This is a genomic window from Sphingomonas citri (genome assembly GCF_019429485.1).
GTDB lineage: Bacteria > Pseudomonadota > Alphaproteobacteria > Sphingomonadales > Sphingomonadaceae > Sphingomonas > Sphingomonas citri.
Map to the genome: position 1 here is coordinate 55,968 of NZ_JAHXZN010000007.1, position 55,318 is coordinate 111,285.

The 55,318-nt window shown below is 70.0% G+C and carries 53 protein-coding genes and 1 tRNA gene (2 of these 54 only partly in view); 27 read left to right on the forward strand and 27 right to left on the reverse strand.

The genetic code is table 11. The features are described 5' to 3' along the window. The 5 genes in view from mnmE to KZ820_RS16615 are tightly spaced (each overlapping or abutting the next) and all read left to right on the forward strand, a layout consistent with a single transcriptional unit that may run on beyond the window. Nucleotides 1-472 carry the end of a tRNA uridine-5-carboxymethylaminomethyl(34) synthesis GTPase MnmE gene (gene mnmE / locus KZ820_RS16595; RefSeq protein WP_219749749.1) on the forward strand. It extends 803 nt beyond the left edge of the window, so the window shows 472 of its 1,275 coding nt (coding positions 804-1,275); its start codon lies off the left edge, out of view; it ends in the stop codon at nt 470-472. Further along, nucleotides 438-2,195 (forward strand): tRNA uridine-5-carboxymethylaminomethyl(34) synthesis enzyme MnmG, encoded by a 1,758-nt coding sequence (gene mnmG / locus KZ820_RS16600; RefSeq protein ID WP_219749751.1) that lies wholly within the window; start codon nt 438-440, stop codon nt 2,193-2,195. Before mnmE ends, mnmG begins: the two co-directional genes overlap by 35 nt. Beyond that, complete coding sequence (rsmG, locus tag KZ820_RS16605) at nt 2,192-2,800, forward strand: 16S rRNA (guanine(527)-N(7))-methyltransferase RsmG (RefSeq protein WP_219749753.1); 609 nt, start codon at nt 2,192-2,194, stop codon at nt 2,798-2,800. Before mnmG ends, rsmG begins: the two co-directional genes overlap by 4 nt. Continuing rightward, nucleotides 2,800-3,582, forward strand: coding sequence for a ParA family protein (locus KZ820_RS16610; RefSeq protein WP_219749755.1), 783 nt, complete (start codon nt 2,800-2,802; stop codon nt 3,580-3,582). The genes rsmG and KZ820_RS16610 overlap by 1 nt, the downstream gene beginning before the upstream one ends. Next, complete coding sequence (locus KZ820_RS16615) at nt 3,579-4,499, forward strand: ParB/RepB/Spo0J family partition protein (RefSeq protein ID WP_219749757.1); 921 nt, start codon at nt 3,579-3,581, stop codon at nt 4,497-4,499. Before KZ820_RS16610 ends, KZ820_RS16615 begins: the two co-directional genes overlap by 4 nt. Nucleotides 4,500-4,678: 179 nt before the next feature. Here KZ820_RS16615 and holA read toward each other — a convergent pair whose 3' ends face one another. Genes holA through KZ820_RS16635 form a run of 4 tightly spaced genes read right to left on the reverse strand, consistent with a single transcriptional unit; the run spans nt 4,679 to nt 9,166 of the window. Further along, nucleotides 4,679-5,692: a DNA polymerase III subunit delta gene (gene holA, locus KZ820_RS16620; RefSeq protein WP_219749759.1), complete on the reverse strand. Its 1,014-nt coding sequence runs from the start codon at nt 5,690-5,692 to the stop codon at nt 4,679-4,681. Beyond that, complete coding sequence (lptE, locus tag KZ820_RS16625) at nt 5,689-6,219, reverse strand: LPS assembly lipoprotein LptE (protein WP_219749760.1); 531 nt, start codon at nt 6,217-6,219, stop codon at nt 5,689-5,691. The genes holA and lptE overlap by 4 nt, the downstream gene beginning before the upstream one ends. Then, nucleotides 6,216-8,717, reverse strand: a complete 2,502-nt coding sequence (leuS, locus tag KZ820_RS16630) for a leucine--tRNA ligase (protein ID WP_219749762.1) — start codon at nt 8,715-8,717, stop codon at nt 6,216-6,218. Before leuS ends, lptE begins: the two co-directional genes overlap by 4 nt. Before the next feature lie 14 nt (nt 8,718-8,731). After that, on the reverse strand, nt 8,732-9,166 hold the full coding sequence (locus tag KZ820_RS16635; protein ID WP_183922552.1) for a DUF3576 domain-containing protein: 435 nt from the start codon (nt 9,164-9,166) through the stop codon (nt 8,732-8,734). Nucleotides 9,167-9,361: 195 nt separating this feature from the next. On the opposite strand from KZ820_RS16635, the gene KZ820_RS16640 reads away from it, so the two are divergent. Continuing rightward, complete coding sequence (locus KZ820_RS16640) at nt 9,362-10,087, forward strand: hypothetical protein (RefSeq protein ID WP_258048279.1); 726 nt, start codon at nt 9,362-9,364, stop codon at nt 10,085-10,087. Nucleotides 10,088-10,340: 253 nt separating this feature from the next. On the opposite strand, the gene KZ820_RS16645 is transcribed toward KZ820_RS16640, so the two are convergent. Then, nucleotides 10,341-10,414, reverse strand: a tRNA-Gln gene (locus KZ820_RS16645). Between the two features lie 149 nt (nt 10,415-10,563). Here KZ820_RS16645 and KZ820_RS16650 point away from each other — a divergent pair. The 3 genes from KZ820_RS16650 (at nt 10,564) to KZ820_RS16660 (ending at nt 14,318) form a co-directional block, all read left to right on the forward strand. Continuing rightward, complete coding sequence (locus tag KZ820_RS16650; RefSeq protein WP_219749764.1) at nt 10,564-11,601, forward strand: Ppx/GppA phosphatase family protein; 1,038 nt, start codon at nt 10,564-10,566, stop codon at nt 11,599-11,601. Nucleotides 11,602-11,626: 25 nt separating this feature from the next. Continuing rightward, nucleotides 11,627-12,304 (forward strand): RlmE family RNA methyltransferase, encoded by a 678-nt coding sequence (locus KZ820_RS16655; RefSeq protein WP_219749766.1) that lies wholly within the window; start codon nt 11,627-11,629, stop codon nt 12,302-12,304. Between the two features lie 487 nt (nt 12,305-12,791). Beyond that, nucleotides 12,792-14,318: a peptide chain release factor 3 gene (locus KZ820_RS16660; protein ID WP_219749767.1), complete on the forward strand. Its 1,527-nt coding sequence runs from the start codon at nt 12,792-12,794 to the stop codon at nt 14,316-14,318. Nucleotides 14,319-14,509: 191 nt separating this feature from the next. Here the strand turns inward: KZ820_RS16660 and KZ820_RS16665 are convergent, their stop codons facing one another. Next, entirely contained in the window at nt 14,510-15,124 is a 615-nt protein-coding gene (locus KZ820_RS16665) for a class I SAM-dependent methyltransferase (protein ID WP_219749769.1), read from the reverse strand. 151 nt (nt 15,125-15,275) lie between these two features. Between KZ820_RS16665 and KZ820_RS16670 the strand changes: the two genes are divergently transcribed. Next, nucleotides 15,276-15,611 (forward strand): antibiotic biosynthesis monooxygenase family protein, encoded by a 336-nt coding sequence (locus KZ820_RS16670; RefSeq protein ID WP_219749771.1) that lies wholly within the window; start codon nt 15,276-15,278, stop codon nt 15,609-15,611. Nucleotides 15,612-15,643: 32 nt separating this feature from the next. On the opposite strand, the gene KZ820_RS16675 is transcribed toward KZ820_RS16670, so the two are convergent. Continuing rightward, complete coding sequence (locus KZ820_RS16675; RefSeq protein ID WP_219749773.1) at nt 15,644-17,938, reverse strand: CDC48 family AAA ATPase; 2,295 nt, start codon at nt 17,936-17,938, stop codon at nt 15,644-15,646. 307 nt (nt 17,939-18,245) lie between these two features. On the opposite strand from KZ820_RS16675, the gene KZ820_RS16680 reads away from it, so the two are divergent. Continuing rightward, nucleotides 18,246-19,130 carry a LysR substrate-binding domain-containing protein gene (locus tag KZ820_RS16680; protein WP_219749775.1) on the forward strand — a complete coding sequence of 295 codons (885 nt, stop codon included), beginning with the start codon at nt 18,246-18,248 and terminating at the stop codon, nt 19,128-19,130. Between the two features lie 255 nt (nt 19,131-19,385). Here the strand turns inward: KZ820_RS16680 and KZ820_RS16685 are convergent, their stop codons facing one another. Next, complete coding sequence (locus tag KZ820_RS16685; RefSeq protein ID WP_183922568.1) at nt 19,386-19,841, reverse strand: peptidylprolyl isomerase; 456 nt, start codon at nt 19,839-19,841, stop codon at nt 19,386-19,388. Nucleotides 19,842-19,954: 113 nt separating this feature from the next. On the opposite strand from KZ820_RS16685, the gene mgtE reads away from it, so the two are divergent. Beyond that, entirely contained in the window at nt 19,955-21,358 is a 1,404-nt protein-coding gene (gene mgtE / locus KZ820_RS16690; protein WP_219749777.1) for a magnesium transporter, read from the forward strand. Nucleotides 21,359-21,375: 17 nt separating this feature from the next. After that, nucleotides 21,376-21,783, forward strand: coding sequence for a DUF1489 family protein (locus tag KZ820_RS16695; protein ID WP_219749779.1), 408 nt, complete (start codon nt 21,376-21,378; stop codon nt 21,781-21,783). A gap of 1 nt (nt 21,784) precedes the next feature. Here the strand turns inward: KZ820_RS16695 and KZ820_RS16700 are convergent, their stop codons facing one another. The 3 genes from KZ820_RS16700 to KZ820_RS16710 form a co-directional block, all read right to left on the reverse strand. Then, complete coding sequence (locus tag KZ820_RS16700) at nt 21,785-22,594, reverse strand: S1/P1 nuclease (RefSeq protein WP_219749781.1); 810 nt, start codon at nt 22,592-22,594, stop codon at nt 21,785-21,787. 219 nt (nt 22,595-22,813) lie between these two features. Further along, nucleotides 22,814-24,457: a S10 family peptidase gene (locus KZ820_RS16705; protein WP_219749783.1), complete on the reverse strand. Its 1,644-nt coding sequence runs from the start codon at nt 24,455-24,457 to the stop codon at nt 22,814-22,816. Between the two features lie 122 nt (nt 24,458-24,579). Beyond that, the gene (locus KZ820_RS16710; RefSeq protein WP_219749785.1) at nt 24,580-25,590 is read right to left on the reverse strand and encodes a ligase-associated DNA damage response exonuclease; all 1,011 of its coding nucleotides are present in this window, start codon (nt 25,588-25,590) and stop codon (nt 24,580-24,582) included. Between the two features lie 79 nt (nt 25,591-25,669). On the opposite strand from KZ820_RS16710, the gene KZ820_RS16715 reads away from it, so the two are divergent. Together KZ820_RS16715 and KZ820_RS16720 are read left to right on the forward strand one after the other, a co-directional pair. Beyond that, nucleotides 25,670-25,849, forward strand: a complete 180-nt coding sequence (locus tag KZ820_RS16715; protein WP_183944694.1) for a hypothetical protein — start codon at nt 25,670-25,672, stop codon at nt 25,847-25,849. A gap of 84 nt (nt 25,850-25,933) precedes the next feature. Next, nucleotides 25,934-28,342 (forward strand): ligase-associated DNA damage response DEXH box helicase, encoded by a 2,409-nt coding sequence (locus tag KZ820_RS16720; RefSeq protein WP_219749787.1) that lies wholly within the window; start codon nt 25,934-25,936, stop codon nt 28,340-28,342. 122 nt (nt 28,343-28,464) lie between these two features. On the opposite strand, the gene KZ820_RS16725 is transcribed toward KZ820_RS16720, so the two are convergent. Continuing rightward, the gene (locus KZ820_RS16725; RefSeq protein WP_219749789.1) at nt 28,465-30,771 is read right to left on the reverse strand and encodes an FtsK/SpoIIIE family DNA translocase; all 2,307 of its coding nucleotides are present in this window, start codon (nt 30,769-30,771) and stop codon (nt 28,465-28,467) included. A 116-nt stretch (nt 30,772-30,887) separates the two neighbouring features. Between KZ820_RS16725 and KZ820_RS16730 the strand changes: the two genes are divergently transcribed. Next, a complete protein-coding gene (locus tag KZ820_RS16730; RefSeq protein ID WP_219749791.1) occupies nt 30,888-32,105 on the forward strand; it encodes a UbiH/UbiF/VisC/COQ6 family ubiquinone biosynthesis hydroxylase in 1,218 nt (405 codons plus the stop codon). 193 nt (nt 32,106-32,298) lie between these two features. On the opposite strand, the gene ribA is transcribed toward KZ820_RS16730, so the two are convergent. The 7 genes from ribA to hemE all read right to left on the reverse strand — a co-directional run bounded on the left by ribA (nt 32,299) and on the right by hemE (nt 38,854). After that, nucleotides 32,299-33,321 carry a GTP cyclohydrolase II gene (gene ribA / locus KZ820_RS16735; RefSeq protein ID WP_219749982.1) on the reverse strand — a complete coding sequence of 341 codons (1,023 nt, stop codon included), beginning with the start codon at nt 33,319-33,321 and terminating at the stop codon, nt 32,299-32,301. A gap of 47 nt (nt 33,322-33,368) precedes the next feature. After that, complete coding sequence (locus KZ820_RS16740) at nt 33,369-34,151, reverse strand: exodeoxyribonuclease III (protein ID WP_373369033.1); 783 nt, start codon at nt 34,149-34,151, stop codon at nt 33,369-33,371. Nucleotides 34,152-34,377: 226 nt separating this feature from the next. Then, nucleotides 34,378-34,986, reverse strand: coding sequence for a LolA family protein (locus KZ820_RS16745; protein ID WP_219749795.1), 609 nt, complete (start codon nt 34,984-34,986; stop codon nt 34,378-34,380). A gap of 73 nt (nt 34,987-35,059) precedes the next feature. Beyond that, complete coding sequence (locus KZ820_RS16750) at nt 35,060-35,776, reverse strand: TerC family protein (protein WP_219749984.1); 717 nt, start codon at nt 35,774-35,776, stop codon at nt 35,060-35,062. A 154-nt stretch (nt 35,777-35,930) separates the two neighbouring features. Continuing rightward, nucleotides 35,931-37,187: a transcription termination factor Rho gene (rho, locus tag KZ820_RS16755; RefSeq protein WP_132908431.1), complete on the reverse strand. Its 1,257-nt coding sequence runs from the start codon at nt 37,185-37,187 to the stop codon at nt 35,931-35,933. Nucleotides 37,188-37,342: 155 nt separating this feature from the next. After that, nucleotides 37,343-37,798, reverse strand: coding sequence for a CopD family protein (locus KZ820_RS16760; RefSeq protein ID WP_219749797.1), 456 nt, complete (start codon nt 37,796-37,798; stop codon nt 37,343-37,345). A 15-nt stretch (nt 37,799-37,813) separates the two neighbouring features. Further along, nucleotides 37,814-38,854: a uroporphyrinogen decarboxylase gene (hemE, locus tag KZ820_RS16765; RefSeq protein ID WP_219749798.1), complete on the reverse strand. Its 1,041-nt coding sequence runs from the start codon at nt 38,852-38,854 to the stop codon at nt 37,814-37,816. Between the two features lie 320 nt (nt 38,855-39,174). Between hemE and KZ820_RS16770 the strand changes: the two genes are divergently transcribed. The 10 genes from KZ820_RS16770 to KZ820_RS16815 all read left to right on the forward strand — a co-directional run bounded on the left by KZ820_RS16770 (nt 39,175) and on the right by KZ820_RS16815 (nt 45,453). Then, nucleotides 39,175-40,005: a pyruvate, water dikinase regulatory protein gene (locus KZ820_RS16770; protein ID WP_132908428.1), complete on the forward strand. Its 831-nt coding sequence runs from the start codon at nt 39,175-39,177 to the stop codon at nt 40,003-40,005. 5 nt (nt 40,006-40,010) lie between these two features. Beyond that, nucleotides 40,011-40,598 (forward strand): Maf family protein, encoded by a 588-nt coding sequence (locus KZ820_RS16775; RefSeq protein ID WP_219749800.1) that lies wholly within the window; start codon nt 40,011-40,013, stop codon nt 40,596-40,598. Then, nucleotides 40,595-41,410, forward strand: a complete 816-nt coding sequence (locus tag KZ820_RS16780) for a shikimate dehydrogenase family protein (protein WP_219749802.1) — start codon at nt 40,595-40,597, stop codon at nt 41,408-41,410. The genes KZ820_RS16775 and KZ820_RS16780 overlap by 4 nt, the downstream gene beginning before the upstream one ends. A 7-nt stretch (nt 41,411-41,417) precedes the next feature. Then, nucleotides 41,418-42,011: a dephospho-CoA kinase gene (gene coaE / locus KZ820_RS16785; RefSeq protein WP_219749804.1), complete on the forward strand. Its 594-nt coding sequence runs from the start codon at nt 41,418-41,420 to the stop codon at nt 42,009-42,011. Between the two features lie 8 nt (nt 42,012-42,019). Next, the gene (gene dnaQ, locus KZ820_RS16790) at nt 42,020-42,715 is read left to right on the forward strand and encodes a DNA polymerase III subunit epsilon (RefSeq protein ID WP_219749806.1); all 696 of its coding nucleotides are present in this window, start codon (nt 42,020-42,022) and stop codon (nt 42,713-42,715) included. 54 nt (nt 42,716-42,769) lie between these two features. Next, nucleotides 42,770-43,360: a ribosome hibernation-promoting factor, HPF/YfiA family gene (gene hpf / locus KZ820_RS16795; RefSeq protein WP_219749986.1), complete on the forward strand. Its 591-nt coding sequence runs from the start codon at nt 42,770-42,772 to the stop codon at nt 43,358-43,360. A gap of 31 nt (nt 43,361-43,391) precedes the next feature. Then, entirely contained in the window at nt 43,392-43,862 is a 471-nt protein-coding gene (locus KZ820_RS16800) for a PTS sugar transporter subunit IIA (protein WP_219749808.1), read from the forward strand. Then, entirely contained in the window at nt 43,849-44,310 is a 462-nt protein-coding gene (locus tag KZ820_RS16805; RefSeq protein WP_219749810.1) for a PaaI family thioesterase, read from the forward strand. The genes KZ820_RS16800 and KZ820_RS16805 overlap by 14 nt, the downstream gene beginning before the upstream one ends. Continuing rightward, nucleotides 44,307-44,642, forward strand: a complete 336-nt coding sequence (locus KZ820_RS16810; RefSeq protein ID WP_219749811.1) for a DUF1491 family protein — start codon at nt 44,307-44,309, stop codon at nt 44,640-44,642. Before KZ820_RS16805 ends, KZ820_RS16810 begins: the two co-directional genes overlap by 4 nt. Before the next feature lie 172 nt (nt 44,643-44,814). Next, nucleotides 44,815-45,453, forward strand: a complete 639-nt coding sequence (locus tag KZ820_RS16815) for a cell wall hydrolase (RefSeq protein ID WP_219749813.1) — start codon at nt 44,815-44,817, stop codon at nt 45,451-45,453. 199 nt (nt 45,454-45,652) lie between these two features. On the opposite strand, the gene KZ820_RS16820 is transcribed toward KZ820_RS16815, so the two are convergent. The 8 genes from KZ820_RS16820 to KZ820_RS16855 form a co-directional block, all read right to left on the reverse strand. Continuing rightward, entirely contained in the window at nt 45,653-47,062 is a 1,410-nt protein-coding gene (locus KZ820_RS16820) for a M20/M25/M40 family metallo-hydrolase (RefSeq protein ID WP_258048280.1), read from the reverse strand. A 61-nt stretch (nt 47,063-47,123) separates the two neighbouring features. Then, nucleotides 47,124-48,077 (reverse strand): aspartyl protease family protein, encoded by a 954-nt coding sequence (locus KZ820_RS16825; RefSeq protein ID WP_258048281.1) that lies wholly within the window; start codon nt 48,075-48,077, stop codon nt 47,124-47,126. A gap of 107 nt (nt 48,078-48,184) precedes the next feature. Further along, on the reverse strand, nt 48,185-49,867 hold the full coding sequence (locus KZ820_RS16830) for an ATP-binding protein (protein ID WP_219749817.1): 1,683 nt from the start codon (nt 49,865-49,867) through the stop codon (nt 48,185-48,187). 78 nt (nt 49,868-49,945) lie between these two features. Then, on the reverse strand, nt 49,946-50,710 hold the full coding sequence (locus KZ820_RS16835; RefSeq protein ID WP_219749819.1) for a TIGR02186 family protein: 765 nt from the start codon (nt 50,708-50,710) through the stop codon (nt 49,946-49,948). Then, the gene (locus KZ820_RS16840) at nt 50,707-51,621 is read right to left on the reverse strand and encodes a sulfite exporter TauE/SafE family protein (RefSeq protein WP_219749821.1); all 915 of its coding nucleotides are present in this window, start codon (nt 51,619-51,621) and stop codon (nt 50,707-50,709) included. Before KZ820_RS16840 ends, KZ820_RS16835 begins: the two co-directional genes overlap by 4 nt. 55 nt (nt 51,622-51,676) lie before the next feature. Then, nucleotides 51,677-52,708: a hypothetical protein gene (locus KZ820_RS16845; protein ID WP_219749822.1), complete on the reverse strand. Its 1,032-nt coding sequence runs from the start codon at nt 52,706-52,708 to the stop codon at nt 51,677-51,679. Beyond that, nucleotides 52,705-54,030: a glycosyl transferase family protein gene (locus KZ820_RS16850; protein WP_219749824.1), complete on the reverse strand. Its 1,326-nt coding sequence runs from the start codon at nt 54,028-54,030 to the stop codon at nt 52,705-52,707. The genes KZ820_RS16845 and KZ820_RS16850 overlap by 4 nt, the downstream gene beginning before the upstream one ends. Before the next feature lie 337 nt (nt 54,031-54,367). Continuing rightward, nucleotides 54,368-54,841 (reverse strand): outer membrane protein assembly factor BamE, encoded by a 474-nt coding sequence (locus KZ820_RS16855; RefSeq protein ID WP_219749826.1) that lies wholly within the window; start codon nt 54,839-54,841, stop codon nt 54,368-54,370. 183 nt (nt 54,842-55,024) lie between these two features. On the opposite strand from KZ820_RS16855, the gene KZ820_RS16860 reads away from it, so the two are divergent. Then, nucleotides 55,025-55,318, forward strand: the 5' portion of a protein-coding gene (locus KZ820_RS16860; protein WP_258048282.1) for a ubiquinol-cytochrome C chaperone family protein. Its footprint extends 177 nt past the window's final position; the window shows 294 of its 471 coding nt (coding positions 1-294); the start codon lies at nt 55,025-55,027; its stop codon lies off the right edge, out of view.

Sequence of the window (55,318 nt, forward strand, 5' to 3'; positions counted from 1 at the left end):
CGACACTGCCGGACTCGCCGAATACACCGATGATGTCGTGGAGCAGATCGGTATTGATCGGGCGCGCGCGCTGAGCGCTCAGGCTGACGTCATCCTCTGGCTTGGCGAGCGTGCAACAGCGCCCGTGGGTGCAGTTCACGTGACTGCAAAGGCGGATTTGGCGCACGAGCCTGGCGGTGACATATCTGTCTCCACAAAAAGTGCCGGATCGATCGACCGGCTCTGGGAGCTACTTGCCTCGCACGCGCGCGAGCAGCTGACCCTCAGGTCCGATGTTGCGTTGCGGGAAACGCAGCGCGATGCCCTCCGCGGCGTCACTGACTCGCTGTCGAACTCACTTTGCGAAATTGAACCGCTAATGAGCGCGGAAGAATTGCGCGTTGCACGACGGCTACTGGGAGGTTTAGTGGGGCAAGACGCGACCGAGGCGATGCTGGATGCGCTCTTCGGACGCTTCTGCCTCGGCAAATGAGTTGTTCCACGTGAAACAGTATGACGTTGTCGTGATCGGCGGCGGGCACGCCGGCACCGAGGCAGCTGCCGCTGCCGCGCGGCGCGGGGCCACGGTTCTGCTCGTGACTCAGTGCGTCGCGCAGATCGGGGCAATGTCCTGCAATCCCTCCATAGGCGGGGTCGGCAAAGGGCATCTTGTTCGAGAGGTTGACGCCTTTGACGGGCTGATGGGCGTCGCGGCCGACCACGCTACCATCCATCGTCGGATGCTCAATCGTTCCAAGGGTCTCGCGGTGCAAGGTCCGCGGGTCCAAGCCGATCGCCGGCTTTATCGAGAGTCGGTCCAGGCGCAACTTCTCGACTACGCCTCGTTGACGATCATCCAAGACGAGGCCGTGGAATTGGAGACGGTCGGCGGTTCGATCACCGGCGTTCGCCTCGAGAGCGGCTCCTTGGTGCGAAGCCGCGCGGTGGTGATCGCGACCGGCACGTTCCTAGGGGGCCGACTTTTCCGCGGAGCAGAGCGGCTCGACGGCGGGCGGGTCGATGAACGGGCGAGCCATCGGTTGAGCCAGCAATTGCGCGCGCTGGATCTTCCCATCACTCGACTGAAGACGGGAACGCCGCCGCGGCTGGACGGTCGGACGATCGACTGGGCCCGGCTCGAACGGCAACCGAGCGACGCAGACATGTGGCGCATGTCCTTCCTGCCGAATGCTCACCCGCCGCTGCCCCAGCTCGCCTGCGCGATCACGCGCACCGACGAACGGGGGCATGACGTCATTCGGGCCGGACTGCCTGATTCGCCCCTGTTCGCCGGTGCGATCAAAGGTAGCGGGCCGCGCTATTGCCCGTCGATCGAGGACAAGGTGCATCGTTTCGGCGATCGCGACGGGCACCAGGTCTTCCTAGAGCCCGAAGGTCTCGACGATCACACTGTCTACCCCAACGGCATATCGACATCCCTCTCCCGCGAGACGCAGGAGCGATTGCTCGCGACAATCGCGGGGCTCGAGCGAGCGCTTATCACGACCTATGGCTATGCGGTCGAATACGACCACCTCGATCCGCGCTCGCTGGATCACCGGCTGGCACTCCATGCCCTCCCTGGCCTGTTCTGCGCGGGGCAGATCAACGGTAGCACGGGCTATGAGGAAGCCGCCGCACAGGGTCTGATCGCCGGGCTCAATGCGTCGGCGCACGCGCTTTCGCTCGAGTCTTTCATCTGCGACCGCGCCGCCGGCTATATGGGAGTGATGGTAGATGATCTGGTGCTGCAAGGCGTGAGTGAGCCCTACCGGATGCTCACCGCGCGCGCCGAATACCGGCTCGCGCTGAGAGCGGACAATGCGGAGAGCCGGCTCACCGGGCTGGGGATCGCAGCGGGTGCGGTACGTGAGCAACGACGTGCATCGTTCGAGCGGCGGCAGGAGATGCGCGATCGGGCTCGGCTCGGAGACCGACGGGAGGTCGACCCCGACGTGTCGAGCGAGATCGCAGAAGATTTACGCTACGCACCCTATCTTGAGCGCCAAGCCGCGGAAATAGCGAGAATGCGCGCCGATCGCGACGTCCGGATCCCCTCGTCCGAGGCGCTGCACGCCATACCCGGCCTCTCTACAGAGATGATCGAGCGACTTAGCATCGCTCGTCCGACCACCTTGGACGAGGCGTCAAGGGTTCGGGGTGTCACGCCGGCGGCATTGTCGGCTTTATGGCTCCACGCACGGAAAAGCGCGTGACCGAGGAAGAGGCGCGAGCATGGGTCGTTTCCCATTTCGACGAGGCCGCGGCGCTCCGGCTGGATCGGTTTGGTTCATTGGTGATCCAGGAGAACGCCAGACAGAATTTAATCGCGCCCGCGACCGTGGCGCAGATCTGGTCACGCCATCTGCTCGACTCTGCGCAGCTTCTTCTTCTTGCTGATCGAACGGGCGAGTGGCTGGACGTTGGCACCGGCGCAGGTCTTCCGGGCATGGTTATTGCTCTGCTGAGTGATCGACCTGTCACACTGATTGAACCGCGCCTCAGGCGGGTCGAGTTTCTCACCGCCGCGCGCGATGAACTCGGGCTAGGCAATGTGTGTGTCGTCAAGGGCCGGGTCGAGAGCCTTCCTTCTCGAGCCTTCTCTGTGATCTCAGCGCGCGCCGTCGCCTCGCTCGAAGATCTGCTCGGCATGACCCGTCACCTACGTGACGCGCAGACGCGGCTCGTACTTCCCCGCGGTCGCGGGGCAGCCGACGAGATTGATCTCGTCCGATCGCGATGGCAGGGTATGTTCCACGTGGAACACAGCCTCACCGACGCTGAATCGCTCATCGTCCTTGCTGACGGAGTTTCTGTCTGATGTTCTGCATCGCCATCGCTAATCAGAAAGGCGGGGTCGGGAAGACCACCAGCGCGATCAACGTCGCGACCGCGTTGGCCGCATCGGGGCACCGCGTTCTGTTGATCGACCTCGACCCACAGGGTAACGCTTCCACCGGTCTCGGTATCGCGCAGGCGCAGCGCGAGCGCTCGACCTATGACGTGCTGCTCGACGATGCCGGACTCGCGGAGGCCTCGGTACCGAGCGGCATTCCCCAACTCGACGTCATCCCCGCGACCGTCGACCTCTCGGGTGCCGAGATCGAGCTCGTTGAGACGAGCGATCGCACGCATCGCCTGCGTCGCGCGATCGATCGCGCTGACCGAAGCTGGGATGTCGTGCTGATCGACTGCCCGCCCTCGCTCGGCCTGCTCACGATCAACGCGATGGTGGCGGCGGACGCGCTTCTCGTTCCTCTCCAGTGCGAGTTCTTCGCACTGGAGGGGCTCAGCCAGCTGCTCAATACGGTCGAGCGGATCCGGTCGCGCTTCAACCCGTCACTGTCGATCCTAGGCGTCGCGCTGACGATGTACGATCGTCGCAATCGGCTCACCGAGCAGGTCTCCGCAGACGTACGAGCGGTGCTCGGCAAGGTCGTTTTCGACACTGTCATCCCCCGCAACGTTCGTTTGTCGGAGGCGCCGAGCCATGGTTTGCCTGCGCTGATCTATGATCATCGCTGTAGCGGATCCGAAGCCTATATCGCGCTGGCACGCGAGCTGATCCAGCGCCTGCCGCGAGAGGAGAATGTAGCAGCATGAGTGATGCAGGAGCGCGACGCGCGCGCGGTGGTCTCGGGCGCGGATTGAACGCGCTGCTGGGTGACGTGGCGCAGGACGAGCGCGAGGCGGGCGAAGCGCCGGCGCGCGGCGCGGTACGAATGATCCCGGTCTCGGCGATCGCGCCGCATCCCGAGCAGCCGCGCCGCCACTTCGACGAGACGGCGCTCGACGAGCTCGCCGCCTCGATCGCTGAGCGCGGCGTGATCCAGCCGATCATCGTGCGCCCGCATGGCCATGACTATCAGATCGTGGCGGGTGAGCGCCGCTGGCGTGCGGCGCAGCGCGCCCGGCTGCATGAAGTGCCGGTCGTCGTCCGCGAATATAGCGACAGCGAGACGCTCCAGATCGCGCTGCTGGAGAATATCCAGCGGCAGGACCTCAACGCGATCGAAGAGGCGCGCGCCTACCAAAGGTTGATCGACGAGTTCGGCCACACGCAGGACGCGCTCGCTCGCGCGGTGCACAAGTCGCGCAGCCACGTCGCCAACCTGCTCCGCCTGCTCGACCTGCCCGACGAGGTCCAATCCCGCGTCGTGAGCGGCACCCTGACGATGGGGCATGCGCGTGCGATGGTCAGCGCCGATGACCCGATCGCACTCGCCGATCAGGTCGTGACGCAAGGTCTCTCGGTGCGCCAGACGGAGAAGCTCGCCAGCAGCGACAAGCGCGGTGGCAACGCGGCTCCGCGTGAGACGACCGGCGGCGCGCGCAGGATGGCGCCGGCGAGCGCCGGCAGCGCCGACATCGCCGCGCTGGAGAACCAGCTCGCCGACCTGCTCGGGCTCAAGGTACATATCGCCTTCAACGAGGACGGACGCGGCTCGATCACGCTCGATTATAGCTCGCTGGAGCAGCTCGACATGGTGTGTCAGCGGCTGAGCGGCGAACGGATATGATCCACAGGACCTGACACCGCTCTCGAAGTCTCAGGGTCACCATAGCGCAGTAGAGCCACGTCCTTATCTGTGGCACCCTGGGCCGTCGCGCGTACCGTAGCACGGTTCGTCCTCGACGACCGAGACCGCCGGTGCAGCGAGTCGCCTACCCCCGGCCGCTGCCCCGGCCCTTGCCTTCTCTAGCGTGCCACCCGCTGCGCCAGCCGCAGCAGGAAGGTCTCCATCACCACGCGTCCGGCCGGGCCGGCGGCGATCACCTCGCGCTCGGTGCGCCGGGCCGCCGCGAGCGCGGCAGCGAGCGCCGGCACGCGCCAGCGCCGCAGCGCCGCGGCGGTGCTGGCCTCCTCGCGCCAGAAGACGCGGTGGCGCTTCATCACCTGTTCCACCCCCTCGCCCGTATCGATCGCGGCGCGCATGTCGGCGAGTGCCAGCAGCCGCCGCCCGAGCGCGCGTAGCAGCGGGATCGGCGAGCTGTCCGCCCCCGCCATCCGTCGCAGCCCCTCGACCAGGGCGGGCACGTCGCCGCCCGTCGCGGCGAGCACCACGTCGCCGATCTCACCCTCGGCGATGTCGGCACCGACCGCGTCGAGCGCCTCCTCGTCGGCGTCGGCCGGGCGGTCTGGCGCGGCGTCGAGGTAGAGCGCGAGCTTCTCGACCTCGCGCGCCATCACCGCGCGATCGCCGTCGCTCGCACGGACGATGCGCTGCACGGCGGTGGGCGCGATCCGCAGCCCCTCGGCGCGCCCCAGCTCGGCCACGACCGCGGCGGCGTCGCGCGCGTTGGGGGGATAACAGGCGAAGGCGAGCGCGCGATCCGAGTCGATCGCCGCCTTGACCAGCTTCCCGGTCGACTTGACCGACGGCGCGATCACCACGACCGGGTTGCCCGCCCGCTCGAGATCGAGCAGCGCGGCCACGGCCTCCAGCACCTCCTCGCCCGCGCTGGTGACGCGAATGTAGCGCGGATCGCCGAACAGCGAGATCGCCGCCGCTTCGTCGCTGAGACGCGCCGGATCGCTGCGCAGCGTCGCACCGTCGAGATCGACCCGCTCGGCGCCCTGCCCCAGCGCCCGCGCCAGACGCGCGGCGTGCGCCTGTGCGGTCGCCTCGTCCGGGCCGTGGAGCAGATAGAGGCGGAGGTCCGCCGGCGGCCGGTCGAGCGCGGCGGTGAGCCGCGCCTCGGTCGCCTTCATGGCGCCGGCGGCTGCGTCCGCCGCGCGTAGAGCGCCAGCCGCGCCACGATCTGATCGGCCACCGTCTCGGACAGCCGCTCCAGCGCGGTGTTCTCGGCCGCGATCGTGGCATATTCCGAGCCGACCACGTCGATCCCCGCGTCCGAGCCGGCGGTGGCGTCGACCACCACCGTGCCCTGCGCCGCGTCGATCAGCTGGTAGCGCGCGCGCAGCGTCCGCCGCTCGCGCGCGATCGAGTCGTCGGTCCGCGTGCCCAGGCCGACGATATCGTCGTCGAGCCGCACGGTGAGCCGGTATCTGGCGGCGGTACCGCCCTGTCCCATCGCGCCGAGCCGGTCGCGCAGCGCGTTGGCCATCAGCCACCCCGACTTGCCCTGGATCGGCGCGACGTCGACGCTGCCGAGCGTCGCCGCGACCGGGCTGGACGTGCCGCCGGCGTAGAGCGGCTTGAGCCCGCAGCCCGCCAGCGCGAGCGACAGCGGCACGATCACGCCGGGCAGAAGTAGGCCGGGCAGCGCGCGAGTCATGCGACGACGTTGACCAGCCGGTCGGGCACCACGATCACCTTGCGGGGCGCGCGGCCCTCGAGCAATCGCGCTACCTTGTCATTGGCGAGCGCGGCGGCCTCGACGTCCTCGCGCGCGAGCCCCTTCGGCAGCGTCAGCGTGTCGCGCAGCTTGCCGTTGACCTGGATAGCGACGATGACCTCGTCCTCGACCAGCAGCGCGGCCTCGACCTTCGGCCAGGGCGCGTCGGCCACCAGCCCCTGGCCGCCGAGCAGCGCCCAGGCTTCCTCGGCGATGTGCGGCACCATCGGCGCGACCAGCTGGACGAGCGTGCGCACCGCGGCGTCGCGCGAGGCCGACGGCGCCGCTTTCTCGATCGCGTTGACCAGCTCGTACAGCTTGGCCACCGCCTTGTTGAAGGACAGCGCCTCGACGTCGGCGGCGACACCCGCGATCGTCTGGTGGAGCTTGCGGTCGAGCGCGGCGTCCGCGCCCTTCCCAGCCTCGCCCTCGCCGAGCGCATCGAACAGCCGCCACAGCCGCTGGACGAAGCGCCACGCGCCCTCGATGCCGTTCTCGCTCCACTCCAGGTCGCGCTCGGGCGGCGAGTCGGAGAGCATGAACCAGCGCACCGCGTCCGCGCCGTACTGATCCACGATCGGCGCAGGGTCGACCGTGTTCTTCTTCGACTTGGACATCTTCTCGACGCGCCCGACCATCACCGGCGCGCCGGTGGCGAGCTCGACCCCGCCACCGATCTCCTCGGGCGCGAGCCAGCGGCCGTCCGCCGCCTTGTAGGTCTCGTGCGTCACCATGCCCTGGGTGAACAGCCCGGTGAACGGCTCGGCCAGGTCGATCAGCCCGACATGGCGCAGCGCGCGCGTCCAGAAGCGCGCGTAGAGCAGGTGGAGGATCGCATGCTCGACCCCGCCGATATATTGCCCCACCGGCAGCCAGCGCTCGGCCTGCGCGCGGTCGAACGGCCGATCCTCGGGCTGGCTGGCGAAGCGGATGAAGTACCAGGACGAGTCGGCGAAGGTGTCGAGCGTGTCGGTATCGCGCAGCGCCGCGCCGCCGCACTGCGGGCAGTGGACGTGCTTCCACGAAGGATGGCGCTCGAGTGGGTTGCCCGGCACGTCGAAGCTGACGTCCTCGGGCAGCGCCACCGGCAGTTGCTCGCGCGGCACCGGCACCTCGCCGCACGCCGAGCAGTGGATGATCGGGATCGGCGTGCCCCAATAGCGCTGGCGGCTGACGCCCCAGTCGCGCAGGCGGTAGACGGTGGAGCCCTGCCCCCAGCCCTCGCGCTCGGCCCGCTCGATGACGATGCGCTTGGCCTCCTCAACGGCGAGGCCGTCGAGGAAGTGCGAGTTCACCAGATGGCCTGGGCCAGTATAGGCCTCGGTACCGTCGAACGCGGCGTCGCTGCGCTCGCCGTCGGCGACGACACGTCGGATCGGCAGCGCGTATTTGCTGGCGAACTCGAAGTCGCGCTGGTCGTGCGCGGGTACGCCGAACACCGCGCCGGTGCCGTATTCCATCAGCACGAAATTGGCGATGTACACCGGCAGCTCGCCCGCGCCGAGCGGGTGGGCCGCGGTGAGCCCGGTGTCGTAGCCGAGCTTCTCCTGCGTCTCGAGCTCGGCCGCGGTGGTGCCGCCCTGCTTGCAGCGCTCGATGAAAGCGGCGGCCGCGGGATCGCGCGAGGCTAGCGCCTGCGCGATCGGATGATCCGCCGCGACCGCGACGAAGCTGGCGCCGAAGATCGTGTCCGGCCGGGTGGTGAAGACCTCGACGCTCTCGCCGTCGCTGAGCGCGAAGCGGAACTGCAGCCCCTGGCTCTTGCCGATCCAATTCTCCTGCATCAGCCGGACCTTGTCGGGCCAATGCTCGAGCGAACCGAGGCCGGCGAGCAGCTCGTCGGCGAAGCGGGTGATGCGCAGAAACCATTGCGACAGCTTGCGCTTCTCGACCAGCGCCCCCGAGCGCCAGCCGCGCCCGTCGATCACCTGCTCGTTGGCGAGCACGGTCATGTCGACCGGGTCCCAGTTGACCGCCGATTCCTTGCGATAGACCAGGCCCGCGCGGTAGAAGTCGAGGAACAGCGACTGTTCGTGGCCGTAATAGCTCGGGTCGCAGGTGGCGAGCTCGCGCGACCAGTCGAGCGCGAAGCCGAGCCGCTTGAGCTGCGCCTTCATCGCCGCGATGTTCTGCCGGGTCCACTCGCCGGGGTGGACCTTCTTCTCCATCGCCGCATTCTCGGCGGGCATGCCGAAGGCGTCCCATCCCATCGGGTGGAGCACCTCATGCCCGGTCATCCGCCGGAAGCGCGCGAGCACGTCCCCCATCGTGTAGTTGCGTACGTGCCCCATGTGGATCTTCCCCGAGGGATAGGGGAACATCTCGAGCACGTAGCTGCGCGGCTTGGGGCTGTCATCGCGCGCCGCGAAGGTCTGCGACTCGTCCCACACCTGCTGCCAGTGCGTGTCGGCCTTGAGCGCGTTGAAGCGTGACGCCATCGGCTGGGCGCGCCTCAGCCGGTGATCGCGCCGCGGCGCAGGTCGCGCGCGCGGGTGAGGATGATGTCCTCGAGCTTCTGCGTCGTCGCGGCCTCGACCGGCGCGGCGATCCACTGGCCGCCGCGGCTGATCTCGCGCAGCGCGGCGACGCGGACCGCGTCGGCGCGCAGGTCCTGGTCGAGGATCGAGACGGTCACCTTCATCCGCTCGGTCGGCACCTGCGGGTTCACGTACCAGTCGGTGACGATGACGCCGCCGTTGGAATCGGTCTGCAGCAACGGCATGAAGCTGAGCGTGTCGAGCGAGGCGCGCCACAGATAGCTGTTGACGCCGATCGTGGTGACCTTGGACGCCGCGAGGTCACCCTCGGGGCGCGCCGCCTTGCCGCCGCAGGCGGACAGGGCAAGGGCGGCGAACAGGCCAACCGCGAGGCGCGAGGGGCGGAGCATCGGCAAGGTCCTTCAGGGCGAAAACGGGGTATCGCGCCTGCTCTACCCGCCGCCCTCACGCCGGGCAAGCGCGCCTCATTGTGGACATAGTGCAACAGAGTTTCCGAAAAGAGCCAGCGGCCCGATGGACAAGGAACGGAATCCTGTTACGCCCGCTCCAGAGGCCGGCGTGCAGACTCGCCGGGCATAAAGGGGATGGACGAGATCGTGGCCGCAGGTCGCCACATCGCAGCATGTGTCTCGGGGGCCACATTGGTCGCCGCGCTGCTGGCTGTCCCCGCGCTGGGGGCCCCCGACGCGGCGCCCAAGTCGGCGCGCCGCGACGCCGGTCTGCCGCGACTTGCGGGATCGTTCACACCCTCCGCCGCGGACCCCAAGCTGGCGGCCCTGTTCGCGCGCGGCGGGCTCGACGCCAGCGGCTTCCGTTTCACCCCGTCCGAGTCGCGCAGCGGCAATCGCGCGGTCACCGTCGCGGTACGCGCGCGCTCGTCGTCGACGGCGCGTGACGAGGCGCGGCTCGTCTCGGCGACGCCCGCCACCGTCGGCGTCGCGCCGATCGCGTACAATCTCGGCGTCGCGGTCGGTTGGAAGCGCTTCGCCGTCTCGGGTGATCTCGCCAAGGTCGATCTCGGCGCGCTGCCGGGCGGGCGCGAGGCCGCGGACGTGGCGCTCAGCTACTCGGCGAGCAAATGGACCGGACGGGTCAGCGCCAGCAGCGATCGCGCGTTGCCGGGCGCCGCGCGCGCGGTGGCCGAGCCGCAGTCCTACTCGCTCGACGTCGGCGGCAGCTACTCGCTCACCCGCAACCTCGACCTGACCGCCGGCATGCGGCTGAAGAGCGAGCGCGACCGGCTGACCCGGATCGACGACGAGCGCCGCGACAGCCAGGCGGTGTACGTGGGGACGGCGTTCCGATTCTGAGACGGCCGGTCGCGTGCTCGATCGGCGGCCTGACATGAGCGTCAGCCTTGTAGTGCGCCGACGCCAATGGCTGTCGCGGCGCCGCCTGCGTCGCGAGACACCCGCCGATGGCCGCATCGCCGCGAACCACATCTGAAAGAGAGCCAAGACTTGGGGCGCCGCAGCCTGTCGGAGCGGCTCGGCGCCATCCGACCTCGACGCGACCGCCGACGTCAGCTTCAGCGCGTCATCGCGATCTCGGCTGTCAGGTAACTGGATGCCCCGCGTGGATTCGAACCACGATTGACGGAGTCAGAGTCCGTAGTCTTGCCGTTAGACGACGGGGCAACAGGGGGGCGCAACTAGAAGGCGCGCGCGGCGCTGTCAATGGCCGCCTTGCCGCTCGTCACCGCAACGTGTAGCGTTACCACCAAGCACCGGGTGATCGCGCGTCGCGCGCCGATCGCGTCCGGAAGAGACGAGAGAGCTTGACGGCAATGGTGGACTTCCCCGCCCAATTGCCGCGCCGGCAGGGAGACGCCCCTGCCCGTTCGGCCCGACCCCAGCCGCGCTCCGCGCGCGGCGGCGCGCGGCATTATGCCGCGCTCGACCTCGGCACCAACAACTGCCGGCTGCTGATCGCGCGGCCGCACGGCGACGGCTTCGCGGTGGTGGACGCCTTCTCGCGCATCGTCCGGCTCGGCGAGGGGCTGGCGCATAACGGCGCGCTGTCCGACGCCGCGATCGAGCGCACCATCGCCGCGCTACGCGTCTGCGCCGACAAGCTGCGCCGCCGCAACGTCACGCTGGCGCGCTCGGTCGCGACCGAGGCGTGCCGCCGCGCCAGCAACGGCACCGACTTCATCGCGCGGGTCCGCGCCGAGACCGGCATCCACCTCGACATCATCTCGGCCGAGGAGGAAGCGCGGCTGGCGGTGCTCGGCTGCCACGCCCTGCTCGAGCCCGGGAGCGGCCCGGCTCTTGTGTTCGACATCGGCGGCGGCTCGACCGAGCTGGTGCTGATCGACGCCGACACCACCGTCCCGGTGGTGCGCGACTGGCATTCCGCCCCCTGGGGCGTCGTCTCGCTCACCGAGAGCGCGGGCGGCGGTGCCTCGGCCGAGGAGCGCGCGCGCGCCTATAAGCGGATGCGCGCGTTGGTGGCGGAGAGCTTCGCCCCCTTCGCCGCGCGGCTGCCGCGCCCGGCGACACCGCCGCGGCTGCTCGGCACCTCGGGCACGGTGACGACGCTGGCCAGCGTCCATCTCGGGCTCGAGCGCTACGACCGCTCGCAGGTCGACGGTCTGATCGCACCGGCCGCGGCGATGCGCCAGATCAGCCAGGAGCTGGCGGCGATGTCGCTCGGCGAGCGCGCGCAGCTACCCTGCATCGGCCGCGAGCGCGCCGACCTGGTGGTGGCGGGCTGCGCGATCCTCGAGGGCATCCTCGACCTGTGGCCCGCGGAGCGCCTCGGCGTCGCCGATCGCGGCATCCGGGAGGGCATCCTGCGCCGACTGATGGAGACCGAGGCGTGACTCACGTGACGGGACGTAGCGACGCGTGAGGGGCACGGGAGCGGGACGCCAACGCGTCAAGACCGCGCGCAACCGCAGCGCGCAATCCACCCGCTGGCTCGAGCGTCAGCTCAACGACCCCTATGTCAGACGCGCCAAGGCCGAGGGCTATCGCAGCCGCGCGGCCTATAAGCTGATCGAGCTCGACGAGCGCTTCGGGCTGCTCAAGGGCGTCAAGCGCGTGGTCGATCTCGGGATCGCGCCGGGCGGGTGGAGCCAGGTGGTGCGGCGCCAGGCGCCGGGCGCCGCGGTGGTGGGGATCGACCTGCTGCCGGTCGACCCGATCGACGGCGTCACCATCTTCGAGATGGACTTCATGGACGATTCCGCGCCGGGCGAGCTGATGGCGGCGCTGGGCGGCGCGCCCGACCTGGTGCTCTCCGACATGGCCGCCAACACGGTGGGGCACCCGCAGACCGACGCGCTGCGCACCATGGCGCTGGTGGAGACCGCTCTCGCCTTCGCGGTCGACGTGCTGCGCCCGGGCGGGACCTTCGTCGCCAAGGTGTTCGCGGGTGGCGCCGATTCGGCGCTGGTGGCGGAGATGAAGCGCAATTTCACCGCGGTGAAGCACGCCAAGCCGCCCGCGAGCCGCAAGGGCTCGGTCGAGTGGTTCGTGGTGGCGCAGGGGTTCAAGGGGCGCGGCGAGCCGGCGGAGGAGTGAGGGTGGCGGCAGGCGCGCCCTTCCATCCGTGGAAGCCTCGCAGGCGCACAGCCCAAGCTCGCGCTCGTATCAGCGTGCCAGGTGCTTCGAGACGCCGCTTCGACGAGCTCAGCGGCTCCTCAGCACGAACGGGGGAGTGGAGCACGGAGAAGCGGAGCTGTGCCGCCTCAACATCCGTGGCTACACACTCTGACCGCTCGCGCTGAGGCGAGGCTGAGCCTGTCGAAGCCTCGTCTCGAAGCGCCGCCGCGACGGAGACAAGCGCGCGCCAGCCATCCACCGCGCCGCCCCTGTCCCACATCGCCGCGCTTTGCTATCGGCACCCGCGGCGGGGCGCTCCCTCGCCCCACCGCCCCTTCCCGCCACCGCCGCCCATCCGCCAGCGACTCAACATTCGCAACATTCGCGCTCCCGCCCAGCCCGACACCGCCCAGCGACTCAACGTTCTCAACATTCGCGCCGCGCGCGCCCCGACCCGGATCCCCGCATGACCTCGCCTCGCCGCACCTTCGCGATCATCTCCCACCCCGACGCGGGCAAGACCACGCTGACCGAGAAGCTGCTGTACTTCGGCGGCGCGATCCATCTCGCCGGCGAGGTCAAGGCGCGCGGCGCGAATCGGCGCGCGCGCTCGGACTGGATGAAGATCGAGCAGCAGCGCGGCATCTCGGTCACCTCCTCGGTGATGACGTTCGAGCATGACGGCATCACCTTCAACCTGCTCGACACGCCGGGCCACGAGGACTTCTCGGAGGACACGTACCGCACGCTCACCGCGGTCGACTCGGCGGTGATGGTGATCGACGCCGCCAAGGGGATCGAGCCGCAGACGCGCAAGCTGTTCGAGGTGTGCCGGCTGCGCTCGGTGCCGATCATCACCTTCGTCAACAAGGTCGACCGCGAGGGCAGGCCGGTGTTCGAGCTGCTCGACGAGATCGCCGACATGCTCGCGCTCGACGTGTCGCCGATGAGCTGGCCGATCGGCATGGGTGGGGAGTTCGAGGGCGTGCTCGACCTCGCGTCCAACCGGATCAGCCGCCCCGAGGGCGACAGCCGCGCCTTCCTCGGCACGGTCGAGGATTCGCCCGCTCTGTCCGAGCGCTGGCAGGAGGAGATCGAACTGGCGCAGATCGGTTATCCCGCCTTCGACCCCGCGGCGTATCGCCACGGCGATCTCACCCCGGTCTATTTCGGTTCGGCGCTCAAGGACTTCGGCGTCGCCGAGCTGATCGCGGCGCTGGCCGAGCACGCCCCTGCGCCGCGCCCGCAGCCGGCCGAGCCCGCGCCGGTCGCGCCGGAGAATGACGAGGTCACCGGCTTCGTCTTCAAGGTTCAGGCCAACATGGACCCCAATCACCGCGACCGCATCGCGTTCATGCGGCTATGCTCGGGCACGTTCAAGCGCGGCATGAAGCTGACGCCGACCGGCCACGGCAAGCCGATCGCGGTCCACTCGCCGATCCTGTTCTTCGCGCAGAACCGCGAGGTGGCGGACGAGGCCTTCCCCGGCGACATCATCGGCATCCCCAACCACGGCACCTTGAGGGTCGGCGATACGCTGAGCGAGCGCGCCGACGTGCGCTTCACCGGGCTGCCCAATTTCGCGCCCGAGATCCTGCGCCGCGTCCAGCTCAAGGATCCGACCAAGACCAAGCAGCTGCGCAAGGCGCTCGACGACATGGCCGAGGAGGGGGTGACGCAGGTCTTCTACCCCGAGATCGGGTCCAACTGGATCATCGGCGTGGTGGGGCAGCTCCAGCTCGAGGTGCTGCTGTCGCGGCTCGAGGTGGAATATAAGGTGGCGGCGGCGCTGGAGCCCGCGCCATTCGATACCGCGCGCTGGGTATCGGCGGAGGACCCCGCCGCGCTCAAGGACTTCATGGACCTCAATCGCGGCGCGATGGCGAAGGACCGCGACGGCAACCCGGTGTTCCTGGCGAAGAGCGCGTGGGAGGTCGGCTATATCGCCGATCGTTATGCCAAGGTGCGCTTCGCCGCGACGCGGGAGCGGTGACGCGGGGTGTTTCACGTGAAGCCAACACCGACGCGTGGGGCGTGAGCGCAAACGACGCCCCACTCGCTGCCGTCATCCTGAGCTCGTCTCAGGATTCACCGTGCCGCATTCTCAACCGCCGACGGTGCTCTCGGACGAGTGGGTCCTGCCGCGAGTTCAGGAGGACGCCGAGCGGGCGGCGCCCACCCGCCTCAGTCCTTCCAGCCCCAGTAGAGCTGCGCCGGCGGTACGTTCCACCATTCCATGTCGTGGTCGATGCGCGCGAAGTGCGGCGCGATGAAGTCCCGGACCTTGGGGCTGAACTGGTAGACCAGGAAGGCGCCGCCGGTGCGGATCACGCGCTGCGTCGCGGCCGCGATCGCGGGGCCGACCCCATCGGGCAGCGTCGAGAAGGGCAGGCCGGAGAGGACATAGTCCGCCGCCTCATGGCCATGCTCCCGGACGATCGCCTCGACGTCCGCGGCCGAGCCGTGGACCGCGACGAAGCGCGAGTCGGTGATCGTGTGATTCAGGTAGCGGATGAAATCGGGGTTGGTGTCGATCGCGATCAGCGTCGCGTCGGGCGCCATCTTCTCCAGGATCGGGCGACAGAAGGTGCCGACGCCGGGACCATATTCGACGAAGAGCTTGCAGTTCGCCCAGTCGACCGGGCCGAGCATCTTGGCGATCAGCCGGTCCGAAGAGGGGATGATCGACCCCACCATGACGGGATGCTTGAGGAACCCGGTGAAGAACATCTGCCAGGGACCGGGCACGCCGGCGGCTCTGCTGCGGTTGCGCCGCATGGCGTTGGTCGAACTAGGCATGTGGAAAGATGTCGCTCCCGAACCTTGAAGGTGACAGTCGCGTGTCACCCCGATGACGAACGCCTTGCAAGCGCGCGGGTTGCCATAGCGGGGTTGCGGCCCGCCCCCAAGCGCCTATTCGCCCGGCCGTTGGCGCAGCGGGAGCGGGCGAATGCGGGACGGCGGCGAGCGGATCGGGCAGGTCGTGGTGACGTTCGTCTCGCACCGGAACGGCCGCGACGAGCCAGGCTATGCCGCGGCGGCGGCGCGGATGGACGCGCTCGCGGCGGCACAGCCGGGCTATCGTGGTGTCGACAGCGTGCGCGACGCGGACGGGCTGGGGATCACGCTCAGCTACTGGGCAGACGAGGCGAGCGCGATCGCCTGGCGCGACCATCCCGAACATGCCGCGACGCGTGAGCAGGGGCGGGAGCGCTGGTATGACGACTTCGCGGTGACGGTCGCGTCGGTAACGCGGGATTACCGCTGGCGATTGGGCGACGTCTAGATCCTCCCCGCGCGGCGGGGAGGATCTCGAACTCAGTCCGTACCCTTCGGCCCACGCGGGGTGAGCTGGCCCGGCATGATGAAGCCGAGCGGCTGGATCGCATTGGCCTCCTGCTTCAGCCGCGCCGCCATCTGCTCGTAATCGCGCTCCACCTCTGGCGTGACGCTGGCGCGGCTTTCCTCCAGCGCTCGGTCGAAATGCGCCGCGGTCACCTGCCGCGATTGGAGCGACTCGCGCAGCGCGATCAGGCCGGCGCGGCGCACCACGTCCTCCAGATCGGCACCGGTGAAGCGCTCAGTGCGGCGCGCCACCGCGTCGAGGTCGACATCATCGGCGAGCGGCATCTTCTGCGTCTGGATCGACAGGATCCGCCGCCGCCCGGCCTGGTCGGGCATGCCGACGTAGATCAGCTCATCGAAGCGTCCCGGTCGCAGCAGCGCCGGGTCGACCAGGTTGGGCCGGTTGGTCGCGCCGATCACCACCACCGACTGGAGCTCCTCGAGCCCGTCCATCTCGGCGAGGATGGTGTTGACCACGCGCTCGGTCACCTGCGGCTCGCCCAGACCCCCGCCGCGCGCGGGGACGAGGCTGTCGAGCTCGTCGATGAAGATCACGCAGGGCGCCACCTGACGCGCACGCTGGAACAGCCGGGCGATCTGCTGCTCGCTCTCGCCGTACCATTTGCTCAGCAGGTCGCTCGACTTGGTGGCGATGAAGTTCGCCTCCGCCTCGCGCGCCACCGCCTTGGCGAGCAGCGTCTTGCCGGTGCCCGGCGGCCCGTAGAGCAGGAAGCCCTTGGCCGAACGGATGCCGAGCCGCCGGAACGCGTCCGGATCCTTGAGCGGCAGCTCGACGCCTTCCTTGAGCCGCATCTGCGCGTCGTCGAGGCCGCCGACGTCGCTCCACTGCGTGGTCGGCGCCTGCACCATCACCTCGCGCATCGCGGAGGGCTGGACGCGCTTGATCGCGCCGAGGAAATCCTCGCGCGTCACCGCCAGCGTCTCGAGCACCTCGGGCGGGATGCTGCGGTCCTCGAGGTTGAGCCGCGGCATGATCCGCCGCACCGCCTCGATCGCCGCCTCGCGCGTCAGCGCGGCGAGGTCGGCGCCGACGAAGCCGAAGGTGGTCCGCGCCAGCTCGTCGAGGTCGACCTTGTCGCCCAGCGGCATGCCGCGCGTATGGATGCCGAGGATCTCGCGCCGGCCACGCTCGTCGGGCACGCCGACGATGATCTCGCGGTCGAACCGGCCGGGGCGGCGCAGCGCCTCGTCGATCGCCTCGGGGCGGTTGGTGGCGGCAATGATCACGACATTGGCGCGCGCCTCGAGCCCGTCCATCAACGTCAACAACTGCGCGACGACGCGCTTCTCCGCCTCGCCAGAGACCTGCCCGCGCTTGGGCGCGATCGAGTCGATCTCGTCGATGAAGACGATCGAGGGCGCGGCCTTGGTCGCCTCCTCGAACACGCTGCGCAGCCGTTGCTCCGACTCGCCATAGGCCGAGCCCATGATCTCGGGGCCGTTGATCAGGAAGAACTGCGCATCCGACTCGTTCGCCACCGCGCGCGCCAGCCGCGTCTTGCCGGTACCGGGCGGGCCATGGAGCAGCACGCCCTTGGGCGGGTCGACGCCGAGCCGCTGGAACAGCTCGGGATAGCGCAGCGGCAGCTCGACCATCTCGCGCAGCTGGTCGATCGTCGCCGCCATGCCGCCGATATCGTCGTAGGTGACATCGGCGCGGCGTGCCGCCTCGGGCTCCTCATATTCGGGGCGCAGCTCGATCTCGGTGTTCTCGTCGATGTGAACGACCCCTTTGGGGCTGGCCGACACCACCGAGAGGCGGATCTCCTGCAGCGCGTAGGCGGGCGCGTTGATGTAGCGCTCCATGCCCGGCGGCATGTTCGAGACGCGCTGATGCCCGGCGGTGGCGACGACGTCGCCCGCGCACAGCGGCCGGCCGAAGAAGGTGCGCTTGAGCGCGGTGGTCGAGCCCTGCAATCGCAGGTTCTGTTGCGCGGGGGCGAAGACGACTCGTGTCGCCGCCTTGCTCTCGACGCGGCGCACCTCGACGAAATCGCCCGAACCGACGCCGGCATTGGCGCGCTGTAGGCCGTCGATCCGAATGATCTCGAGACCCTCGTCCTCGGCGTAAGGACCGACGGCTCGCGCGGGGGTCGTCTTCTTGCCGACGATCTCGACCACGTCGCCGTCGGTCAGGCCCAATGCGGAGAGCACCGAGCGCGGCAGATGCGCGATGCCGCGACCGCTGTCCTCGGGGCGCGCGTTCGCTACCTGCAATTTGATCACTCGGGGTTCGGCGTCCGCCATCCTGCTGCCCTTCCTCGCTCGCGCGGTCGAGCGCAGGAGATAGGGCCAGGGTTCCGGATTGCGAGAGTGACACTCGCCGCCACGGGTCTGACGAAGACGAAAAAAAGGCCGCTCAACGAGGAGCGGCCTATGAAAGTTTTTAGGAGAGGATGCCTGAAAGGCCCGCCCTAGATGCGCGGCAACAAACCATTGTGCAAGTGCGAATGATAGCGCTATAGTTGCAAAAATTGCATTCGAACTCGCTCGCACGCTTGCGCCGAGGCGTGTGGGTCCCATCTTCCGGCGCAGGACCGAAGTTGAACCGACCATGCGCCGCCTGCCGCCCCTGACCGCGATCGAGGCGTTCGTCGCCGTCGCTCGCCTCGGCTCGATCAAGGCCGCGGCGCAGGAGCTGGCGCTCTCGCCACCAGCGCTCAGTCGTCGGATCCAGACGTTGGAGCGCTTCCTCACGCGCCCGCTGTTCGACCGGCGCCACCAGGCGATGGTGCCCAACACCGACGGCGAGCGGCTGCTGGCCGCGATCGCGCCCGTGCTCGACGGCCTGTCCGACGCGATCGAGGCGATGACCAGCGGCAGCGAGGTGCTTCGGCTGCGACTCGGCGTGCTGCCGCTCTACGCCTCACAGCGCCTGTTCCCGCGCCTGGGCGAGCTGCGCATCGCGCATCCCGAACTCCACCTCGACATCGATACCGGCGGCAACGCGCTGGGACGGCTGGGCGAGGGCCTCGACGCGGTGATCGTGGTGGCGCGCGATGTGGATCCGCTGCTCTACTCGGAGCGGCTCGACCGCAACATGGTCTATCCGATCGGCGCGCGATCGCTGCTGGAGGGGCCGCGTCCGCTACGCTCCCCCGAGCAGCTGGAGGGCCACACGATCCTGCTCCACCGCGACATGCCCGACACCTACGCCGCCTGGGCGCAGGCCGCCGGCGTGCCCGCGGTCGACTCGGTCGCGATCGACTATTTCGACTCGGGCGCGCTGATTCTCGAGGCGGCGGCGCAGGGGCTCGGCATCGCCTTCATGCACGAGAACCATTTCCAGGACGCCAATGATCCGCGGCTGGTGCGGCTCTTCGACATCGATGTCACCAGCCCGTACAGCTATTGGTTCGCCTGCCGCCCGCGCGCGCTGCAGACCAAGCCGGTGCGACTCTTCCGCGACTGGCTGATCCGCACGTTGCGGCAGGAGTGAGGGGGGAGAGACAACGGTAGAGGCGCTCGCCTTCGCCTCTCGATCATCATCTTGGGCGCCCGACCACCGTCATTCCTGCGAAGGCAGGAAACCAGATGCGCTACCGTCGCGGTTCGAGCCGCGGTCGCCGCGCGTCTGGATCCCCGCCGTCGCGGGGATGACGGAAGGGGGCGCAAGGAACGGCGCCGCCCGATGCGACGGGAAGCGCGATGGCGCGTCACCGCCCATCACGCCCCCTCTCGCGCGAAGAGGGCCTTACGCCGCCTTCATCGACACGATCTTGCCCGGATTGGCCGGCGGCTCGCCCTTGGGCAGCGCGTCGATCAGCTCCATGCCCTCGGTCACCTCGCCCCAGACGGTGTACTGGCCGTCGAGGAAGCGCGCGTCGTCGAAGCAGATGAAGAATTGCGAGTTGGCCGAGTTCGGGTCCATCGTCCGCGCCATCGAGCAGGTGCCGCGCACGTGCGGCTCCTTGCTGAACTCCTGCTTGAGGTTGGGCTTGTCCGAGCCGTGCATGCCGGTGCCGGTGGGATCGCCGCCCTGCGCCATGAAGCCCGGGATCACGCGGTGGAACACGACGCCGTCGTAGAAGCCGTCATTGGCCAGCTCGGCGATGCGCGCGACATGCTCCGGTGCCAGATCGGGGCGAAGCCGGATGGTGACGTCACCGCCCTCGAGCGTCATCGTCAGCGTGGAGTAAGTATCGGCCATGGAAGATCCTTTCGGTACGATGCGGGCGCGTTAGTGGCTGGGCGCGCGGCTGGCAAATGGTGCGAACGCGCGGTAGGGCGGTGCGGTCCGGCACGAACAGGAGGCGGCGGCGCATGAGCGAGAGCGAGCTGGCCGATCCGATCGAGGCCGCCGACGACCGGATGGACGAGGACGACCGGCTCAAGCCCGAGTTCGTCCGCGCCGTGATCGACGCGGTACAGGCCGGCGACGTCGCCGAGGCGCACGCGCTCGTCGAGCCGCTCCACCCCGCCGACATCGCCGACCTGTTCGAGCTGACGCCCGAGAACTGTCGCCGCGACCTCGCCGCCGCGATCGCCGACCTGGTCGACGCCGACGTGTTCGCGGAGATGAACGACTACGTCCGCGAGAGCCTGATCGACGCGCTCGACGCGCGCCAGGTGGCGGACATCGCCAGCGAGCTCGACACCGACGACGCGGTCGCGATCATCGAGGACATGGAGCCGGAGGACCAGCGCGAGGTCCTCCGCGCGATGGAACCGGACGATCGCGCCGCGATCGAGGAGGCGCTGTCCTATCCCGAGGAATCCGCCGGTCGCCTGATGCAGCGCGACCTGATCGCGGTGCCGGAACATTGGACGGTGGGCGACGCGCTCGACTATCTGCGCCGCGACGACGGGCTGACCACCGACTTCTGGGAGATCTACGTGGTCGATCCGGCGCATCGCCCGGTCGGCACCTGCATGCTCAGCTGGGTGCTGCGCGCGCCACGCTCGGTCGCCATCGCCGACGTGATGCAGCGCGAGCAGACGCTCATCCCAGTCGACATGGACCAGGAGGAGGTCGCGCTCCGCTTCCAGAAATATGCGCTGATCTCCGCCGCGGTGATCGACGGCGTGGGGCGGCTGGTCGGCATGATCACGGTGGATGACGTAGTCCATATCATCCAGCAGGAAGCCGGCGAAGACACGTTGCTGCTCTCCGGCGCGGGCGAGGGCGACATCAACGAGCCGATCCGGCTCACCGTGAAGACGCGGCTGACCTGGCTGGTGGTGAACCTCGCCACCGCGATGGTGGCGGCGTCGGTCGTCGGGCTCTTCCAGGGCGCGATCGCGCGTTACGCGGTCCTCGCGGTGCTGATGCCGATCGTCTCTGGCATGGGCGGCAACGCCGGGACGCAGACGCTGGCGGTGGTGGTGCGCGCGATCGCGACCAACCAGCTCACCGACACCAACACCGCGCGGATGATCATGCGCGAGCTTCGCATCGCCGCGGTCAACGGCGCGACGCTCGGCTGTCTCGTCGGGCTGGGCAGCTACATCGTCTACGGCGACGAGCAGCTGTCGCTCGTGATGGCGCTGGCAATGGTGATCAACAACCTGCTCGCCGGGCTGGGTGGCGTGCTGGTGCCGGTGACGCTGGACCGGTTCCGCATCGATCCCGCCGTATCCTCCGCGGTATTCGTGACGACGCTGACCGACACGGGCGGGTTCCTCTCCTTCCTCGGCCTCGCCACCTTGTGGGGCCTCGGCGGCTGACCCACATCGGCGAGAGAATGCCGCTCCATCTCACCAAGGTCGCGTTCGGCGCGGCGAGCGTCGACCTGCTCGCCGAGCGCCTCCGCGCGCGTGCCGCCGCCGGACCCGTGTTCCTCACCACCCGCTACCTGCCCAAGCGCCACGAGGAAGTAGCGGGACAGGGCTCGCTCTACTGGATCATCAAGCACCAGCTGGTGGCGCGCTCGCCGATCCTGCGCTTCGGCGAGGCCGAGGGTGGGCGCGTGGCGATCCATATCGATCCCGAACTGCGGCTCGTGCTGGCCCTGCCGCGCCGCGCGCACCAGGGCTGGCGCTACCTCGAGGCGGGCGACGCGCCGGTCGATCTCGGCGGCGCGGCGGGCGAGGGGATCGCGGCGCTGCCCCCGGCACTCGCGGCCGAGCTGAGCGCGCTGGCGCTGCTCTGAGTCAGCGAGGTCGCGCGGCGAACAGCTGGTTGAGATAGGCGGCGAGCCGAACCCCGCCTTTTTCCAGCTGGAGCTCCATGCGCGGCGTATTCTCGTAGACATAGGCGTAGGACAGCGTGTCCTGCCCCGCCGCGGGGTAGATCCGGTCGCGCAACGCGGCGCTCTCGGCGATCCAGACGCGCGGATCGGTGGAAGCCCAGTCGCGTGCCGCCGCCGGCGTGACTCGCGCGCCGAGCCACGCCGACATCTCGGTGAAGGAGAGCTGCTCGTCGTCGACCAGCGCCGAGTCCCATACCGAGTGGAGATTGGTGGCGCGGCCGAAGAAGGTGACCTTGCGATCGTTGCCGCCGCGGTCGGTACCGTTGCCGGTGTGGAGCGGCTGGTGAAGATCACCGACGATGTGGACGACGAAGCGCAGCGCGGCCTGCCGCTCGGCGAGCGCCGTGCGCGGGTCGCGTAGCGTGGCGCTGAAGCGGGTGAGCGCGGTGACCGCGTCGCCCTCTGGCGGGGCGCCGACGTCGGCGTAGGTCTTGCCCGCGGGTACAGTGACGTAATGCCACGGCGACGCCTGGCGCTGCCAGAACGGCGAGGGGTCGGACTTCATCGTGTCGGGCCAGTTCGCCGCTTCGGCGAGCGTCTCCACGCCCAGGATGGCCTTCACCGCCTGGCGCGTGCGCGAGGTCAGGCGCGCGTCGGCGATCTGCGCGACGACGCGGTGGCCGGTCTTGCCCCAGGCGAAGGCGGGGTTCGGCAGGGTGGCCGCGAGCGCGGCGAGGAGCGCGACGAGCGCGCGCGAGGGCAGGGCAGGCATGCGCCGCCTCTGCCCATGGTTAAGAGCTTAGTAAATGTGCTTCGGCGTTGGCGGACAGGAGCTTAGCTGACTCTCGCCGTGGCTCGCACCCTCCCAGTTGGCGCCATCCTGAACTCGGCTCAGGATCCACGTTGCCACACCATCAGGCGCCGAAGCGTTCGCGGGATGATGGATCTTGGGACACGCTCAGGATGTTGGCAGGAGGGGAACGGCGCGCGCTCAGTTGGGCGAAGACCCCGGCGCCTCCGCCGCCGACACCGCGCCCCGTGCCGGCGGCGCGTCCGAGCGGGCCACCGCGAGCGCACGGTCGTACCAGTCCGACAGGTCGCGCTTCATCGCCACCAGCGCCTCGGGGTTGAGGTAGGTCATGTGCCCCGCGGGGTAATAGACGAAGCGCAGATTCCCGCGCTGGCTCGGCTCGAGCATCATGTGACCGAGGTCGTTCTCGGTGCCGAAGAAGGGTGTCGCCATGTCGTACCAGCCGTTCATCGACAGCACCTGAAGATAGGGGTTGGCGCGCATCGCCGCGGCCAGGTCGATCGCGGTGTTGGGGTTGTTCTGCGGCCCCGCCCCGCGCAGCGGTGACTCGTGCTTCCAGTTCCACGTCCAGCCCGCGGCGTCGCGCGCGGAGAGACGGTAGGGCATGTCCGTCTTGTAGCCGAGCTGGTGGGTCACATAGTCGGTGAAGGTGGCGATGAACGCGCCCGAGATCGCGTCGGACGACACGTCGGTCTCCGGGCGCTCGCCGGCGGCGTCGCTGTCGGTGCCGATGTAGCGCGAGTCGAAGCGGCCGACCGTCTGGCGCGTGCCGCGCAGCAGCTCCTTCTGGAAGCGGGGCAGGTCGATCCGCAGATTGGCACGGCGGATGAAGTCGGGCGACAGGCCGATGAGCTCGCTCATCCGCTGTGCCACCTGATCGCGCTCGGCGTCGGAGATGTTCTGTCCCTTGGCGAGCGCCGACATGTACGGCCCCACCGCGAAGTCGCGCGCCTGCTGGACGATCGTGGCGACGTCGGCAGGTCGGTTCGCCAGCCGGTTGTGGTACCAGGCGGTGGCGGCATAGCTCGGCAGATAGTTGAGATAGACCTGGTCGAGCCCAGGCTGGCGATAGCCGTAGTTCATGATCGAGCTGAGCAGCACCACGCCGTTGAGCGCCATGCCGCGGTCCTGCAGCTGATAGGCCAACGCGCCCGAGCGCAGCGTGCCGTAGCTCTCGCCGAAGATGAACTTTGGCGAGTTCCACCGGCCGTATTTGGTGGCATAGCGCAGGATCGCCTTGGCGAAGGCGTCGGCGTCCTCGTCGACGCCGTAGAAGGCACCCGGCTTCATGTCGCCGAGCGGGCGAGAATAGCCCGCGCCGATCGCGTCGAGGAACACCATGTCGGTCTTGTCGAGCAGGGTGTAGGGGTTGGGGCCGAAGTCATAGGGGGCCGGGCGGATGAACTCGGGGTTGCCGGTCTGAAGCCGCACCGGCGCGAACGAGCCCATGTGAAGCCAGAAGGTCGGGCTGCCGGGGCCCCCGTTGTAAAAGAAGGTGATCGGCCGCTTCGTGCCCGGCTTGGTCCCGTCGAGCGTGTAGGCGGTGTAGAACATCGACGCGGTCGGCTTGCCCTCTAGATCGCGCAGCGTCAGCGTGCCCGCGGTGGCGGTATAGCCGAGCTTGCGGCCGCCGACCGTCACCGCGCCCTTGGAGCGCTCCTCGCGCTCGTCGACTGGGGCGTTGGCATAGGCGCCCTCGACCGCCGCCTTCTGCGCCTCGGCGTTGGTCTTGGCGGACTGCTTGGACGGCGCGACGTCCTTCTCCTGCGCGGCGGCGGGCATAGCGGCGGCGGCGAGCAGGGCGGCGGCGAGACCGAGGCGCATGATATTCCCCCAATTTACGTGAGTGACGCTGTCTAATCGCCTGACGAGGGCGGGGGCAAGCGCGTGCGACTGTCGGGCGCAACCTGGCGCCTGAACGGAGGAGACCGCCGCCGCCCCCCGCTTCAGTCGTCCTCGTCCTCGAACCCCGACAGCGCCAGCGCGCGCGCGCGAATCTGGCGAGTCATGCACCAGTGGACCAAAGCCTCCTCGCGCCCGTGCGTCACCCACACCTCCTTGGGCGCGATCTCGGCCAGCGTCGCGGTCAGCTCGTCCCAGTCGGCGTGGTCGGAGAGGATCAGCGGCAGCTCGACGTTCTTCTGCCGCGCGCGCTGACGCACGCGCATCCAGCCGCTCGCCATCGCGGTGATCGGGTCGGGCAGGCGACGCGCCCAGCGGTCGTTGAGCGCCGAGGGCGGGCACATCACGACATGGCCGGCCATGTCTGCCTTCGCCGCCCCGGTTGCGGGACGCAGCTCGCCGAGCCGCACGCCGAGCTCCTCGTAGAGATCGCACAACCGCTGGAGCGCGCCGTGGAGGTAGATCGGCGCCGCATGCCCGCGCGCGCGCAGCTCCGCGATCACGCGCTGTGCCTTGCCGAGCGCATAGGCGCCTACGACGACGCAGCGCTCCGGGTTGGCGTGGAGCCGCTCGAGCAGTTTGTCGATCTCGTCGCCGGTGTCGGGGTGGCGGAAGACGGGGAGTCCGAAGGTCGCCTCGGTGACGAAGACGTCGCACGCCACCGGCTCGAACGCCGCACAGGTCGGGTCGGCGCGGCGCTTGTAATCACCCGAGACCACGACCCGCTCGCCGCGGTGGTCGAGCACGATCTGTGCCGAGCCGAGCACGTGGCCGGCGGGAACGAAGCCGACCTCGACCTCGCCGAGCCGGATCGCCTCGCCGTAGCCGACCGGGCGCCCGTTCTGCTCGCCGTAGCGCGCCGCCATGATCGCGAGCGTCTCGGGCGTGGCCCAGACCTCGCCGTGGCCGCCGCGCGCGTGGTCGGCGTGGCCGTGCGTGACGAGCGCCCGCGGCTCGGGCGTGGAGGGATCGATCCAGGCGTCGGCCGGGCGCACGTAGATGCCGTTGGGGTGCGGCTCGAGCCAGTCGCCGAGCGTCGGTGCGCGGGTCGCCATGGCGGAACAACCGCGGCGGCGGATCGAAGTTCACCGCGGGGACGTTGGCGGAGGCAAGAAACAGCGGACGGAGAGTGACATGGCGGGCGATGGCCTGTGGAGCTTCGTGGTGATCGCCGGACCGATCATCCTGGTCGCGGCACTGCTGTTCGCGATCCTGCGCAATCGTCGCAGCCGCCACGAGGAGGCGCGCACCGAGGATGCCACGCGCGCGCTGTACAAGGAACAGTCGGCCGAGGATCGCGCGCGCACGCCGTGACGCGGTTGATAGGGGGCGGGGGGCAGAACCCGAAACACCAGAGCACCTTGCCCGACCCCACCGCGTCGCTACATCTCACGGACCTTGACCGCGCTCCCCCCGCTCCTCTCCGACTGGTTCGCGCGTCGTGGCTGGCAGCCGCGCCGGCACCAGATCGACATGCTCGACGAGGCGCACGCCGGCCGCCACGCGCTGCTGATCGCCGCGACCGGTGCCGGTAAAACGCTTGCCGGCTTCCTGCCCACGCTCGCCGAGCTGATCGAGACGCCGAGCGAGGGTCTGCACACACTCTACGTCTCGCCGCTCAAGGCGCTGGCTGTCGACATCCAGCGCAACCTCGTCACCCCGATCGACGAGATGGGCGCCGATATCCGCGTCGAGACCCGCACGGGCGACACGCCGTCCGACCGCAAGGCCCGCCAGCGCGTGCGCCCGCCGCAGATCCTGCTGACCACGCCCGAGTCGCTGTCGCTGCTGCTGAGCTATCCGGACAGCTTCACCATGTTCGCGGGACTGCGCACGATCGTGGTCGACGAGGTTCACGCGTTCGCCACCGGCAAGCGCGGCGACCTGCTATCCTTGTGCATGGCGCGGTTGCAGACGATCGCGCCGGCGTGCCGCCGCGTCGCGCTCTCCGCCACGGTCGCCGACCCCGACGGCTATCGCGCGTGGCTCGCGCCCGACGGCGACATCGACCAGGTCGCGCTGGTCGAGGGCGAGCCCGGCCCCGACCCCGACATCGCCATCCTGCTGCCGGAGGACCGCGTCCCCTGGGCGGGCCATTCCGGCCGCTATGCCGCCGAGCAGGTGATGGCCGAGATCGAGACGCACCGGACCTCGATCGTCTTCTGCAACACCCGCAGCCTCGCCGAGCTGATCTTCCAGGACCTGTGGAAGGCCAATGCGATGCAGCTGCCGATCGGAATCCACCACGGCAGCCTGGAGAAGGAGGCGCGCCGCAAGGTGGAGGGCGCGATGGCGGCGGGGCGGCTGCGCGCCTTGGTGGCGACCGCCAGCCTCGACCTCGGCGTCGACTGGGGCGATGTCGACTGCGTGATCCAGATGGGCGCGCCCAAGGGTTCGTCGCGGCTGCTGCAGCGGATCGGGCGTAGCAACCACCGTCTCGACGTGCCGAGCGAGGCGATCGTCGTCCCGGGCAACCGCTTCGAATATCTCGAGGCCCGCGCCGCGCTCGACGCGGTGGAGGCGGGCGAGCTCGATGCCGACGTGTTCCGCATGGGCGCGCTCGACGTGCTGGCGCAGCATCTCATGGCGTGCGCCTGCGCCGCGCCGTTCGACCAGCGCGCCATGCTGGCCGAGGTACGCTCCGCGCTCCCGTATACGGCGCTGCGCGACGAACTGTTCGAGCGCGTGCTCGGCTTCATCCGCGACGGCGGCTATTCGCTCAAGGCGTACGACCGGTTCAAGCGCCTGACGCAGGACGCCGACGGGACATGGCGCGTCAGCCACCCGCGCTTCGTCGCGCAGCACCGGCTCAACGCCGGTATCATCGTCGAGGCGACGATGCTCAAGGTGCGCTTCCGCAACGGCCGCGCGCTCGGCAAGGTGGAGGAGGGGTTCGCCGCGACGCTGAGCCACGGCGACACCTTCTTCTTCGCCGGGCTGAGCCTCGAGGTCGAGAAGATCGACACCGAGGACCTGATCGTCCGCGCCACCAGCCGCCCGGCGCGGATCCCGACCTACGGCGGCAGCCGCATGCCGCTCTCTACCAACCTTGCCTCGCGCGTGCGGCGTTTCCTCGCCGAGCCGGGCGAGTGGCACCGCTTCCCCGCCGACGTGCGCGACTGGCTCGAGATCCAGTCGCGCCGCTCGACCCTGCCCGCGCCCGAGCAACTGCTGGTCGAGACCTTCCCGAGGGAGGGGCGCCACTACATGGTCGCGTACAGCTTCGAGGGCTGGAACGCGCACCAGTCGCTCGGCATGCTGGTGACCAAGAGGATGGAGACGCTGGGACTCAAGCCGCTCGGCTTCGTCGCCAACGACTATGCGATCGCCTGCTACGGGCTGGAGCGCGTGACCGATCCGGCGGCATTGTTCTCGGCCGACATCCTCGAGCATGAGTTCGTCGAGTGGGTCGAGCGCTCGCACCTGCTCAAGCGCGCCTTCCGCGAGGTGGCGGTGATCGGCGGGCTGGTCGAGCGCCAGCATCCCGGCAAGCGCAAGACGGGGCGGCAGGTCACCTTCTCGACCGACCTCATCTACGACGTGCTGCGCCAGTACGAACCCGGGCACGTGCTGCTCCAGGCCGCCTGGGCCGACGCGCGCGCGCGAATGACCGACGTGGGCCGGCTCGCCGACCTGCTCGACCGCGCCGCCGACACGATGGTCCACGTCGACCTGCCGCGCGTCACCCCGCTGGCGGTGCCGGTGCTGACGCTGATCGGGCGCGAGAAAGTGGCGACGGGCAGCGCCGACGACTCGCTGCTGATCGAGGCCGAGGCGCTGGCGGCGGAAGCGATGCGGGTGGATTGAGGGGGCGGCTGACGCGTCCCGCTCTTCCTCCTTCTGGAGAGGGAAGCGCTCCTTAGAAGCGTCGGAACGTCAGCGCTGTAGGTGCCTCGAAGCAGCCTTCCCGCGCAGCCACCCGCATCACCTCACACCTGGTTCCCGTCCGTGTCGCGCAGCACCTCCCGCCGCCCGACATGGTCGGGCCGGCTCACGACGCCTTCCTTCTCCATCCGCTCGATCAGCCGCGCCGCCGAATTGTAGCCGATGCGCAGCTGGCGCTGGAGCCACGAGGTCGAAGCCTTCTGGCTGCCACACACGATCGCCACCGCGGCGCGATATTGCTGGTCCTCGGCCGAGTCCTCGCCGGTCGGCGCGCCCTCCAGCGCGAAGCTCTCCGCCGGCTCCTCGGTGACTGACTCGATGTAATCGGGCTGGCCCTGCGCGCGCCAATGGTCGGTGACCGCGCGCACCTCGTCGTCGCTGACGAACGGGCCGTGGACGCGGACGATGCCCTTGCCGCCGGGCATGTAGAGCATGTCGCCGCGGCCGAGCAGCTGCTCCGCGCCCTGCTCGCCCAGGATCGTGCGCGAGTCGATCTTGCTGGTGACGTGGAAGGAGATGCGCGTCGGCAGGTTGGCCTTGATCACGCCGGTGATGACGTCGACCGAGGGGCGCTGCGTCGCCATGATCAGGTGGATGCCCGCGGCGCGCGCCTTCTGCGCCAGCCGCTGGATCAGGAACTCGACCTCCTTGCCCGCGGTCATCATCAGGTCGGCGAGCTCGTCGACGATGACGACGATCTGCGGCAGCACGTCATAGTCGAGCTGCTCCTCCTCGTAGACGGGCTGGCCGTTCTCGCCGTAGCCGGTCTGCACGCGGCGGCCGAGCGGCGCGCCCTTGGCGCGCGCGGCGCGCACCTTCTCGTTGAACGAGGCGAGGCTGCGCACGCCCACCGACGACATCTGGCGGTAGCGGTCCTCCATCGTCTCGACCGCCCATTTGAGCGCGCGCACCGCCTTGGCCGGATCGGTGACCACCGGGGAGAGCAGGTGCGGGATGTCGTCGTACATGCTCAGCTCGAGCATCTTCGGGTCGATCATGATCATGCGGCACTGGTCAGGCGTCAGCCGGTACAGCAGCGACAGGATCATGCCGTTGAGCCCGACCGACTTGCCCGACCCGGTCGTCCCCGCGACCAGCAGATGCGGCATCGGCGCGAGATCGGCGATGACGGGATCGCCCGCGATGTTCTTGCCCAAGATGACGGGGAGCTGCGCCGACTGGTCCTCGAACGCCTGGCTCGCCACCAGCTCGTGGAGCGAGACCATCTCGCGCTTGGTGTTGGGCAGCTCGATGCCGATCACGGTGCGCCCCGGGATGGTCGCGACGCGCGCCGAGATCGCCGACATGTTGCGCGCGATATCGTCCGCGAGCGAGATCACGCGGGTCGCCTTGATCCCCGGCGCGGGCTCGAGCTCGTACATCGTCACCACCGGGCCGGGGCGGACCTCGGTGATGTTGCCCTTGACGTTGAAGTCGTCGAGCACGGTCTCGAGCAGCCGCGCGTTGCGCTCCAGCGCGGCCTTGTCGACCGGGTTGCTCTGGTTGGCCGGCGCGGGGGTAAGCAGGTCAAGCCCCGGCAAGGTGTAGCTGTCGCGCAGGTCGAGCCGCTGCTGCGGCTTGGGCGCCGCCGCCGAGGGTGCCAGCGCGCGCTCGCTGATGACCGGGGCGGGGCGGTCGCTGGGCTCCGCCACGGCGCGCGGTGCGGGACGACGCGCCAACGCCGGCGCGGCGGCGGTATCGAACGGGGCGTCTGCCTCATCGAACGCCTCGTCCGCGTCGCCGCGCGCGCGGCGCAGTCCGCCGCGCGGGGCGAGCCGGGCGAAGTCGATCTCGAGGCTGCGGCCCCACAGGAAGGCGCCGCCGACACCGCTCACCACGCCGAGCGCGACCACGCCCCACCAGCGTACCTGCGCGTCGCCGACCAGCCCGAGCGCCCAGCGCGTGGCCGCGACCACGCCCAAGCCGACCGCGCCGCCCCAGCCGAACGGCAGCGCGGGCACCGCGCCCGGGGCGGCGCAGCCGAGCGCCACCGCCATCAGCGCCACCGCCACCGCGGTGCCGCGCAGCATCCGCGGCCATGCGCCCGCGGGCTGCTCGCGCCACAGCCGCGCCGCCACCAGCGGCGGGACCGGCAGGAGCAACGCCACGGCGGGGCCGAACAACGTCAGCGCGAGATCGGCGAACCAGGCGCCCGGCGCGCCCAGCAGATTGCCCGCGACGCCGCCCGCGGCGGTGTTGAAGGCGGCGTCGCTCGGGCGATAGCTGGCGAGCGCGAGCGCCATCGCCAGCGTCAGCGCGACCAGCGCCACCGCGACGATCAGCGCGCCGCTGCGCAGCGCCCCCGCCTTCACCGTCTCGCGCCACAGCGGCGCGTCGGCCCTGCTCGCCATCTGTTCCCGTCCTCAGCGATGTCTGAAATGCCCGGCGTACATTGTCCGCCCAGCGCGAGTCCGCGTCAAGAGACCCGCCCTTTCGCCCACGCGCACGACCCTGTAGGGCAAGCGCCATGGACCACGCAGACGTGCTCATCCTCGGTGGCGGGCTGGTCGGCAGCGCGCTCGCGGTCGCGCTCGACCGCCACGGCCTCTCCGCCATCGTCGTCGACCCCGCGGACCCCGCGGTGATGCTCGCCGCCGGCTTCGACGGGCGTGCCTCGGCGGTCGCCAGCGCGAGCCATCGCATGCTCGACGCGATCGGGGTGGGCGAGGCGCTGCGCGGAAAGGGGTGCCCGATCCGCCACATCCGCGTCAGCGACGGCCTGGCGCCGGGCAAGCTCGACTTCGTCCCTGCCGCCGACGACGCCGCGCTCGGCACGATGTACGAGAACCGGCTGCTGCGCCGCGCCTTGTACGAGGCGGTTTCCGCTGCGCGGCTGGTCGATCTCCGCATGAACACGCGTGCCACCGCGGTGGCACGCGACCAGGACGGCGTGCGCGCGACGCTGTCCGACGGACGTTCCGTCACCGCCGACCTGCTCGTCGCCGCCGAGGGGCGCCAGTCGCCGACGCGCGAGGCGGCGGGGATCGCGGTGGCGCGCTGGCAGTACCACCATGCCGCGATCGTCGGCGCGTTCCACCACGAGCGCAGCCATGAGAACGTCGCCTACGAGATCTTCTACCCCGCCGGCCCCTTCGCGCTGCTGCCGCTGCCCGACGACGAGATCGGGCACCGCTCGGCGATCGTGTGGACGGTCGCGGCTGACCAGGCGGCGGGCATGCTCAAGCTCGGCGACCGCGGCTTCCTCGCCGAGGCGGAGCGACGCATGGGCGGCTTCCTCGGCGCGTTGTCGTACGCCAGCCCGCGCGCGAGCTACACGCTCGGCTTCCACCATGCCGCGCGCGTGACCGACACGCGGCTGGTGCTGGTGGGCGACGCGGCGCACGGCATCCACCCGATCGCGGGGCAGGGGGTGAACCTCGGCTATCGCGACGTCGCGGCTTTGGTCGAGGTGCTGGTCGAGGGACGGCGGCTCGGGCTCGACGCCGGCGACGCGCAGCTGCTGCGCCGCTACGAGGCGTGGCGCGGGCTCGACACCTTCATGGTGGCGGCGGCGACCGACACGCTCACGCGGCTGTTCGGCATTCCCGGCAAGGCTGCGAGCGCGGTGCGCCGGTTCGGGATCAGCGCGGTGGACCGCATCCCGCCGCTCAAGGACCGTTTCATGAGCGAGGCGCGCGGCGAGAGCGGCGACCTGCCCAAGCTGCTGATGGGCGCGACGGTGTGAGCGGCTGCTGATTGGCTCACGCGAAGACGCGAAGGCGCGAAGGGGATTGGTTCACGCGGAGCGTCGGCGCTGGGTGTCGTCAAGACGAGGTCACGTGAACGCGCGCGATACAGCTCAGCGCCCTCGGGCCGCCGCGTGAGAACACCTTCCTGATCGCGCCGTCGCGTGACCCGACCTGATCGCACCCGGAGACTCAGAATTGATGGCCGGTCCGATCGCGCTTGGTCGCGAGATAGCGCGCGTTATGAGGATTCGCCGGCAGCGCGTGGGGCACCCGCTCCACCACCGTCACCCCTGCCGCCTCGAGTCCCGCGACCTTGGCAGGATTGTTGGTCAGCAATCGCACGCGCTCCTGGCCGAGCAGCACCAGCATCCGCGCCGCCACGCCGAAGTCGCGCGCGTCCACCGCGAAGCCGAGCCGCGTGTTGGCGTCCACCGTGTCATAGCCCTGATCCTGCAGCGCATAGGCGCGCAGCTTGTTGACCAGCCCGATGCCGCGCCCCTCCTGCCGCAGGTAGAGGAGGATGCCCCAGCCGGCGTCGCGGATACGGTGGATCGCGGCGTCGAGCTGCGGGCCGCAGTCGCACTTCAGGCTGCCGAGCACGTCGCCCGTCAGGCACTCGCTGTGCAGCCGCACCAGCGGCGGTCCGCCGGTCGGCTGGCCGATCAGCAGCGCGACATGCTCGTCGGCGCTTTCGGGCGAGCGGAAGGCGACGATCTCGGCGTCCTCCGCCTGGGCCACCGGCAGCCGCGCGCGCACCGCGATCGCGAGCCGGGTCGCGTCCTCGTGCGCGTCGATCGCGGCCACGTCGATCGCCACCGCCGGCTCGACCCCGCCGGTGAAGAAGGCGGGGAGCAGCCCGGCGACGCGCGCCAGCCGCAGCGCCGCGGCGCCTGCGACCGGGCTCGCGAGCGCGGCGGTGCGGAACGGCCCCTTGAGCGGTGTGGCGAGGTCGAGCTGCGGGTCGGCGAGCGCGGTGGCGAGCGCCATGTCGAACCACGGGGCGCGCTCGATCAGCACCGGCTGGTCGGGCGCCGCGGCGGCGCGCTGGTTGGTCAGCGTCAGCGTCTCCGCGCGCCCGGCCGAGATCAGCACGGCATAGTCCGCGTCGGACGCGAAGGCGGCGAGCCGCGCGGCATCGGCGGTCTCTACCGCGAGCAGCACCAGCGGGGGCTCGCCCGGCGCGTGGAGCGCGATCGGCCAGCCGCGCCGCATCGCGTCGATCGCGCGTGCGGCGTCGCGCGGGTCGGCGCTGGCCTGGCTCACCAGGCGAACTCGGTCATGATCGGGACGTGGTCGCTCGGCTTGAGCCAGCTGCGGCACGGCTCGAAGACGGTGTGCGAGGTGGCGGTGCGCGCGACGTCGGCGGTCGCCCACATATGGTCGAGCCGGCGGCCGCGATCGTTCTTGGTCCAGTCGGGCGAGCGATAGCTCCACCAGGTGTGGAGCCGCGCCGGCGCGGGGTGGAAGTGACGGCCGAGATCGACCCAGTCGTTCGACGACCGAAGCCGCTCGAGCGCCTCGACCTCGACGGGCGTGTGGCTCACCACCTTGAGCAGCGCCTTGTGACTCCACACGTCGCTCGGCAGCGGCGCGATGTTGAAGTCGCCGGTGAGAATGGTGGGCACGTTCAGCGTCTCGGACCAGCGCGTCATCCGCTCGACGAAATCAAGCTTCTGCCCGAATTTGGGATTGACCTCACGGTCGGGCACGTCGCCGCCGGCGGGGACATAGACGTTCTCCAGCCGCACGCCGCCGGGCAGCCGCACGCCGAGGTGGCGCGCCTCGCGATTGGCCTGCCAGTCGAGCCGCTCGTCCGCCTCGATCGGCACGCGGCTGATGATCGCGACGCCGTGGTGCATGCGCTGGCCGTTGAGCAGGACATGGTCATAGCCGAGCGCGCGGAACCCGGCGACCGGAAAGTCGGCGTCGATCACCTTGGTCTCCTGCAGGCACAGGATGTCGGGGGCGGCCTCGCGCAGGAAGCGCTCGACGATGTCGAGGCGGAAGCGGATCGAGTTGATGTTCCAGGAGACGATCTTCACGCGGCGCGACATAGGCGGTCGATCGCGTCGCGCAAACACCCTGCCGGCCGGAACGTGAAAGGCCCCCGCTCCGGGGGCATGGAGCGAGGGCCGACACAGCGTTCATCACGCAAGCGGGGGAGAAGGGCTCAGGGCAACAGGGGGAAAATCCCCGAGGCGTCCGCCCCCACGGCTCTTATTTAGGACAATTAAGCTGTCAGTCAGATGAACGGATTGTAGAAATTCGTCAGCCGCTGCGACCCTGGCGGCGCGGATCGGTCCAGCGGAACGCGCCGTCGCTCACCGGCGCGTTGAACTTCTGCCCGTTGAGCCGGATCGTCGTGCGATTGCCCTGGCTGTCGAGCGCGACCCAGCCCTGCAGCATCAGCCCCGCCGGCGCGCTGGCGTCGCGCGCGAACACCATGGTGATCCGCCCGAACTCGGGATGCTTGGGGTCGTTCGCCTCGACCGAGAGGACGTCGGGGTTGGGCGACGGCACGACCTTGGCATAGCGCGAGATATCGCGGCTGGGATCGATCAGCACGCCGAGCGGCGAGTTGCCAATCGGCCAGCGCTGCACCTGCTTTACCGAATAGTCGATGAAGGTGAACGCCTTGCCGTCGCTCACGATGAGCAGCGGCACGCCCTTCTGATATTGGAAGCGGATCTTGCCCGGTTTCTTGAGCGTCAGCGCACCGGTCAGAACGCGACCGTTGCGATCGGTCTGGCTGAAATCGGCGGTCATCGTCTCGGCCGCTGCGAGGAAGCGCTGGACCGCGGCGAGATCGTTGCCCTGCGCGGCGGCCGGTGCGGCGGCCACCGCGATCGCCGCCAGCGGCACGAGGAAAGTACGCATCGTCACTCCGTTGTCAGACAGGCCGGTCCTGCCGCGGAGGCGTTGAACGCGCCGTGAACCCGGCGCGATCCGATCAGCCGAGCAGCGAGGCGATGCCCGGTGTGTTCTCGGCGCCGACCCAGCCCTCGTAGATCATCTTGCCCGCGACGAAGAGGATGACGGCCAGGCCGACATAAGCGATCCAGCGGTAGCGATCGATGATCCGTGCTATGAAGTTGGCCGCCAGCCCCATCAGCGCGACCGACAGCAGCAAGCCGACGACGAGGATGCCGGGATGCTCGCGCGCCGCGCCCGCCACGGCGAGCACGTTGTCGAGGCTCATCGACACGTCCGCCACCGCGACCGCCCAGGCCGCGCCGACGAAGCTGCGCGCGGGCGCGACGGCGGCGTCGCCGTTGCCCTCGGCGTCGGGCTGGTGGCCGCCGGCGCGGATCTCGCGCCAGAACTTCCAGCTCACCCACAGCAGCAGCAGGCCGCCGGCGAAGATCAGCCCGACGATCCCCATCAGCCAGGTGACGATCAGCGCGAAGAAGATGCGCAGCACCAGCGCGGCGCCGATGCCGATCAGGATCACCTTCCTGCGCTGGTCCGAGGGAAGGCCGGCGGCGAGCGCGCCGACCACGATCGCATTGTCGCCCGCCAGCACCAGGTCGATCATCAGCACCGAGCCGAATGCGGCGAGCGCGGCGGGATCGCCGAGGTTCGAGAAGTCGGCGACGATATGCTGCCAGATGTCGCCGAGCGAGCCGGGTCCCTGGGGCGCGACAGCCGCCCCCGCGGCGGCCAGCATGGCGATCAGGCTCACGACGTCACTCCCCTGAAGATACGAGCGGGCGGCACGTCGAACCAACGCACCGCCCGCGAAAAGTTACCACCTGATAATCGGAGCGAGCTTTCACCCGCCTGTCACGCCCGCCCCGAGAGACCGCGGGCGCGAAAGCGGCTTACTGGTTCATCGAGTCGAAGAAATCGTCGTTCGTCTTGGAATCCTTCATCTTTCCGAGCAGGAACTCCATCGCGTCGACGGTACCCATCTGCATCAGGATGCGGCGCAGCACCCACATCTTGCTGAGCTTGTCCTTCTCGACCAGCAGTTCCTCCTTGCGGGTGCCGGACTTGCCGACGTCGATCGCGGGGAAGATGCGCTTGTCGGCGACCTTGCGGTCGAGCACGATCTCGGCGTTGCCGGTGCCCTTGAACTCCTCGAAGATCACCTCGTCCATGCGGCTGCCGGTGTCGATCAGCGAGGTCGAGATGATGGTGAGGCTGCCGCCCTCCTCGATGTTGCGCGCCGCGCCGAAAAAGCGCTTGGGGCGCTGCAGCGCGTTGGCGTCGACACCGCCGGTCAGCACCTTGCCCGACGAGGGCACCACGGTGTTGTAGGCGCGGCCGAGGCGGGTGATGTTGTCGAGCAGGATAACCACGTCCTTCTTGTGCTCGACGAGGCGCTTGGCCTTCTCGATCACCATCTCGGCGACCTGCACGTGGCGCGTCGCCGGCTCGTCGAAGGTGGACGAGACCACCTCGCCGTTGACCGTGCGCGACATGTCGGTGACTTCCTCGGGGCGCTCGTCGATGAGCAGCACCAGCAGAAACACCTCGGGGTGGTTGTGGCTGATCGCACGCGCGATGTTCTGCATCATGATCGTCTTGCCGACGCGCGGCGGGGCGACGATGAGGCAGCGCTGGCCCTTGCCGATCGGCACGACCACGTCGAGCACGCGGCCCGACCGGTCTTTGATCGTCGGGTCCTCGATCTCCATCTTGAGTCGCTCGTCGGGGTAGAGCGGCGTCAGATTGTCGAAGTTGACGCGGTGGCGGACGCGCTCCGGGTCCTCGAAATTGACCTGGGTGATCTTCACCAGCGCGAAATAGCGCTCGCCGTCCTTGGGCCCGCGGATCTCGCCCTCGACCGTGTCGCCGGTGCGCAGGCCGTGCTTCCGCACCTGGTTGGGGCTGACGTAGATGTCGTCCGGCCCGGCAAGATAATTGGCCTGCGCCGAGCGGAGGAAGCCGAAGCCGTCGGGCAGCACCTCGATCGTGCCCTCGCCCATGATCTGCTCGCCGTTCTCGGCCTGCACCTTGAGGATGGCGAACATCAGATCCTGCTTGCGCAGCGTCGACGCGCCCTCGACCCCGAGCTCCTCGGCGAGCTGCACGAGGTCGGCCGGGGCCTTCTTCTTCAAATCCTTCAGATGCATGTAGACGTGTCCGATGTGCTCGGGAGTGGGGGGAAGCTCGGCCGGCGAATACGCTCGAGATACGAAGCTGTAGAGGAGGCGGGAGACCGGGACCGGTCACGCCGTGACCGCGAGGTAAGAGTCGGCCGCGGCTTAGTCAAGCCGGCACGCGCGGCTCAGAACGGCTTCACGATCACCAGGATGACGATCAGCACCGCGGCGATCGCGGGCACCTCGTTGACGAGCCGCAACGCGCGGTTTGAGAGGGTCGCGCGGCCAGCGGCGAGCTTGCGCGCATAGCCCACCGCCCAGCCGTGATAACCCGACAGCAGCACGACCAAAACGATCTTGGCGTGGAGCCAGCCCAGCCCCGGCGCGCCGTCGGCAATGCCGGCGTTGAGCGCGAGCGCGATGCCGAGGATCCACACCAGGATCATCGCCGGCGTGAGGATGATCGCGCGCAGCTTGCCCTCGCGCTCGACCCAGCGCGCCGCCTCGGCCGGGTCGGCCAGCCCTTCCTGGTGATAGACGAGATAGCGCGGCAGCATGAACATGCCCGCCATCCAGAAGATCACGAAGATGAGGTGCGCCGCCTTCACCCAATCGTAGGTCGCGCCAAGGAAACCCGCCATGGTCATGCTCCGCCCTTACGCGCCGCGGACGCGCGCGACCAGATGCTCGACGTGCGCCACGGGCGTGTGCTGGCCGATGCCATGGCCCAGGTTGAACACGTGGGGCCGCTCGGGGAAGGCGGCGAGCACGCGATCGATGCCGCGGTCTAGCGCGGCGCCGCCGACGCGCAGCGCGAGCGGGTCAAGGTTGCCCTGCACCGGCAGCCCTTCCGGCAGCACGCGGTCAGCCCAGGTCGGGTCGACCGTCTCGTCGAGTCCGATCGCGTCGACCGCAGTGCCCGCGGCGTAGGCGGGGAGCTTGCCGCCGGCGCCCTTGGGGAAGCCGATGATCGTCGCGCCGGGGCGTCGCGCGCGCAGGCCGTCGACGATGGCGCGGTTGGGGGCGATCACCCAGCGCTCGAACTGCTCGGGCGAAAGGCTTCCCGCCCAGCTGTCGAACAGCTGCACCGCGTCCACCCCGGCGTCGAGCTGCGCGGCGAGATAGTCGACCGTCAACGCGACCACCGCCTTGATGATCGCGGTGAATGCCGCGGGATCGCGATAGCCGAACAGCCGCGTCTCCTCCTGGTCGCGGCTACCCTGGCCCGCGACCATGTAGGTCGCCACCGTCCAGGGTGAGCCGGCGAACCCGAGGAAGGTCGTCGCTGGGGACAGCGCGGCGGCGACGCCGCGCACCGTGGCGTAGACCGGGTCGAGCCGCGCTGGCGCCGCCTCGAGCGATGCCAGCGCGGCGTCGACCAGCGCGGGTGTGAGCCGCGGCCCCTCGCCGGCGCCGAAGCTGAGCTCCTGTCCGAGCGCCCAGGGCACCATCAGGATGTCGGAGAACAGGATCGCGCCGTCGAAGCCGAAGCGGCGGATCGGCTGGAGCGTCACCTCGGCCGCGGCCTCCGGGTCGGTCGCGAGCGCGAGGAAGCCGCCCTTCTCGGCCCGGAGCGCGCGATATTCGGGCAGGTAGCGCCCGGCCTGGCGCATCAGCCACAGCGGCGGGCGCTCCTGCCGCTCGCCCTGCAACGTGCGCAACAGCGGTTTGATGGTCTCGATCGGGGAAGTGGGCACGGGTGAGATCGTCCTCGCCCCCTTCAGATAATAGAATCTCGAAGAAGGTTGTTGATGCGGATGGCACGTGGGTTGCGGTGGCTTAATCCGCCGTCACCGGAAATGCCAACAGCTTGACCGCGCGAGTCCGACGCGGCGTCAGCGATTCGGCGCGCCTCGTCCCCGCTATCCACAGGCTGTGGAGGAACATCGCGGCTGCGGACGAGATTGTGGATGGAATCGGATTCATCCACCGCCGCGGCGTTCGCTTGGCGGCGCGGGCGAGTTGCGCTAGCGCCCGTCCCCATGTTGTCCACAGTTCGATCCCCAGGCGGCTGAGGATGGTGCGCCTCCACCTCCATCTGCTCTCCGATTCGACCGGCGAGACGCTGGAGAACATCGCCAAGGCGGCGCTGGCGCAATATGACGACGTCGAGACGGTGCGGCACTTCTGGCCGATGGTGCGCACCGAGATGCACCTCGACCGCATCCTCCAGGAGATCGCGCAGAACCCCGGGCTGGTGGTGTTCACGCTGGTGAACCCGGTGACTCGCGCTGCGCTGGAGAATCGCTGCCGCGCGCTCGGCCTGCCGACGGTAGCGCCGCTCGACCCGGTCAACGACGCGCTGTCGATGCTGCTCGGCCAGCAGGCGAAGGCGCGCCCGGGCCGCCAGCACGTGCTCGACGCGGCCTATTTCGCGCGCGTCGACGCGATCCAGTTCACCATCGCGCACGACGACGGGATCGCGCACGAGGACTGGGAGGAAGCCGATATCGTCCTCGCCGGGGTGAGCCGCTCGTCCAAGACGCCGACCTCGATCTATCTCGCCAACCGCGGCTACAAGACCGCCAACATCCCGATCGTGGTGGAGAGTCCGCCGCCCGCCTCGCTGTTCGCGCTCGACTATCCCTTGGTGGTGGGGCTGACGACCAGTGCCGACCGGCTGATCCAGGTGCGCCGCAACCGGCTGCTCTCGCTCAACCAGGCGCCCGAGACCGACTACGTCGACCAGGACGCGGTGGCGCGCGAGATCGCCTTCGCGCGCCGCATCTTCGCTGATAACGGCTGGCCCGTGATCGACGTCACGCGGCGCTCGATCGAGGAGACCGCGGCGGCGATCATCGCGTTGGTCAACGAGCGCCGCGGCACCGCCACCCGCACCACGGACTGACCGACATGCTGATCCTCGCCTCGCAGAGCGCCTCGCGCACCGCCATGCTGTCCGCCGCGGGCGTGCCCTTCACCGCCGAGCCGGCGTACGCCGACGAGGCCGCGCTCAAGGCGGCGATGGCCGGCGCGCGTCCGCGCGATCTCGCCGACGCGCTCGCTGAATTGAAGGCGCTCAAGGTCTCGGCGCGCCATCCCGGGGCGCTGGTGCTCGGGTCGGACAGCCTCGCGGTGCTGGACGACGGCAGCGTGCTCGATAAACCGACCACGCGCGAGGAAGCGCGCGATCACCTCCGGCGCATGTCGGGGCGGCACCACGATCTGGTCAGCGCCGCGGTGATCGCGGAGAATGGCCGGCCGGTGTGGCGCGTCGTCGATGCCGCGCGGATCGCCGTGCGGCGGCTGTCCGACGCGTTCATCGAGACCTACCTCGATGCCGAGTGGCCAGCGATCGCGGGCTGCGTCGGCTGCTACCGGATCGAGGGGCCGGGCGTGCAGCTCTTCGCCAAGGTCTCGGGCAGCCAGTTCACCGTGCTCGGCATGCCGCTGCTGCCGGTGCTCGACTTTCTCCGCACGCGCGAGGTGCTGCCGACGTGACGACTCCCTATGCCGAGGTGATCGGCGACCCGATCGACCACTCCAAGTCGCCGCTGATTCACCGTTTCTGGCTGGAGGCACTGGGGATCGCGGGCGACTATCGCGCCGAGCGGGTGGCCGCGGACGATCTCGGCCGCTTCTTCGCGGCGCGCGCGCGCGACCCCGACTGGCGCGGCTGCAACGTCACCGTGCCGCACAAGGTGGCGGCGCTCGACCATGTCCCCGATCCCGGCGGGGTGCGCCGCTCGATCGGCGCGGCCAACACCGTGTTCCGCGACGAGTCGGGCAAGCTCGCCGCGACCAACACCGACGCCGCCGGCTTCCTCTCGCCGATCGCCGACCTCGATCTCGCCGACGCGGCGGTCACGGTGGTCGGTGCCGGCGGCGCAGCGCGCGCGGTGCTGTTCGCGCTGTCGAAGGTGGGGGTAGGGCGCGTGACCCTGCTCAATCGCACGCCGCTCAAGGGTGCCGCGCTGCTCGCCGGCTTCGGGCTCAAGGGCGACGCGCTCCCGCTCGAGGCGCGGCTGCGCCCCGACACCGCGCTGCTGGTCAACACCAGCGCGCTTGGCATGGCCGGGCAGCCGCCGCTGGCGCTCGACCTCGATCCGTTGCCCGACGATGCGCTCGTCTACGACATCGTCTATGCCCCGCTCGAGACGCCGCTGCTCGCCGCCGCGCGCGCGCGCGGCCTCGACACGGTCGACGGGCTGGAGATGCTGATCGGCCAGGCCGCGCTCGCGTTCGAGCTGTTCTTCGGCGCCGCGCCACCGCGCGAGCGCGACGAACAATTGCGCGCGCTGCTACTGGCGTGAGCGCGCGATGATCGTGCTCGGACTCACCGGCTCGATCGGCATGGGCAAGACCACGGTGGCGCGGATGTTCGCCGAGGCGGGCGTGCCCGTGTTCGACGCCGACGCGGTGGTCCACCGCTTGCAGGGTTCTGGCGGCGCGCTGGTCCCGGCGATCGCGGCGCGCTTTCCGGGGACCACCAGCGCGGCAGGGGTGGACCGAGCCGCGCTCGGCGCCGCCGTGCTGGGGGACGAAGTCGCGCTACGCGACTTGGAGGCGATCGTCCACCCCGCGGTCGCGGCCGAGCGCGCCGCCTTCCTCGCGCGCCACGCTGCCGCGCCGCTGGTGGTGCTCGACGTCCCGCTGCTGTTCGAGACCGGCGGCGACGCCGCGGTCGACCAGGTCGCGGTGGTGTCCGCGGCGCCGGCGGTGCAGCGTGAGCGTACGCTGGCGCGACCGGGCATGACCGCGGCCAAGCTCGACTCGATCCTCGCGCGCCAGCTGCCCGACGCCGAGAAGCGCGCGCGCGCCGACGCGGTGATCGCCACCGACGTGCCGCTCGCCGAGACGCGCGCGGCGGTGCTGCGCCTGATCGCTTGCGCCAGCGCCGCGGCGGGTCGATAACGCTGCGCATGCGCGAGATCGTCTTCGATACCGAGACCACGGGGCTGAGCTTCGTCGGCGGCGACCGGATGGTGGAGATCGGCTGCGTCGAGCTGGTCAACCGCTGCGAGACCGGGCGCACCTTCCACGCCTATTTCCATCCCGAGCGCGACATGCCCGAGGAGGCCGCGCGCATCCATGGGCTGCGCATCGACTTTCTCTCCAAGCACCCGGTGTTCGCGCTCGGCGTCGACGCCTTGCTCGAGTTCATCGGCGACGCGCCGCTGATCGCGCACAACGCGGGGTTCGACTTCTCCTTCCTCAACGGCGAGCTCGAGCGCTGCGGCCGCACCGCGGTGTGCCGCTCGCGCATGGTCGACACGCTTCAGCTCGCACGCACGCGCCACCCCGGCGCCAAGCACACGCTCGACGCACTGTGCAACCGCTACGGCATCGATCGCTCGCACCGCGTGCTCCACGGCGCCTTGCTCGACGCGCAGCTGCTCGCGCAGGTCTATGTCGAACTTCAGGGCGGCCGGCAGATCGGGCTCGGGCTGGTGAGCGAGCCGATCATGGTGACCGCCGCGACCGCCAGCAGCGTGCCGGCGCCGGCGCGCGCGCGGCCGCCGCGGCTCTTTTCGGCGAATGCGGCGGAACTGGCCGCGCATGCCGCGTTTCTGAAGGGGGTCAAAGAACCCCTGTGGGGGGCCGACGCGTCCGGATGACGCGCTTAGCACCAGCCGGGCAGGGGCTCGACCGGCAACGATGGAGAAGAGATGATGGATATCCGGGTATCAGGTCACCAGGTGGCGATCGGCGACGCGCTGAAGGCCCATGTGCAGGACCGGCTCCAGGGTATCGCTGACAAATATTTCGCGCGCGCCATCTCGGCCGAGACCACCTTCGGCAAGGGCCCGCACGACAACGGCTTCACCTGCGACATCGTCGCGCACGTGACGCGCGGGCTGGTGTTGAAGGGGCGCCACGACGCGCATGACGCGCATCTGTCCTTCGACGGCGCCGCCGAGAAGATCGAGAAGCAGCTGCGCCGCTATGTCCGCCGCCTCAAGGATCGCGCCCCCGCGCACGCCGCGGCCGAGGCCGATAAGGACAGCAACGGCTATGACAATGCCGGCTACACGCTCTTCGCCGAATCGACCGACGAGGACGAGGCCGGCGACGCGCCGCTGGTAATCGCCGAGACCCGCGTCGACGTGCCCGACGCGAGCGTCTCCGACGCGGTGATGATGCTCGACCTGCGCAACACCCAGGCGCTGCTGTTCCGCAATGCCGGCACGGGCTCGTACAACATGGTCTATCGCCGCGGCGATGGCACGATCGGATGGGTCGAGCCGCAGCGCGCTGGCTGAGGCGCGCGCGGCCGCCTACTTGGCATCGATCATGGCGACTGACCTGAGCGACCTGCTCGTGCCGGAGCTCGTCGTCGTGGGACTGCCCGCGGCGTCGAAGAAGGCCCTCTTCACCCAGCTCGGTGTGCTCGCGGCGCCGTGGGTGGGGCTGGACGCACGCGCCGTCGCCGAGGGGCTGGCCACGCGCGAGAAGGAGGGGTCGACCGGTTTCGGCGGCGGCGTCGCGATCCCGCACGCGCGGCTCGCGGGCATGCAGCGGGTCGCGCTGATCGTGGCGCGGCTGGCGCAGCCGCTCGGCTTCGCCGCGGTCGATGACGTCGCGGTCGACGTGGTGGTGGCGATGCTGTCGCCGCCCCACGCTGGAGGAGAGCATCTGAAGGCGCTGGCCCGCGTCGCACGCCGGTTCCGCGACCGTACCCTGGTCGCCAAGTTGCGCGGCGCGGGCTCGCCCGACGCGATCTACGCGCTGCTCACCGCGGACGACACGCGTGACGCCGCCTGAGGGAGCCGCGGCGCATCACCGCGCGCTCGAGTCGCTGTACGCGGCGGCGCCGATCAACCGTCTATTCGAGTCGCGGCTCGAGATCGTCGAGCCCGGCGTCGCGCGGATCCGCTTCCGCGTCGACCAGCGCCACTTCCACGCCGCGGGTGCGGCGCACGGCACCAGCTATTTCAAGATGCTCGACGATGCCGCCTTCTACGCATGCAATAGTCTGGTGACCGACCGCTTCCTGCTCACCACCCAGTTCAGCCTGCTGCTTACCCGCCCGCTCGGCGAGGGCGAGGTGGTGGCGGAGGGGCGCTGGGTCAGCGGCCAGCGCCGCGTCTTCGTCGCCGAAGCGCGATTGATCGCGGCCGACGGCGAGGAGGTGGCGCGCGGCACCGGTACCTTCATGCGCTCGCGGATCGCGCTCGCCAGCCTGCCCGGCTACGCGGCAACCGCGGCGTGAGCGCGCGGCTGCCCACCCATCTCGCGGTCGGCGCGCTGCTCAGGCGAGTCAACGACAGCGGGGGCATGGCGGTGGTGCGCGCCTCGGGTGAGGCGCAGTCCGGGGCGGTGCTAGTGCTGCTGTGCGAGGGCCGCTCGCTGCGCGCGGTGGAGCGGATGCGGGGGATCGACGACCGCGACGTGCTGATCGCCGCCGGGCCCGACGACGGCGACTCGGCCGCGGTGGAGGAATACTGGCGTTTGCGACGGCGTCGTGACCCCGACCTCTGGGTGATCGAACTGGACGTCCCGGACGCCGAACGGTTCGTCGCTGAAACGATGCTGGTCGATTGACGCTGTTAACCCATCGCCCGTAGCGAGATGGGATCGACAACAGGCGTTGTGCCGATGCGGGGTGCGATCCCGAACGGTGACGCAGTCGGGGGGGCACCCGGTCGGTCTTTTGAGCAGCTAACGCTGGTTCAGCGACCGTTTCCGCGTACCCACCGCATAAACAAGACGTGGAATGCCATTAGGTTCCCGCGCTGCAGCTTTCGCAGCGTTCACTGCCTCGATCGTCTCGCTGGCCCTGCAGAGCGCGCCCGGCCTCGCCGCCGAAGTGCCGACGCTCCCGGGTGTCACCGCGAGCCAGCTCGCCGTCACCGACGCGGTTCCCGCGACGGCGACGCCGGCGTCCGACAACGCCGACCAGATCCTCGACCAGGCCGCTGCCGACCAGGCGGACGAGCAGGTCGCTTATCCCACCCTCGCTGCCGCGGTCGCCGACCAGTCGATCCCGTCGAACACCGACGAGGACATGCGCTGCCTCGCCGGTGCGATCTATTTCGAGTCGCGCGGTGAGCCGCTGAGCGGTCAGCTCGCGGTCGCCGAGGTGATCCTCAACCGCACCAAGTCGCGTCGCTTCGGCGGCAGCGTGTGCGACGTCATCACCCAGAAGGGTCAGTTCTCCTTCGTGCGCGGCGGCGTGATGCCGTCGGCGCCGTCGAACGACGACTGGCGCACCGCGATGGCGGTGGCCAAGGTCGCGATGAAGGACGCTTGGGAAACCGACGCGTCGAACGCGCTCTATTTCCACCACCGCAGCACGGGCCGCGCCGCCGGCCAGCGCGTCGCCTCGATCGGCAACCACGTCTTCTTCCGCTGAGCGCCGCCGCGCTCGCGAGGGATGGGGTGAGCGTCTCCGGGCCGCGCTGATCGGGCCAGGATAACCCCAACAACTTCGTCACCCCGGCGGAAGCCGCGGTCCAGCTACGGAACGGATGTGGGTCTTACCACGGCCTTCCCAGCTAAACCCCGGCGTTCGCCGGGGTGATGCGTTGATGGCGCCTCGCTTATTCTTGTCGTCAGCCCGCATACGCCTTGGCGAGGTCGAACAGATAGTCGCGCGCGGCGTAGAGCGACACGACCCGGATGCGCTCGTTGAGCCCGTGCACGCCGTTGAAATCTGGGTCGAGGAAGGTCCCCGGCACGCCGTAGACCGGGATGCCGATCGCCTCGAGGAACACCCCGTCGGTCGCCCCCGTCGACATCGTCGGCAGCAGCGGCACGCCGGGGAAATGCTTCTTCGCCAGCGCCTCCATCGGGCCGATGATCTTCGGGTCGAGCGTCGGCGGCACCGCGGTGGGGCGGATCGGTTGGTTGGCGGTGACGGTCACCTTGCTGCCCGCCAGTGCGCGCAGCTTGGCGAGCGTGCCGTCGACCGTCTCGCCCGGGAAGATGCGGCAGTTGACGTTTGCGGTGGCGCGCTGCGGCAGCGCGTTCTCGGCATGGCCCGCGCTCAGCAGCGTCGCCACGCAGGTGGTCCGCAGCGTCGAGTGCATCACCTTGTCGCGGCTGACGATCACGTCCGCGGCGCGGTCCTGCGGGTTGGCCAGCAGCCGCGTGATCGCCGCCGCCTGCTCGCCGCCGACCCGCTGCGCGGTTGCGGTGAAATAGGCGCGCGTCGTGTCGGTGAACCGCACCGGAAACTCGTAGTTCTGCACCGCCTTGATCGCGTCGGCGAGCTCGTAGATCGCGTTCTCCGGCACCGGCGTGGAGCTGTGCCCGCCCGGGTTCGTCGCCAGCAAGGTGTAGTTCTGCGCCGCCTTCTCGCCGACCTGCACCGCCAGCAGCTGGCGCTTGCCCTTCGCGTCGAGCCGCCCGCCGCCGCCCTCGTTGAGCGCGAACTCGGCCGCGATCAGCTCGGGGCGGTGCTGCGCCAGCCATTGCGCGCCGTTGAAGGCGAAGGTGGTCTCCTCGCCGCAGGTCAGCGCCAGCTTGATCGTGCGCTTCGGCCGGTAGTTCTGCGTCCGGAAGCGGATCATCGCATCGGCCCAGATCGCGGACATGGCTTTGTCGTCCACCGCGCCGCGCGCGTAATAATAGCCGTCCTCCTCGACCAGCTTGAACGGGTCGCGTTGCCAGTCGGCGCGCTTGGCCTCGACCACGTCGAGGTGACCGAGCAGCAGCATCGGCTTCAGCGCCGCGTCGCTGCCGCGCAGCACCGCGACGACGCCGCCGTCTTTGGGGTGCTCCGGGGTGGAGAAGAGCGTCACGTCCGCGTCAGCATAGCCCGCGCGCTTCAGCCGTGCCGCGACCTGCTCCGCCGCCTGGGTGCAGCTGCCGACGTTGACCACCGTGTTGGTCTCGACCATCTCGCGGTAGAGATCGAAGAAGGCCCTCTCGTCCGGACGCGCCTGCGCCGTCGCGCTGCCTGCCACCATCGTCCCCACCAGCAGCCCGGCGAGCAGCGCCGCCATCCCGATCCCGCGCATCGATCCTCCCTCGTCCGTCCGCCGCCAGCCTCGCAGCGAAGAGGGCGGGGCGCAACGGGGCTCAGCCGCTGCGGCGCAGGTCGCGCGGCAGGAGGAGGCGCAGCTCGCGGTTGGCGAAATCGATGTGAACGCGGCGGAACAGCCGCAGCGCGTCCATCCCCAGCATCAGCGCTGGCTTGTCATCGATGCCGAAGACTCGGAACGGCGCGGCATCGGCGAAGGCGATCGGCAGCGCACGGATCTTGGCCGGCCCCAGCGTCATCTCGGGCAGCAGCGCATAGTCGGCGGAGATCTGCACCCCGAGCACGCTGGTCAGCACCGTGGTCTCGCCGCGCCGGCCCGCCAGCAGCCGGCGCAGTGCCAGATTGCCGAGGCTGACACTGGTGCCGGTATCGAGCACGACGCGCACGCGCCGCCCCGCGACGGTGGCGCTGGTGACGACGAGCTGGCCGAACAGGCTGCGCGCCTGGATCACGATCTCGCCGGGCTCGCGCTTGAGCCGCTCGCGCTTGCTGGACGGCGTGACCTGCATCCGCTGCGCGTCGAAGTCGATTGTCAGCGCCTGCCCCTGGAGCGTGTCGATCCCGAGCATGCCCGGCGCGCCGAGATGACGCGCCTCGAACATCGGCGCCTCGATCCGCTCGCCGCCGACCCTGGCGACCGGCTTGGGGCTCACCGACAGGGTGGGAAGGATGGCGGTGTCGACCTCGCTCGTCCCCGCCATCGCGACCACGCGCACGCGGCGCCCGGTAGCGAGACCGAGGTGCGCGGCGAGCTGGCGCGAGATCACGCTGCGCTGCGCGCCGGTGTCGATGATGAAGGGGAAGGGCCCTGCGCCGGCGATCTCGACCGGGACGGTCATGCGATCCTCGGCTGTGAGGAAGTCGAGCGCGTCGCCGGCGTCGGCGGGCAGGTCATCGGGAAGCGTCACCGGGACGACCCCGAGCGCCGCCGTCGATGCAGGGGAGGGCGCTCCCGCCTGCGCCGACGCCGGCAGGGCGATGCTGGCCAGCATGAGCGCGAGCCACCTCTCCATGACAAAGATGGTATGCCCGATCCGGACTCAGCGCCAGCGGAGATACCGACGGGTGAGATGGTGCATGGCGGTGGTCGCCCCGACGCTCAGCGCCCCTGACCGCGCCAGCGCTGGATCGTGCGCGCGACGATCTGTTCCTCGCCGCCGCCCTCGCGCCATAGCTCGGAGAAGACCGGATCGTCGGAGGCGGGTCGCTTGCCCTCTTCGAGCGTGTCGAAGGCGACCCGGATCGGGATGGCCACGCCCTCGCCGCACACGATCGCCTCGCGATTGCGCAGCGCGGGCAGCGCGTCGAGGAAGCCGCGCGCCCCTTCGGGCATGGCGGCCCGGACGAACGCCTGGTCGCGCTCGTTGTTGAGCCGCATCGAGATGATCGTGCCACACTGCGAGAGCACGCCCTCGGCGAGGTCGGACGGACGCTGCGTCACCAGGCCGAGCGACACGCCGTACTTGCGCCCCTCCTTGGCGATGCGGCCCAGGATGCGACCCACCGCGGTGCGCTCCTCGCGCCCGGCGGGGACATAGCGATGCGCCTCTTCGCAGACGAGCAGGATCGGGCGCTGCGGCTCGGCCCGCGACCAGATCGCGAAGTCGAACACCATGCGGCTGAGCACCGCCACCACAACCGCGGTGATCTCGCTCGGCACGCCCGAGACGTCGATGATCGAGATCGGCTTGCCGTCGCCGCAGAAGCGGAAGATGCGCTGCACGAACCCCGCCATCGTGTCCGCCACCAGCATGCCGGAGAACATGAATCCGTAGCGCGGATCGGCCTTGAGCTCGTCGAGCTTGTTCTTGAGCCGCAGGTAGGGCGCGGTATCGCCGGCGCGGTCCATCTTGCCCATCTCCTGCTGGAGGATCTGGGTGAGGTCGCTGAGCAGATAGGGGATCGGTGCGTCCACCGTCAGCCGCGCGATCTCCTGCCCGAGCCGGCTCTTGCCGCGAGCCGCGAGCAGGCATTTGGCGAGGATGTCCGCGTCGACCTGGCGCTCCGCACCCGCGCTGGTGAGCAGCACCTCGCAATGCTCCTCGAAGTTCATCAGCCAGTACGGCATCTGCAGGTTCGAGACGTCGAACAGCGCGCCCTCGCCGGCGAAGGCGGCGCCATATTCGCCGTGGGGATCGATCATCACCACGTGCGCCTGCGGTGCCAGGTGACACAGGCGATGGAGGATCAGCGCCGCCGCGGTCGACTTGCCGGTGCCGGTCGAGCCGAGCAGCGCGAAATGCTTGCCGAGCAGCGAGTCGACGTAGAGCGAGGCGCGCACGTCGCGGGTCGGGTGGACGGTGCCGATCGCGATCGCGGCGCGGCCCGAGGCGGCGTGGACCTGCTCGAGATCGGCGCCGCTCACCGCGAACACCTCCGCGCCCGGCAGCGGGAAGGCGGTCACGCCGCGGCGGAAATGGTGGAGGTGGCCGGTCAGCCGCTCGACCTCGCCCTCACCGATGAAGTCGATCGCGGCGATCACCTGATCGGCCTGGCCGCGGGCCAGCCGCACCGTTCGCACAGTCGCTACCAGCCACATCGCGCCGGCGCGCACCTTGAGCTGGCCGCCGACCTGCCCCGCGCTGGCGACCAGCGGGTCGGGGTGATCGGCGAGGGCGGCGAGCGCGGGCGAGTCGAGCACCAGCTCGCCCTGCCCGCCGGCGATCTCGAGCACATAGCCGAGCGGCTCCGGGCCGGCGGGCGCTGGCGCCGCGAGCGGCGCGTCCGGGAAGGCCGCGGCGAGTGCCGCGCGGAACTCGCCCTGGCCGACGATGTCGTTCATACGAAGCTACTTTTCTCTCCGAAACCGCGAAGGCCAGCGGTACGGAAGCTTCGTAAAGATAGGATGGATGCGGGCGCCTCAGGCGCGCTGCGCGAATCGTCCCGCGGCCCATCCGAGCAGCACCGACAGCGCCACCGCCGCCAGGCCGTAGAGGATCTCGTGGCGCTGCGCCGCGGCGGCGACGAAACGCTCGAAGCCCGACTTGCGGATGTCGATGTCGCGCACCGCCGCGGCGAGCACGCGGCCGTCGCGGATCAGGAAGGTCTCGGCGGTGAAGCGCCCGACCGGCACGCGCGCCGGGATCGCGACTCGTGCGCGATAGAGGACGCCGTCGGTGATCTCGACCGCGCCCGGCGCCTCGTAGAACAGTCCGGCGCGGCGGCGCTGCTCGACCAGCCCGCGGGTGAAGCGGTCCTGCACCTCGGTCGGTGCGGCAGAGGCGGGCGAGAGCTGGAGGCTATCGAGCCCGAGCTCGTAAATCGCGCGGGTGCGCGCGTCGACCAGCTGGCCCAGTGGGCGCGACGACGTCAGCGCGTAAAAGGAAGGCGCCGAACGATACCGCAGCCGCCCCGCGTTGACCCAGATGCCCGCCACTTTCTCCTTCTCGCGGATGGTGATCGATTGGGTCGGCCCCTTCACCACGATGACGATGTCCGCGGGGCGCTCGCCCGTCGGCACGCGGCCGCCGGGGTAGAGGATCGCGCCGAACAGCAGCAGTTCGGCGCCGGTGAAGCTGTACGCGATCTCGATGTCACGCTGCGACACGTCGGGCACCAGCACCGGCTTGCTCTGCGCGGTAAGCAGCGGCGCGGCGAGCGCCAGCGCCCAGGCGGCGCGCCTCACGACAGCTCCACCGCGTAGATCTCGTCAGGGCGCCAGCCGAGCCCCAGCGCGATCCGCCCCGCCACCAGCAGCACCATGATCGCCAGCGCGAGCCGGAGATACTCGGGCCGCGCGCGTGCGGCGAAGCGGGCGCCGACCTGTGCACCGACCACCGAGCCGACCAGCAGCAGCGCGGCGAGCACGATATCGACCGCGCGCGTCGTGGTGGCGTGGACCATCGTCGCCGCGGCGGTGACGAACAGGATCTGGAACAGGCTGGTGCCGACCACCACGGACGTCGCCATGCCGAGCAGGTAGATCATCGCCGGGACCAGCACGAAACCGCCGCCAACCCCGAGCAGGATCGTCAGGATACCGGTAAAGAAGCCGAGCAGCAGCGGTGCCAGCGGCGAGATGTACAGCCCGGAGGCGTAGAAGCGCATCCGGAACGGCAGCGACGCGACCAGCGGATGATGGCGGCGGCGGCGCGGCGGCGCGGCGCGGCGACCGCGCGCCACCAGGATCGCGCTCACTGCCTCGCGCAGCATCAGCAGCCCGATCGAGCCGAGCAGCAGCACATAGGTGATCGCGATCGTCGTATCGATCTGCCCCCAGCGCTGCAGCAGCCGGAACAGCCAGGCGCCGAACAGCGAGCCGAGCACGCCGCCGATCACCAGCACCGTGCCCATGCGGGTGTCGACGCCGTTGCGGCGGAAATGCGCGAACACGCCCGAGACGCTCGCGCCGGTCACCTGCGTGGCGGCGGAGGCGGCGGCGACGGTGGGCGGGATGCCGTAGACGATCAGCAGAGGGGTGGTGAGGAAGCCGCCGCCCACGCCGAACATGCCCGAGAGCAGCCCGACGCCCGCGCCGAGCGCGATCATCACGAGCGCGTTCACCGACAGATTCGCGATCGGCAGGTAGATGTCCATGGCGCGTCCAGCCGCTAGCCGGTTCGACGCGCCGACGCCACCGCGCGTTCCCGCGCTAATGATCGATCCCGATCGTGAGCGCCGCGCCCGAGGCCGGCTGAGCGTCTCCGGCCACGCGCGCGCGCCACGCCAGCGTCGCGCGGGCGCGCCCGAGCCGAAGCGTCGCGGTCGGGCCGACGTCGAGCCGCTGGGCGCCGCGCTGCGCCGCGCCCCAGGCTCCCAGACCGAGCCGCAATGTCGCGTCGCCGTTCTGTGCCAGTGGGCGCTCGAGACTCACCGCGCCATCGGCGTAGCCGCCGCGCCGCTCGATCACGCCGGCCTGGAGATAGCCGTCGAGCAGGGCTCCGTGACTCAGCTCCAGGTCGCTGATCCCGCCCGCGGCGCTGAGACCCCAGCCGCTACGCAGCCCGACGACGCCGATGCGGCGCTCGGCCAGCATCCGGAACGGCAGCGCGCGCGGGTGCCACTCGACCGCCGCGATCGCCTCGCGCTCGCGCGCCTGAAGCGCCGACACCAGCCGCAGCGAGGCCGCGAGGCGTCCCTCGTCGTCGAGCGCCCGAGCCACGCGAACCCCCAGCTGCGCCCCGCCCAGTTGCGGCGCGGCGGTGCTCGTCGTCGCTCCGCCGCGAAGCAGCAGCCAGCCGGTCTGGGACCAGCGAGGTGCGCGACCTGCGGCTTCGACGAGGGTGCTGCCCCGGACCTGCGGCACGATCGCCTCCGCCGACGGCGGCTGCCCTGCCATCACAGGAGCGGAGAGCGGGGCCGGCACGTGCCCTGCCGCACGCTCCACCGCGGTGATCAACGCCGGTAGACGCGCCGGCCGACGCGATGCGAGCGGGCGCGACGGAGAGATGTGGACGAGCTGATCGTTGAAGGCCGGCGCGGGAGGTTGAGCCTCCGCCCGAGCAGTCGCGGCCGCTCCTCGGCGCGTGAGGGATGATGCGACCGGCGGAAGGTCGGCAGTCGACCCCACCATCGCCGCCGATCGCCGCGGCACCACGCCGTCGCGCCACAGCCACGCCGCGCGCGCGCTCACCCAGAGCGCGAGCAGCAGACCCCAGCAGCGCAGCGCGCGCCCCTTTCTCATGGAAGGTCCGGGAATCGATGCGCGGTCTTGTCCCATCGCGGCGGCGCGCCGCGCAGGGCCGCGACGTGGAGCCGCAGCGCGCGCCCCGCGGACAGCATCAGCACCGCATTGGCGACCGCGATCCGCGGTAGCGCGCGCAGTCCCTCGCGCCAGCCATAAGCCGCGGCCGTGAGTCGAGCGCGTGCGATCAGCCGCCAGCCGAGCAGGATCGCGTTGATGGCGAGCAGCGCTCGAAGACCATGGCCCGTCGCCGTCGGTGGGTCACCGCGCCAGTGGTGACCGAGCAGGCCCACCGCCGCGAGCGTCGCCGCGAGGTAGCCCGTCGCCACCGCGGTGGCGGCGAGCGGCGCCCTACGGTCGCGCCAGCGCATCCAGCGTTCGGTCGCGCGCGGTGCACCCCATCCCGTCCGGTCCCAGCCGGCGAGCGCGATGCCGCCGATCCAGCGCGCTTTCTGCCGCACCGCGTGCGTCAGTGTGTCGGGAAAGTAGGCGCGGGTCGCGATCAGTCCGCCGCCGGCGTCACGCCGCCGCACGAACCGTACTGCCATGCCGAGCGAGGCCGCGCGAAGCCCCAGCTCATAGTCCTCGGTGAGGCTGTCCGCCGCGAACGGCAGGCCGGTGGCGCCGGCGAGCCGCTCCAGCGCGTCGTAGCGGATCGCGCAGCCCACCCCGGCGAGCGGTAGCGCGGCGCCGAGCGCGGCGCGCGCCACGAGGTCGCGCGCGTGCGTCTCGGCGAACTCGTCGGCGTAATGGCCGGTCAGCCAACGCCGCGCCGGATCGATCAGCGGCAGCACCGGCAACTGGACCAGCGCCGCGCCGCGCAGCGCCTGCTCGGTCACGCGCAGCTCGAGCGGGTGGACCATGTCCTCGGCGTCGTGGAGCACCACCGCGTGAGGGCGCGACTCCGCCTCGGCGGTGAGCGCCTGCCACAGCTGATTGAGACAGTCGGCCTTCGTCGTCGGGCCGTCATGGTCTCCGACCACCAGGCGGACGCGCGGATCATCGATCGTGCGCACCGCGTCGGCGGTGGCGGGATCGTTCGGGTAGCAGCCGATGTAGAGGCGGTAAGCGGGATGATCATAGCGCGCGAGCGTCGCTCGCAGCATCGCCCCGATCACCTGTTCCTCGCGCCACGCGGGGATGAACACCGCGAAGCGGAGATGTCGCACGCTCGCCACCGTGGGGACGTGCTGGTCGGCACGTCGTACCGCGACTGCGATCAGGTCGAGCAGCACATCGTCCAAGCCAAGCACGAAGAGCACGGCGGCGGCGAAGAACGTCGCCTCGATCGCGCCGCGATCGATCAGGCCGAGCGCGGTCATCGGCGACCCCCGCCAGCGCATCCTTGATCTGCGGCAAATTTTTTTGCGGAAGTGTGGCGAATCGGCAACGCTCGCGAGAAAGCGTCCACCGTGGCGAACAAAGCGACCGGGCGCGCGTTAGCCGCCGCGGTCCCTTTCCCCCTTTCGGGACCGGTGCCGACCCCAAGCCGGTACTGGCCGCGTCGCGGCGTTCGTGGCGACGCGGCCGAACCGCGATTGAAGAGTGACGGACTCGGGCGCTCGCTATGCACCCGAGTCTTGTAGGTGTCCTACTCGATCACCGCGGCGTCGGGCGGCCCCAGCGCGCCTCATCTCGGCGAGATCAGCCCTGGCGAGATCAGGGCCCGGTGCTGCCGCCGCCGGGACCGCCCCCGCCGCCCGCACCCGCCGCGCCGACCGTGCCGATATTGCCGAACAGGTCCTGGAAGAAGCCGCGCTTGCGACCCAGCGTCGGGGTCGTCTTGCCGTCGGGCTTGAGCGAGACAACCTGGTCAATCCCCGACTTGCGCACCGTGGTGACGTTGCCGGCCTGGTCGAAGCTGATCTGCATCGTCAGCTGGTCCCGCGGCTTGGGCGGGGTGAACGCCAGGTTGCGGCTGTCACGCGACACATAATACCAGTCGCCCTGGTTGAACTGGCTCGCGAAGCTGGGCGTACCGAGCGTGGCGAGCACCGATTGGCGGTTGTCGACTCCGGGCTGGATCGAGTTCACCAGGTCGGCATCGACGATATAGCCCTGGTGCGAGCGCAGCGGCGTGCACCCGGCGGCGAGGACGCCGGCAGCCAAAGCGAGAGGTAGAAGGGGGCGCATCGATACTCCGCGGAAACCCAGCCGCTTGTCCGCGCGGCACGCGCGCGTGGACATTGCGGCCTCGCGCCTCAATATGCCGCCGTGCGGGACGAGACAAGCGTCGCGCCGGTCGGTCGAGAGGAAGTGCGTCAGGTGGGTTGGTTGAGTGGGTGGTTGCGACGGCGTGGGCCCCGCGATGAGGCGTTGCCGCTGTACGACGCGGTGGTGGCGCGCGCGCGCCAGCCGCACTGGTACCTCGACGGCGCGGTGCCCGACACGCTCGACGGCCGCTTCGACATGGTCGCGGCGGTGCTGGCGATGGTACTGCTCCGGCTCGAGCAGGTGCCCGACGGGACGGACGGCTCGGTGCGGCTGACCGAGCGCTTCGTCGACGACATGGACGCGCAGGTGCGCCAGATCGGCTTCGGCGACATGGTCGTGGGCAAGCACGTCGGCAAGATGATGGGCATGCTGGGCGGCCGGCTCGGCGTCTACCGA

What these genes read in the sequence shown, in the direction of transcription:
- KZ820_RS16650 (WP_219749764.1), top strand. Translation starts at nt 10,564, where the DNA reads ATGGTGGACTTCCCCGCCCAATTGCCGCGCCGGCAGGGAGACGCCCCT.
- KZ820_RS16660 (WP_219749767.1), top strand. Translation starts at nt 12,792, where the DNA reads ATGACCTCGCCTCGCCGCACCTTCGCGATCATCTCCCACCCCGACGCG.
- KZ820_RS16730 (WP_219749791.1), top strand. Translation starts at nt 30,888, where the DNA reads ATGGACCACGCAGACGTGCTCATCCTCGGTGGCGGGCTGGTCGGCAGC.
- KZ820_RS16840 (WP_219749821.1), bottom strand. Translation starts at nt 51,621, where the DNA reads ATGGACATCTACCTGCCGATCGCGAATCTGTCGGTGAACGCGCTCGTG.
- KZ820_RS16705 (WP_219749783.1), bottom strand. Translation starts at nt 24,457, where the DNA reads ATGCGCCTCGGTCTCGCCGCCGCCCTGCTCGCCGCCGCCGCTATGCCC.
- KZ820_RS16615 (WP_219749757.1), top strand. Translation starts at nt 3,579, where the DNA reads ATGAGTGATGCAGGAGCGCGACGCGCGCGCGGTGGTCTCGGGCGCGGA.
- KZ820_RS16685 (WP_183922568.1), bottom strand. Translation starts at nt 19,841, where the DNA reads ATGGCCGATACTTACTCCACGCTGACGATGACGCTCGAGGGCGGTGAC.
- KZ820_RS16845 (WP_219749822.1), bottom strand. Translation starts at nt 52,708, where the DNA reads ATGAGAAAGGGGCGCGCGCTGCGCTGCTGGGGTCTGCTGCTCGCGCTC.
- KZ820_RS16775 (WP_219749800.1), top strand. Translation starts at nt 40,011, where the DNA reads ATGCTGATCCTCGCCTCGCAGAGCGCCTCGCGCACCGCCATGCTGTCC.
- KZ820_RS16850 (WP_219749824.1), bottom strand. Translation starts at nt 54,030, where the DNA reads ATGACCGCGCTCGGCCTGATCGATCGCGGCGCGATCGAGGCGACGTTC.
- KZ820_RS16815 (WP_219749813.1), top strand. Translation starts at nt 44,815, where the DNA reads ATGCCATTAGGTTCCCGCGCTGCAGCTTTCGCAGCGTTCACTGCCTCG.
- rho (WP_132908431.1), bottom strand. Translation starts at nt 37,187, where the DNA reads ATGCATCTGAAGGATTTGAAGAAGAAGGCCCCGGCCGACCTCGTGCAG.
- KZ820_RS16745 (WP_219749795.1), bottom strand. Translation starts at nt 34,986, where the DNA reads ATGCGTACTTTCCTCGTGCCGCTGGCGGCGATCGCGGTGGCCGCCGCA.
- mgtE (WP_219749777.1), top strand. Translation starts at nt 19,955, where the DNA reads ATGAGCGAGAGCGAGCTGGCCGATCCGATCGAGGCCGCCGACGACCGG.
- KZ820_RS16715 (WP_183944694.1), top strand. Translation starts at nt 25,670, where the DNA reads ATGGCGGGCGATGGCCTGTGGAGCTTCGTGGTGATCGCCGGACCGATC.
- KZ820_RS16640 (WP_258048279.1), top strand. Translation starts at nt 9,362, where the DNA reads ATGGACGAGATCGTGGCCGCAGGTCGCCACATCGCAGCATGTGTCTCG.
- KZ820_RS16800 (WP_219749808.1), top strand. Translation starts at nt 43,392, where the DNA reads ATGGCGACTGACCTGAGCGACCTGCTCGTGCCGGAGCTCGTCGTCGTG.
- KZ820_RS16820 (WP_258048280.1), bottom strand. Translation starts at nt 47,062, where the DNA reads ATGCGCGGGATCGGGATGGCGGCGCTGCTCGCCGGGCTGCTGGTGGGG.
- mnmG (WP_219749751.1), top strand. Translation starts at nt 438, where the DNA reads ATGCGCTCTTCGGACGCTTCTGCCTCGGCAAATGAGTTGTTCCACGTG.
- KZ820_RS16675 (WP_219749773.1), bottom strand. Translation starts at nt 17,938, where the DNA reads ATGGCGGACGCCGAACCCCGAGTGATCAAATTGCAGGTAGCGAACGCG.
- KZ820_RS16610 (WP_219749755.1), top strand. Translation starts at nt 2,800, where the DNA reads ATGTTCTGCATCGCCATCGCTAATCAGAAAGGCGGGGTCGGGAAGACC.
- KZ820_RS16725 (WP_219749789.1), bottom strand. Translation starts at nt 30,771, where the DNA reads ATGGCGAGCAGGGCCGACGCGCCGCTGTGGCGCGAGACGGTGAAGGCG.
- KZ820_RS16750 (WP_219749984.1), bottom strand. Translation starts at nt 35,776, where the DNA reads ATGCTGGCCGCCGCGGGGGCGGCTGTCGCGCCCCAGGGACCCGGCTCG.
- KZ820_RS16760 (WP_219749797.1), bottom strand. Translation starts at nt 37,798, where the DNA reads ATGGCGGGTTTCCTTGGCGCGACCTACGATTGGGTGAAGGCGGCGCAC.
- lptE (WP_219749760.1), bottom strand. Translation starts at nt 6,219, where the DNA reads ATGACTCGCGCGCTGCCCGGCCTACTTCTGCCCGGCGTGATCGTGCCG.
- KZ820_RS16635 (WP_183922552.1), bottom strand. Translation starts at nt 9,166, where the DNA reads ATGCTCCGCCCCTCGCGCCTCGCGGTTGGCCTGTTCGCCGCCCTTGCC.
- coaE (WP_219749804.1), top strand. Translation starts at nt 41,418, where the DNA reads ATGATCGTGCTCGGACTCACCGGCTCGATCGGCATGGGCAAGACCACG.
- KZ820_RS16665 (WP_219749769.1), bottom strand. Translation starts at nt 15,124, where the DNA reads ATGCCTAGTTCGACCAACGCCATGCGGCGCAACCGCAGCAGAGCCGCC.
- leuS (WP_219749762.1), bottom strand. Translation starts at nt 8,717, where the DNA reads ATGGCGTCACGCTTCAACGCGCTCAAGGCCGACACGCACTGGCAGCAG.
- KZ820_RS16695 (WP_219749779.1), top strand. Translation starts at nt 21,376, where the DNA reads ATGCCGCTCCATCTCACCAAGGTCGCGTTCGGCGCGGCGAGCGTCGAC.
- dnaQ (WP_219749806.1), top strand. Translation starts at nt 42,020, where the DNA reads ATGCGCGAGATCGTCTTCGATACCGAGACCACGGGGCTGAGCTTCGTC.
- holA (WP_219749759.1), bottom strand. Translation starts at nt 5,692, where the DNA reads ATGAAGGCGACCGAGGCGCGGCTCACCGCCGCGCTCGACCGGCCGCCG.
- KZ820_RS16770 (WP_132908428.1), top strand. Translation starts at nt 39,175, where the DNA reads ATGGTGCGCCTCCACCTCCATCTGCTCTCCGATTCGACCGGCGAGACG.
- KZ820_RS16855 (WP_219749826.1), bottom strand. Translation starts at nt 54,841, where the DNA reads ATGCGCCCCCTTCTACCTCTCGCTTTGGCTGCCGGCGTCCTCGCCGCC.
- KZ820_RS16830 (WP_219749817.1), bottom strand. Translation starts at nt 49,867, where the DNA reads ATGAACGACATCGTCGGCCAGGGCGAGTTCCGCGCGGCACTCGCCGCG.
- KZ820_RS16670 (WP_219749771.1), top strand. Translation starts at nt 15,276, where the DNA reads ATGCGGGACGGCGGCGAGCGGATCGGGCAGGTCGTGGTGACGTTCGTC.
- hpf (WP_219749986.1), top strand. Translation starts at nt 42,770, where the DNA reads ATGGATATCCGGGTATCAGGTCACCAGGTGGCGATCGGCGACGCGCTG.
- KZ820_RS16680 (WP_219749775.1), top strand. Translation starts at nt 18,246, where the DNA reads ATGCGCCGCCTGCCGCCCCTGACCGCGATCGAGGCGTTCGTCGCCGTC.
- KZ820_RS16710 (WP_219749785.1), bottom strand. Translation starts at nt 25,590, where the DNA reads ATGGCGACCCGCGCACCGACGCTCGGCGACTGGCTCGAGCCGCACCCC.
- KZ820_RS16700 (WP_219749781.1), bottom strand. Translation starts at nt 22,594, where the DNA reads ATGCCTGCCCTGCCCTCGCGCGCGCTCGTCGCGCTCCTCGCCGCGCTC.
- ribA (WP_219749982.1), bottom strand. Translation starts at nt 33,321, where the DNA reads ATGCGGCGCGGCTGGCCGATCGCGCTCCACGCGCCGGGCGAGCCCCCG.
- KZ820_RS16825 (WP_258048281.1), bottom strand. Translation starts at nt 48,077, where the DNA reads ATGCTGGCCAGCATCGCCCTGCCGGCGTCGGCGCAGGCGGGAGCGCCC.